The 55372-nt window shown below is 72.2% G+C and carries 54 protein-coding genes and 1 other RNA gene (1 of these 55 cut by a window edge); 27 read left to right on the top strand and 28 right to left on the bottom strand.

Features of this window, described 5'->3' with window-relative positions:
- The 4 genes from ABZ910_RS24515 to ABZ910_RS24500 all read right to left on the bottom strand — a co-directional run.
- Positions 1–832, bottom strand: the 5' portion of a protein-coding gene (locus ABZ910_RS24515) for an MFS transporter (RefSeq protein ID WP_361368817.1). 389 nt of this gene lie to the left of the window's left edge; 832 of the gene's 1221 nt are visible here — the first part of the coding sequence; its start codon is at positions 830–832; its stop codon lies off the left edge, out of view.
- Between the two features lie 111 nt (positions 833–943).
- Positions 944–1993, bottom strand: a complete 1050-nt coding sequence (locus ABZ910_RS24510) for an endonuclease/exonuclease/phosphatase family protein (RefSeq protein WP_361368816.1) — start codon at positions 1991–1993, stop codon at positions 944–946.
- 183 nt (positions 1994–2176) lie between these two features.
- On the bottom strand, positions 2177–2806 hold the full coding sequence (locus tag ABZ910_RS24505) for a TetR/AcrR family transcriptional regulator (protein WP_361368814.1): 630 nt from the start codon (positions 2804–2806) through the stop codon (positions 2177–2179).
- Between the two features lie 273 nt (positions 2807–3079).
- Positions 3080–4669, bottom strand: a complete 1590-nt coding sequence (locus ABZ910_RS24500) for an MFS transporter (RefSeq protein WP_361368812.1) — start codon at positions 4667–4669, stop codon at positions 3080–3082.
- A gap of 182 nt (positions 4670–4851) precedes the next feature.
- On the opposite strand from ABZ910_RS24500, the gene panB reads away from it, so the two are divergent.
- The 3 genes from panB (at position 4852) to ABZ910_RS24485 (ending at position 7801) form a co-directional block, all read left to right on the top strand.
- Positions 4852–5718, top strand: coding sequence for a 3-methyl-2-oxobutanoate hydroxymethyltransferase (panB, locus tag ABZ910_RS24495; protein WP_361368811.1), 867 nt, complete (start codon positions 4852–4854; stop codon positions 5716–5718).
- Between the two features lie 236 nt (positions 5719–5954).
- The gene (locus ABZ910_RS24490) at positions 5955–6980 is read left to right on the top strand and encodes an ATP-binding cassette domain-containing protein (RefSeq protein ID WP_361368809.1); all 1026 of its coding nucleotides are present in this window, start codon (positions 5955–5957) and stop codon (positions 6978–6980) included.
- Positions 6977–7801 (top strand): ABC transporter permease, encoded by an 825-nt coding sequence (locus tag ABZ910_RS24485; RefSeq protein ID WP_361368808.1) that lies wholly within the window; start codon positions 6977–6979, stop codon positions 7799–7801. Before ABZ910_RS24490 ends, ABZ910_RS24485 begins: the two co-directional genes overlap by 4 nt.
- A gap of 44 nt (positions 7802–7845) precedes the next feature.
- Here ABZ910_RS24485 and ABZ910_RS24480 read toward each other — a convergent pair whose 3' ends face one another.
- Together ABZ910_RS24480 and ABZ910_RS24475 are read right to left on the bottom strand one after the other, a co-directional pair.
- The gene (locus ABZ910_RS24480) at positions 7846–11130 is read right to left on the bottom strand and encodes a BTAD domain-containing putative transcriptional regulator (RefSeq protein WP_361368941.1); all 3285 of its coding nucleotides are present in this window, start codon (positions 11128–11130) and stop codon (positions 7846–7848) included.
- 35 nt (positions 11131–11165) lie between these two features.
- Positions 11166–11711 (bottom strand): Uma2 family endonuclease, encoded by a 546-nt coding sequence (locus tag ABZ910_RS24475; protein WP_361368806.1) that lies wholly within the window; start codon positions 11709–11711, stop codon positions 11166–11168.
- 130 nt (positions 11712–11841) lie between these two features.
- Here ABZ910_RS24475 and ABZ910_RS24470 point away from each other — a divergent pair, with 130 nt between their 5' ends.
- Complete coding sequence (locus tag ABZ910_RS24470) at positions 11842–12642, top strand: site-2 protease family protein (protein WP_361368804.1); 801 nt, start codon at positions 11842–11844, stop codon at positions 12640–12642.
- On the opposite strand, the gene ABZ910_RS24465 is transcribed toward ABZ910_RS24470, so the two are convergent.
- Both ABZ910_RS24465 and npdG read right to left on the bottom strand, forming a co-directional pair.
- Complete coding sequence (locus ABZ910_RS24465) at positions 12632–12820, bottom strand: hypothetical protein (RefSeq protein WP_361368803.1); 189 nt, start codon at positions 12818–12820, stop codon at positions 12632–12634. The genes ABZ910_RS24470 and ABZ910_RS24465 overlap by 11 nt on opposite strands.
- An 81-nt stretch (positions 12821–12901) precedes the next feature.
- A complete protein-coding gene (gene npdG, locus ABZ910_RS24460; RefSeq protein WP_361368802.1) occupies positions 12902–13615 on the bottom strand; it encodes an NADPH-dependent F420 reductase in 714 nt (237 codons plus the stop codon).
- A 127-nt stretch (positions 13616–13742) separates the two neighbouring features.
- On the opposite strand from npdG, the gene ABZ910_RS24455 reads away from it, so the two are divergent.
- Positions 13743–14342: a hypothetical protein gene (locus ABZ910_RS24455; RefSeq protein ID WP_361368800.1), complete on the top strand. Its 600-nt coding sequence runs from the start codon at positions 13743–13745 to the stop codon at positions 14340–14342.
- A 71-nt stretch (positions 14343–14413) separates the two neighbouring features.
- The gene (locus ABZ910_RS24450) at positions 14414–15709 is read left to right on the top strand and encodes an MFS transporter (RefSeq protein WP_361368798.1); all 1296 of its coding nucleotides are present in this window, start codon (positions 14414–14416) and stop codon (positions 15707–15709) included.
- Here ABZ910_RS24450 and ABZ910_RS24445 read toward each other — a convergent pair whose 3' ends face one another.
- A complete protein-coding gene (locus tag ABZ910_RS24445; RefSeq protein ID WP_361368796.1) occupies positions 15710–15943 on the bottom strand; it encodes a hypothetical protein in 234 nt (77 codons plus the stop codon).
- 58 nt (positions 15944–16001) lie between these two features.
- On the opposite strand from ABZ910_RS24445, the gene map reads away from it, so the two are divergent.
- A complete protein-coding gene (gene map / locus ABZ910_RS24440; RefSeq protein WP_361368794.1) occupies positions 16002–16859 on the top strand; it encodes a type I methionyl aminopeptidase in 858 nt (285 codons plus the stop codon).
- A gap of 114 nt (positions 16860–16973) precedes the next feature.
- Entirely contained in the window at positions 16974–17627 is a 654-nt protein-coding gene (locus ABZ910_RS24435; protein WP_361368792.1) for a biliverdin-producing heme oxygenase, read from the top strand.
- A 22-nt stretch (positions 17628–17649) separates the two neighbouring features.
- Here ABZ910_RS24435 and ABZ910_RS24430 read toward each other — a convergent pair whose 3' ends face one another.
- The gene (locus ABZ910_RS24430) at positions 17650–18294 is read right to left on the bottom strand and encodes a PhzF family phenazine biosynthesis protein (RefSeq protein ID WP_361368791.1); all 645 of its coding nucleotides are present in this window, start codon (positions 18292–18294) and stop codon (positions 17650–17652) included.
- Between the two features lie 285 nt (positions 18295–18579).
- On the opposite strand from ABZ910_RS24430, the gene efeO reads away from it, so the two are divergent.
- Genes efeO through ABZ910_RS24410 form a run of 4 tightly spaced genes read left to right on the top strand, consistent with a single transcriptional unit; the run spans position 18580 to position 22878 of the window.
- Positions 18580–19725 (top strand): iron uptake system protein EfeO, encoded by a 1146-nt coding sequence (gene efeO, locus ABZ910_RS24425; protein WP_361368789.1) that lies wholly within the window; start codon positions 18580–18582, stop codon positions 19723–19725.
- A gap of 13 nt (positions 19726–19738) precedes the next feature.
- Entirely contained in the window at positions 19739–21013 is a 1275-nt protein-coding gene (efeB, locus tag ABZ910_RS24420) for an iron uptake transporter deferrochelatase/peroxidase subunit (protein WP_361368788.1), read from the top strand.
- A 4-nt stretch (positions 21014–21017) separates the two neighbouring features.
- Positions 21018–21890: an iron uptake transporter permease EfeU gene (gene efeU / locus ABZ910_RS24415; protein WP_361368786.1), complete on the top strand. Its 873-nt coding sequence runs from the start codon at positions 21018–21020 to the stop codon at positions 21888–21890.
- A complete protein-coding gene (locus tag ABZ910_RS24410) occupies positions 21850–22878 on the top strand; it encodes a hypothetical protein (protein ID WP_361368784.1) in 1029 nt (342 codons plus the stop codon). The genes efeU and ABZ910_RS24410 overlap by 41 nt, the downstream gene beginning before the upstream one ends.
- 6 nt (positions 22879–22884) lie before the next feature.
- On the opposite strand, the gene ABZ910_RS24405 is transcribed toward ABZ910_RS24410, so the two are convergent.
- The 5 genes from ABZ910_RS24405 to ABZ910_RS24385 form a co-directional block, all read right to left on the bottom strand.
- Complete coding sequence (locus ABZ910_RS24405; RefSeq protein WP_361368783.1) at positions 22885–23622, bottom strand: bifunctional DNA primase/polymerase; 738 nt, start codon at positions 23620–23622, stop codon at positions 22885–22887.
- A 91-nt stretch (positions 23623–23713) separates the two neighbouring features.
- On the bottom strand, positions 23714–24715 hold the full coding sequence (locus tag ABZ910_RS24400) for a small ribosomal subunit Rsm22 family protein (RefSeq protein ID WP_361368781.1): 1002 nt from the start codon (positions 24713–24715) through the stop codon (positions 23714–23716).
- A gap of 67 nt (positions 24716–24782) precedes the next feature.
- Complete coding sequence (locus tag ABZ910_RS24395) at positions 24783–25940, bottom strand: serine hydrolase domain-containing protein (protein WP_361368939.1); 1158 nt, start codon at positions 25938–25940, stop codon at positions 24783–24785.
- A 37-nt stretch (positions 25941–25977) separates the two neighbouring features.
- Positions 25978–27201: a serine hydrolase gene (locus tag ABZ910_RS24390; RefSeq protein WP_361368779.1), complete on the bottom strand. Its 1224-nt coding sequence runs from the start codon at positions 27199–27201 to the stop codon at positions 25978–25980.
- 194 nt (positions 27202–27395) lie between these two features.
- Positions 27396–27722, bottom strand: coding sequence for a nuclear transport factor 2 family protein (locus tag ABZ910_RS24385; RefSeq protein WP_361368777.1), 327 nt, complete (start codon positions 27720–27722; stop codon positions 27396–27398).
- Between the two features lie 223 nt (positions 27723–27945).
- Here ABZ910_RS24385 and ABZ910_RS24380 point away from each other — a divergent pair, with 223 nt between their 5' ends.
- From ABZ910_RS24380 to ABZ910_RS24370, 3 genes are all read left to right on the top strand, one after another.
- Positions 27946–28497 carry a DoxX family protein gene (locus ABZ910_RS24380; protein ID WP_361368775.1) on the top strand — a complete coding sequence of 184 codons (552 nt, stop codon included), beginning with the start codon at positions 27946–27948 and terminating at the stop codon, positions 28495–28497.
- 26 nt (positions 28498–28523) lie between these two features.
- Complete coding sequence (locus ABZ910_RS24375; protein ID WP_361368773.1) at positions 28524–28907, top strand: MazG-like family protein; 384 nt, start codon at positions 28524–28526, stop codon at positions 28905–28907.
- Between the two features lie 107 nt (positions 28908–29014).
- Positions 29015–30658 carry an FAD-binding oxidoreductase gene (locus ABZ910_RS24370; RefSeq protein WP_361368772.1) on the top strand — a complete coding sequence of 548 codons (1644 nt, stop codon included), beginning with the start codon at positions 29015–29017 and terminating at the stop codon, positions 30656–30658.
- Between the two features lie 12 nt (positions 30659–30670).
- On the opposite strand, the gene ABZ910_RS24365 is transcribed toward ABZ910_RS24370, so the two are convergent.
- The 8 genes from ABZ910_RS24365 to ABZ910_RS24330 all read right to left on the bottom strand — a co-directional run bounded on the left by ABZ910_RS24365 (position 30671) and on the right by ABZ910_RS24330 (position 38308).
- Positions 30671–31543 (bottom strand): trypsin-like serine protease, encoded by an 873-nt coding sequence (locus tag ABZ910_RS24365; protein ID WP_361368770.1) that lies wholly within the window; start codon positions 31541–31543, stop codon positions 30671–30673.
- Positions 31544–31770: 227 nt separating this feature from the next.
- Positions 31771–31914, bottom strand: coding sequence for a hypothetical protein (locus tag ABZ910_RS24360; protein WP_361368768.1), 144 nt, complete (start codon positions 31912–31914; stop codon positions 31771–31773).
- A gap of 203 nt (positions 31915–32117) precedes the next feature.
- Entirely contained in the window at positions 32118–33482 is a 1365-nt protein-coding gene (locus ABZ910_RS24355; protein WP_361368766.1) for an NAD(P)/FAD-dependent oxidoreductase, read from the bottom strand.
- A gap of 74 nt (positions 33483–33556) precedes the next feature.
- Positions 33557–33907, bottom strand: a complete 351-nt coding sequence (locus ABZ910_RS24350) for a formate/nitrite transporter family protein (RefSeq protein WP_361368765.1) — start codon at positions 33905–33907, stop codon at positions 33557–33559.
- Positions 33901–34362 (bottom strand): formate/nitrite transporter family protein, encoded by a 462-nt coding sequence (locus tag ABZ910_RS24345; protein ID WP_361368763.1) that lies wholly within the window; start codon positions 34360–34362, stop codon positions 33901–33903. Before ABZ910_RS24345 ends, ABZ910_RS24350 begins: the two co-directional genes overlap by 7 nt.
- Positions 34363–34685: 323 nt before the next feature.
- Complete coding sequence (locus ABZ910_RS24340; protein ID WP_361368761.1) at positions 34686–35855, bottom strand: NAD-dependent formate dehydrogenase; 1170 nt, start codon at positions 35853–35855, stop codon at positions 34686–34688.
- A gap of 536 nt (positions 35856–36391) precedes the next feature.
- An RNA gene (gene rnpB / locus ABZ910_RS24335) (RNase P RNA component class A) lies at positions 36392–36796 on the bottom strand.
- Between the two features lie 75 nt (positions 36797–36871).
- Positions 36872–38308: an RNB domain-containing ribonuclease gene (locus ABZ910_RS24330; RefSeq protein ID WP_361368759.1), complete on the bottom strand. Its 1437-nt coding sequence runs from the start codon at positions 38306–38308 to the stop codon at positions 36872–36874.
- A 74-nt stretch (positions 38309–38382) separates the two neighbouring features.
- Here ABZ910_RS24330 and yaaA point away from each other — a divergent pair, with 74 nt between their 5' ends.
- Together yaaA and ABZ910_RS24320 are read left to right on the top strand one after the other, a co-directional pair.
- Positions 38383–39165 carry a peroxide stress protein YaaA gene (yaaA, locus tag ABZ910_RS24325; RefSeq protein ID WP_361368758.1) on the top strand — a complete coding sequence of 261 codons (783 nt, stop codon included), beginning with the start codon at positions 38383–38385 and terminating at the stop codon, positions 39163–39165.
- Between the two features lie 20 nt (positions 39166–39185).
- A complete protein-coding gene (locus tag ABZ910_RS24320; protein ID WP_361368756.1) occupies positions 39186–39914 on the top strand; it encodes a bifunctional 4-hydroxy-2-oxoglutarate aldolase/2-dehydro-3-deoxy-phosphogluconate aldolase in 729 nt (242 codons plus the stop codon).
- Here the strand turns inward: ABZ910_RS24320 and ABZ910_RS24315 are convergent.
- From ABZ910_RS24315 to ABZ910_RS24305, 3 genes are read right to left on the bottom strand one after another with little or no spacing between them, the layout of a single operon-like run.
- The gene (locus ABZ910_RS24315) at positions 39886–41091 is read right to left on the bottom strand and encodes a bifunctional RNase H/acid phosphatase (RefSeq protein ID WP_361368754.1); all 1206 of its coding nucleotides are present in this window, start codon (positions 41089–41091) and stop codon (positions 39886–39888) included. The genes ABZ910_RS24320 and ABZ910_RS24315 overlap by 29 nt on opposite strands.
- Before the next feature lie 44 nt (positions 41092–41135).
- Complete coding sequence (locus tag ABZ910_RS24310; RefSeq protein WP_361368937.1) at positions 41136–41879, bottom strand: C4-type zinc ribbon domain-containing protein; 744 nt, start codon at positions 41877–41879, stop codon at positions 41136–41138.
- Positions 41880–41892: 13 nt separating this feature from the next.
- Positions 41893–42732, bottom strand: coding sequence for a Nif3-like dinuclear metal center hexameric protein (locus ABZ910_RS24305; protein WP_361368752.1), 840 nt, complete (start codon positions 42730–42732; stop codon positions 41893–41895).
- Positions 42733–42921: 189 nt separating this feature from the next.
- On the opposite strand from ABZ910_RS24305, the gene ABZ910_RS24300 reads away from it, so the two are divergent.
- Positions 42922–44094 (top strand): hypothetical protein, encoded by a 1173-nt coding sequence (locus ABZ910_RS24300; RefSeq protein WP_361368751.1) that lies wholly within the window; start codon positions 42922–42924, stop codon positions 44092–44094.
- A 106-nt stretch (positions 44095–44200) separates the two neighbouring features.
- Positions 44201–44350 (top strand): hypothetical protein, encoded by a 150-nt coding sequence (locus ABZ910_RS24295; protein ID WP_361368749.1) that lies wholly within the window; start codon positions 44201–44203, stop codon positions 44348–44350.
- 130 nt (positions 44351–44480) lie between these two features.
- Here ABZ910_RS24295 and ABZ910_RS24290 read toward each other — a convergent pair whose 3' ends face one another.
- Positions 44481–45347 (bottom strand): MaoC/PaaZ C-terminal domain-containing protein, encoded by an 867-nt coding sequence (locus ABZ910_RS24290; protein WP_361368747.1) that lies wholly within the window; start codon positions 45345–45347, stop codon positions 44481–44483.
- A 128-nt stretch (positions 45348–45475) separates the two neighbouring features.
- On the opposite strand from ABZ910_RS24290, the gene ABZ910_RS24285 reads away from it, so the two are divergent.
- The 4 genes from ABZ910_RS24285 to ABZ910_RS24270 all read left to right on the top strand — a co-directional run bounded on the left by ABZ910_RS24285 (position 45476) and on the right by ABZ910_RS24270 (position 49125).
- Positions 45476–46441, top strand: coding sequence for an ABC transporter ATP-binding protein (locus ABZ910_RS24285; RefSeq protein ID WP_361368745.1), 966 nt, complete (start codon positions 45476–45478; stop codon positions 46439–46441).
- On the top strand, positions 46441–47157 hold the full coding sequence (locus tag ABZ910_RS24280) for an ABC transporter permease (protein WP_361368935.1): 717 nt from the start codon (positions 46441–46443) through the stop codon (positions 47155–47157). The genes ABZ910_RS24285 and ABZ910_RS24280 overlap by 1 nt, the downstream gene beginning before the upstream one ends.
- Before the next feature lie 33 nt (positions 47158–47190).
- Positions 47191–48396: a sensor histidine kinase gene (locus ABZ910_RS24275; protein ID WP_361368933.1), complete on the top strand. Its 1206-nt coding sequence runs from the start codon at positions 47191–47193 to the stop codon at positions 48394–48396.
- Positions 48397–48492: 96 nt separating this feature from the next.
- Complete coding sequence (locus ABZ910_RS24270) at positions 48493–49125, top strand: response regulator transcription factor (RefSeq protein ID WP_361368931.1); 633 nt, start codon at positions 48493–48495, stop codon at positions 49123–49125.
- An 11-nt stretch (positions 49126–49136) separates the two neighbouring features.
- Here the strand turns inward: ABZ910_RS24270 and ABZ910_RS24265 are convergent, their stop codons facing one another.
- Positions 49137–50597, bottom strand: coding sequence for a DHA2 family efflux MFS transporter permease subunit (locus tag ABZ910_RS24265; RefSeq protein WP_361368743.1), 1461 nt, complete (start codon positions 50595–50597; stop codon positions 49137–49139).
- 221 nt (positions 50598–50818) lie between these two features.
- Here ABZ910_RS24265 and ABZ910_RS24260 point away from each other — a divergent pair, with 221 nt between their 5' ends.
- The 4 genes from ABZ910_RS24260 (at position 50819) to ABZ910_RS24245 (ending at position 55243) form a co-directional block, all read left to right on the top strand.
- Positions 50819–52564 (top strand): MFS transporter, encoded by a 1746-nt coding sequence (locus ABZ910_RS24260; RefSeq protein WP_361368741.1) that lies wholly within the window; start codon positions 50819–50821, stop codon positions 52562–52564.
- A 107-nt stretch (positions 52565–52671) separates the two neighbouring features.
- Positions 52672–53334: a class I SAM-dependent methyltransferase gene (locus tag ABZ910_RS24255; protein ID WP_361368739.1), complete on the top strand. Its 663-nt coding sequence runs from the start codon at positions 52672–52674 to the stop codon at positions 53332–53334.
- A gap of 10 nt (positions 53335–53344) precedes the next feature.
- Complete coding sequence (locus ABZ910_RS24250) at positions 53345–54298, top strand: N-acetylmuramoyl-L-alanine amidase (RefSeq protein ID WP_361368738.1); 954 nt, start codon at positions 53345–53347, stop codon at positions 54296–54298.
- 156 nt (positions 54299–54454) lie between these two features.
- Positions 54455–55243, top strand: a complete 789-nt coding sequence (locus tag ABZ910_RS24245) for a hypothetical protein (protein ID WP_361368736.1) — start codon at positions 54455–54457, stop codon at positions 55241–55243.
- Positions 55244–55372 lie beyond the last annotated feature (129 nt).

The following is a 55372-nucleotide window of genomic DNA, read 5'->3' as shown; positions in this document are numbered from 1 at the left end:
CGACGACCAGCGCCGTCAGCCCGCCGAAGAGCGTGCCGCGCAGGGAGTGGTCGGAGAGGCGCCCGCCGAGCAGGTTGCCCGCTGTCGCGCCGACACCGAAGAGGGCCAGCAGCAGGGTGACGCTGCCGTGGGCGAACCCGGCCGCGTCCGTGAGCATCGGCGTGATGTAGCTGTACGCGGAGAAGAGCGCCGCGAAGCCGGCCACGGTCGTGGCCTGCGCCAGCCAGACGGGCAGGGAGCGCAGGGCGGCCAGTTCGCCGCGCAGGCCCACCGCCGGGGCGTGCGCGTGGTCGTGCGGGATGAGGAGCAGGAGGGAGGCTATCGCCGCCAGGCCGATCGCGCTCACGCCCAGGAAGGTCGCCCGCCAGCCGAAGTGCTGGCCCATGAGCGTGGCCACCGGCACGCCCACGACGTTGGCCACGGTCAGACCGAGGAACATCCGCGAGACGGAGCGGGCCTTGCGCTCGGGGGCGACGAGGTTCGCGGCGACGACGGCGCCGACGCCGAAGAACGCGCCGTGGGGCAGACCGCTCAGGAAGCGCGCGGCGAGCAGCCAGTGGTAGTCGGGGGCGAAGGCGGAGAGCGCGTTGCCCACGGTGAAGAGGCCCATCAGGGCGACGAGGACCCGGCGGCGCGACATACGGGCGGTGGCGGCGGCGAGCAGCGGGGCGCCGACGACGACGCCGAGCGCGTACGCGGAGACCAGGTGCCCTGCGGTGGGGATGGAGACGCGCAGGTCGTCCGCGACGTCGGGCAGCAGGCCCATCATCACGAACTCGGTCGTTCCGATGCCGAAGGCGCCCACGGCGAGGGCGAGCAGGGCCAGGGGCATGAAGAGGCCTGTGCCTTTCAGGGGAGGAGAGAGAGCGGGTTTCGCACAGCTTAAGTTCAGCTGCGAAACAAATGGTCTCAGATCCAGCGCCCCGGCGGATGGTCCCGGCGGTTAAGGCTGGGTTTCGAGCTGCACACGGGCGGCCACCGGCAGATGGTCGCTGCCCGTCGCGGGCAGCGTCCAGGAGCTCTTCGGGTCGACCCCCCTGACCATGATCTGGTCGATCCGCGCCATCGGGAACGACGCCGGCCAGCTGAACCCGAAGCCGCTGCCCGCCGCGCCCTGGGTGGAGCGCAGCTGGGAGGTGACGGCGTTCAGCGCGCGGTCGTTCATCGTGCCGTTCAGGTCGCCGAGCAGCACCACCCGGGACAGAGGCTCGTCGGCGATGGCCTCGCCGAGGGCGTCGGCGCTCTTGTCGCGCTGCCGCGCGGTGAACCCGGCCTCCACCTTCACCCGCACCGAGGGAAGGTGGGCGACGTACACCGCGAGCGGCCCCTCGGGCGTCGCGAGCGTGGCGCGCATCGCGCGCTTCCAGCCCAGCTTGATGTCGACGGCGCGTACGCCGGTCATCGGGTACTTGCTCCACAGCCCGACGGTGCCGACGACGGTGTGGTAGCGGTACGTCGGTGCCAGCGCCCTCTCGTACACCGGGACCGCAGAGGGCTCCAGCTCCTCCAGCGCCAGCACGTCGGCGCCGGAACCGGCGACGTCACGGGCGGTACCGGCCGGGTCCGCGTTGTCGGCGTTGACGTTGTGCGTGGCCACCATCACGTCGCCGCCGGTGCCCGTGCGGTCGATGAACAGCCCGCCGAACAGGTTCAGCCAGACGATCGCCGGCAGCAGCACCGCGATCAGCGCGGTGGCCGACTTCCTCAGGACGCCGAGGAGCAGCAGCACCGGGACCAGCACGCCGAGCCAGGGCAGGAAGGTCTCGGTCAGGCTGCCGAGGTTGCCCACGGTGTTGGGGATGCGCGAGTGCAGCAGCATCACCAGCGCGAGGAGGATCGCGAGCAGGCCTAGGAAGATGCCGCGGCTCCAGGCGCCCGGGTCGCCGCGCCAGGACCGGCGGGGGCGGTTCGACAGGCGCCGAAGCCGGGATCCCCGGCGCTCGGACCCCGAGCCGCCGATGTCCGTCCTCGTCACGTACGCCTGCTGCGCCATACCGCCTGCCTCACAACCTGCCGTGCACACCGTCGTCCCCCTGGAGTCGACCCTAGGGGATGTTCGGTTCCGTTCCCGCCGTCCATGACAGCCGTACACGAGACGAGGACGTACAAGTCGGTACAGGGGGTTCCGGTGACCCCTGGGACAGACGGGGCCTGTGACGAAACACGCACATTCGCGCTACGCCCCAGGCGGACTGACGGGCCGTAGGCCTTCGAGCACCGTGTCGACGATCTGCTCCGCCAGACCCTCGGGGAGCTCCGCGTCCGGGCGCATGAAGGCGCGGACGATCATCGGGCCGACGATGATGTCGTTGATCAGGTCGACGTCGACGTCCGCGCGGATCTCGCCGTCGCGCTGCCCGCGGCGCAGCACCTCGCAGCCCATCTCGCGCCGGGGAGCTATGACGGTGTCCTCGTACGCGGCCCACAGCTTGGGGCTGCTCTTCATCTGGGCGTAGACGTTGTGCAGCATCGCCGAGGAGCGGTTGAGCAGGCCGCGCCTGCGCATCGTCTCCAGGAAGACGACCAGGTCGTCGCGCATCGAGGTGCCGGGGAGCTCGGGGTCGGGGGGCTCGGCGGCACGCAGGACGTCGCAGAAGAGCTCCTCCTTACCGCTCCAGCGGCGGTAGATGGTGGCCTTGCCGACGCCGGCCGTGCGGGCGATCCGCTCGATGGAGAGCTCGGCGAGGGGCACACCCTCCTCCAGGAGCTTCATCACGCCCTCCAGGATGGCGCGCTCCACGGCCTCACTGCGCGGGCGGCCCCGGCTGGCACCGCACGCCCGCGGCCGGCTCTCGGCAAGGCTCACGTCACTCCGTCCTTTCGCTGTGCTGCGGTGATTGTCCCGCAGCCGCCGCCTCCCCCCGTGACATCTCTGCATCCTCCGTGCTCTTCGCACCCCTGCGGAACTCCCGCGGTACTCGCGCGGGCTCCGGCGGAGTCCCGCGTTCGTACGATGCGGACTCCTGCGCTCGCACGGTGCGGACTCCCGCATCCGTACGGTGCTTACCCCCGCGTGCGTACGGTGCGCACCCCCGCGTGCGTACGGCACCTGCTCCCGCGGGGGCCTCGCGGCCGCGTGTTACTCCGCGGCCCCTACCAACTCCTTTCCCTGCTCGGCCTCCTGGCCCGCCGCCGGCTTGCCCGGCAGGAACAGGGCGACCACGACCGCGCCGACGAGCGCGACGCCGGTGCCCCACAGGGCGGTGACGTGCATGGCGTGCAGGAAGGCGTCGTCGGCCGGGCCGACCAGGGCCCTGCCCTGCGGGCCGAGCCGCTGGGCGATGCCCAGGGTCGCCTCGATCGACTCGCCCGCTGTGTCCCGCAGGCCGGGCGGCAGCAGGCCGAGCTTGTCCTCGATGCCGTTGCGGTACGCCGTGGACAGGACCGAGCCGAGGACGGCGATGCCGAGGGCGCCGCCGACCTGGCGGAAGGTGTTGCTCAGCGCGGAGGCGGACCCGGCCTTCTCGCGCGGCAGGGCCTGCATGATGACGACGGAGGTCGGCGTCATGATGTGCGCCATGCCGGCGCCCATCAGGAAGAAGACGACCTCCAGAACCCAGATCGGCGTGTCGGCCTCGAAGCTCGTGAACGCGGCCAGCGTCGCGGCGATCACGATCAGACCGGCGGTGGTGGTGACCTTGTTGCCGAACCGGTCGACGACCAGCCGGGCGCGCGGCGCGAAGATCATCTGTGCGACGGCCAGCGGCAGCATCAGCAGGCCGGACTCGAGCGGCGAGTAGCCGCGCACGCTCTGGGTGTAGAAGACGCCGAAGAACGTCACGCCCATCAGCGCGAAGAAGACCAGCGCGATGGCGCTCATCGCGGCCGAGAAGACCTTGTTCTTGAAGTAGGTGACGTCGAGCGACGGGTGGTCGCTGTGCTTCTCGAAGAGGACGAAGCCGACGAGGATCACTAGGCCGCCCACGATGGACGCGAGCACCTTGGCGTTCGTGAAGTCGGCCAGCTCGCCGCCCTTGATGATGCCGTAGACGAGCAGGACCAGGCCGACGACGGACAGGACCACGCCGACGGGGTCGACGCGGCCGGGCTTCGGGTCGCGCGAGTCGGGCACCAGCCACAGCATCAGCACGAGCGCGAGGATCACGATCGGCACGTTGATGAGGAAGACCGAGCCCCACCAGAAGTGGTCGAGGAGCGCGCCGCCGGTGATCGGGCCGATGGCGATGCCGAGTCCGACGCCGCCCGCCCAGATGCCGATGGCCTTGGGCTGCTCCTCGCGCTCGAAGACGTTCATCAGGACGGCGAGGGTGGCGGGCATGACGAAGGCGGCACCGAGGGCCATCAGCGCACGGTAGGCGATGAGCTGCCCGGGCGAACCCGACTCGGCGGCGAGGGCGGAGCCGATGCCGAACACGAGGAGGCCGCCGAGCAGGACCTTCTTGCGGCCGAGCCGGTCACCGATGAGACCGGCGGTGAACAGCAGGCCCGCGAAGACGAGGGTGTAGGCGTTGATGGCCCACTCGATCTCGCTCTGGGTGGCGCCCAGCCCGGTCGGGGCCGGGGTGGTGATCGTCTTGATCGCGACGTTCAGGATCGAGTTGTCCAGCACCACGATCAGCAGGCTGAGAATGAGGACGCCGAGGATCGCCCAACGGCGCCGGTGTACCGCCTCGGGTATTCGGGAGGCGGAGACGGCAGGAGTTGTCATGAGTACGACCATAGGGCCATTCCAATACGGAACCGTCTCGTATCTGAATTCCTTTACCGAGGCCTTACACAGGGCCGGTTCACCCGGGGGGTGCTCTGGCCCTCGACGGCACGAGGTGCCACCATGGAGGCGATCCGGGGACGCCGTCAGGGCGCCTCGAGATGACGTTAGGAGCCGTTGCAATGACGCAGCTTTCGGCTGCCCAGAACAAGCCCTCCGACGGCAGCAAGGCGCTGTACGGGGGCAAGGGCACACGCCGCATCACCGTCCGCGACATCGCCCTCGCCAAGGAGCGGGGCGAGAAGTGGCCCATGCTCACGGCGTACGAGGCGATGACCGCCTCCGTCTTCGACGAGGCCGGCATCCCCGTGATGCTGGTCGGCGACTCGGCGGGCAACTGCCACCTCGGGTACGACACGACCGTGCCCGTCACCCTCGACGAGATGACCATGCTGTCGGCCGCGGTGGTCCGCGGCACCCAGCGCGCCCTCATCGTCGGCGACCTTCCCTTCGGCTCCTACCAGGAGGGCGCGGTGCAGGCGCTGCGCTCGGCGACCCGCCTGGTGAAGGAGGCAGGGGTCGGCGCCGTGAAGCTGGAGGGCGGCGAGCGCTCGCACGATCAGATCCGCCTGCTGGTGGAGTCCGGCATCCCGGTCATGGCCCACATCGGCCTGACCCCGCAGTCCGTCAACGCCATGGGCTACCGGGTCCAGGGACGCGGCGAGGAGGCGGCCCAGCAGCTGCTGCGGGACGCGAAGTCCGTACAGGACGCGGGCGCCTTCGCGGTCGTGCTCGAACTGGTCCCGGCGGAGCTGGCCGCCGAGGTCACCCGTGTGCTGCACATCCCGACCGTCGGCATCGGCGCGGGCCCGGAGACGGACGCGCAGGTCCTGGTGTGGACCGACATGATGGGGCTGACGAGCGGGCGGGTCCCGAAGTTCGTCAAGAAGTACGCCGCCCTGCGCGAGGCCATGGGCAACGCGGCCAAGGCCTTCGCGGAGGACGTCGTGGGCGGCACGTTCCCGACGGAGGAACACTCCGTTCACTAGCAACACCCCAGACCACTGCGGAAACACCACGGACAGCCCCGTCGACTTCCCCCATCGACGGGGCTGTCCCCTGTTTTTGCGCCTTAAGCCGGCGCCGCTCTCACGGAGCCGGCCGGCGCCTCGTCGTGGTTCCTCAATTGATGGTTGCGGTGCTCGTCGCGACGTTGTCGGTGGCTTGTAGGCGCTGTCGGCGTCATGTCGGTGGTCTGTCGGTCGGCGCTGGCACTGTCGCTGCCATGACGCGAATCGACAAGAACCCCAAGGGCGCGAGCCACGCGGTGAAGGTACGGGGGCTGGTCAAGCACTACGGCGAGACCAAGGCGCTGGACGGCGTCGATCTGGACGTGCGCGAGGGCACCGTCATGGGTGTGCTCGGGCCGAACGGCGCCGGCAAGACCACCCTCGTGCGGATCCTGTCCACCCTGCTGGCTCCCGGCGCCGGACACGCGACCGTCGCCGGCTACGACGTCGTACGGCAGCCGAGGCAGCTGCGCCGGGTGATCGGGCTGACGGGGCAGTACGCCTCGGTGGACGAGAAGCTCCCCGGCTGGGAGAACCTCTACATGATCGGGCGGCTGCTCGATCTGCCCCGCAAGGAGGCCCGCACCCGCGCCGACGAGCTGCTGGAGCGGTTCTCGCTGACGGAGGCGGCCAAGCGGCCGGCGTCGACGTACTCCGGCGGCATGCGGCGGCGGCTCGACCTGGCCGCGTCGATGATCGGGCGGCCCGAGGTGCTGTTCCTCGACGAGCCGACCACCGGTCTCGACCCCCGCACCCGCAACGAGGTCTGGGACGAGGTCAAGGCGATGGTCGGGGACGGCGTCACCGTCCTGCTGACCACCCAGTACATGGAGGAGGCCGAGCAGTTGGCCTCCGAGCTGACCGTCGTCGACCGCGGGAAGGTCATCGCGAACGGCGGCATCGAGGAGCTGAAGGCGAAGGTCGGCGGCCGGACGCTGCGGGTGCGGCCCGCGGATCCGCTGGAGCTGCGCCCGCTCGCCGGAGTGCTGGACGAGCTGGGCATCACCGGTCTCGCCACCACGACCGTGGACACCGACAGCGGCACGCTGCTGGTGCCGGTGCTCAGCGACGAGCAGCTGACCGCCGTGGTCGGCGCGGTCACCGCGCGCGGCATCACCATCTCCTCGATCAGCACCGAACTGCCCAGCCTGGACGAGGTGTTCCTGTCCCTCACCGGCCACCGCGCCGGTGCCCCGCAGGACTCCGAGTCCGCCGACACCCGTGAAGAGGTCGCCGTATGAGCACCGCCACCGCCACCGTCCGTACGAGCGATGCCGCCGATGCCCGTATCCCGCTGCGCGGCCACCTGCGCCACACCGGGGCCCTGATCCGCCGCAACCTGCTGTGGATCAAGCAGGACCCGGAGTCGGTGTTCGACGCGCTGCTGATGCCGGTCGTCTTCACCCTGCTGTTCGTGTACGTCTTCGGCGGCTCGATCGGGCAGGCGCTCGGCGGCGGCCAGGACCAGTACGTGCAGTACGTGATCCCCGGCATGATCGCGATGATGAGCATGACGTTGTCCCAGGGCGTCGGCACGGGCTTCAGCCAGGACTTCAACTCCGGTGTCATGGACCGTTTCCGGTCCCTGCCGATCGGGCGCGGATCGGTCCTGTTCGCGAAGATCGCGGTCGAGCTGGGCCGGATGCTGTTCGCGACGACCGTGCTGATGCTCGTGTCCGTCGCGGTCGGCTTCCACATCACCCACTGGTCCGGACTGTTCGCCGCCGTGGGCCTGTCCGCGGTGTTCGCCTCGTCGATCATGTGGGTGTTCCTCACGCTGGGCGTGATCCTGAAGAACGCGCAGTCGGTGCAGGCGATGGGCTTCCTGGTGCTGTTCCCGCTGCAGTTCGGCTCGTCGATCTTCGCGCCGACGAAGTCGATGCCGGGCTGGCTGCAGGCCTTCACCGACTACAACCCGCTCTCCACGCTGGCGGACGCGGCGCGCGGCCTGATGGTGGGCGGCCCCATCGCGCACGACCTGTGGGTGACACTGGCCTGGTCCGTGGCGATCACGGCGGTCATGGCGCCGGTCGCGATCCACAAGTTCCGTACCAAGAGCTGACGTTCGGGTCCCTGCGGACCGCGCCGCCTTCGGGCGTGCGGGCGTCAGATCAGGGCGGTGGCCTCCGCGAGGGAGAGGCCACCGCCCTCGGCGTACGCGGCCTCGTACGCCGTGTCGTCGAGCACGGTCCGGAGCCCGGCCACGGCGTGGTCGCACACGTGGCGCTCCACCGCGGAGCGGACATGGCCGGGCGGCAGCAGGGCGTCGGCGGCGGCCAGGCACCGGGCGGCGTCCCCGGCACGGCCACCGCCGTCGAGGCCGACGAGGGCCATCGCGGCGATGGTCAGACAGATGGACGGCAGATGCGGGGCGATGGTCTGGGACAGGGGTTCGGCGGCATGCCGCACCGACCGGCGGATCTTCTCCAGCGAGTCGGTGTGGGCGCCGTCGAGCGTGTCCACCCAGGCCTCCTGGGCGAGGATCATCGCGTCGAAGACGACGAAGTGCGCGATCTTGAACTCCTCGCGCAGCCTGCGGAGTTGCTCGCGCGCCTCGGCGACGCGGCCGGTCTGGGCGAGGCGGGCGGCGAGGAAGAGGTGGGCGGCGGGCATCGACTCGTTGTGCGTGCCGGCGCCACGCTCGATGACCTCGCGCAGCAGGCGCTCACCGCGTTCCGCCTCGCCCGTCTCGAGGAGCACATTGCCGAGGCGGGCGCCGAGGACCGCGGTCTGGGCGCGGGCGCCGAGGCGTTCGGCGTGCTCCATGGCCGCCTCGTAGTCGGCGGCGGCCTTGGCGTACTCGCCCTTGCGTTCGTGCGACTCGCCGCGCGCGGAGAGGGCCTCCGCGGTGCCCCAGTCGTCGCCGAGGCGCCGGTAGATCTCCAGCGACTCGTCGGCGTCCTGGGTCGCGTTGCCGGCCCACTCGGGGCGGTTCGCGAGGAGGTTGGCCCGCATCTGGAGGGCGCCCGCCAGCTCCCACTCGTAGCTCGGCGTCTCCCGGCAGGTGCGCACGCAGGCGTCGAGGATCGAGATCAGCCGATCCGTTCCGCCGGTCAGCATCACGGCGAAGAACCAGACCATGCCGGGGCTGCGCGTCAGCTGCGGGAGCCCGGGCTCGTAGACCTCGGTGATCGCGCGCAGCTTGGCCTGGGCCTGCGGTGTCTGCCAGGCGTCCAACTCGGTGTCCATGCAGGCCAGATGGGCGAGGTGGACCCCGCGCCGGGCCTCGACCAGGTCCTCGCCGGTGAGCGGCGGCGGGACGTCGGTGGCGCGCCGCCAGACCGGCTGGGCGCGCTGGACCGGCTCGGCGAACGGGTCGGGGCCGAGGGAGATCGCCTCGCTGCACCAGGTGCGGGCCTCGATCCGCAGGTCGCGCATCTGCCAGTACCAGACCAGGGAGAGGACCAGGCAGAGCGCCTCCTGCTCGTCCCGCTCGGCGACGGCGCGGCGCAGGGCGGTGCGCAGGTTCTCGTACTCCAGCTGGGTCCGCTCGACGGCGCGGCGCTGGTCGGGGCCGCGCAGCAACGCGTCGTTGGCGCGGGCGAGTTCACGGAAGTAGACGAGGTGGGCGTGCTCGGCCGCGGCGCGGTCGCCGGCCTGATCGAGCCGTTCGCCGGCGTACTCGGCGACGGTCTCCAGGAGCCGGTAGCGCATGTCGCCGTCGGGTGAAGGGGCCGCCACGACAAGGGACTTGTCGACCAGGGAGCCGAGCGCGTCGAGGGCGACGAGGCCGCAGACGGCCTCGGCGGCGGCGAGGTCGCAGCCGCCGGCGAACACCGACAGGCGGCGCAGCACGTCCCGTTCGTCCTCGTCCAGCAGGTCCCAGGACCAGTCGACGACGGCCCGCAGGGTCTGCTGGCGGGGCAGCACGGTACGGCTGCCCGAGGTGAGCAGCCTAAAGCGGTCGTCGAGGCGGTCGGCGATCTGCCGCGGGGTGAGCATCCGCAGCCGGGCGGCGGCCAGCTCGATGGCCAGGGGCAGTCCGTCGAGTCTTCGGCATATCTCGGCGCAGGCGGCCGCCGTCTCCGCGTCGGCGTAGGTCCGGAAGCCGGGCCGGGCGGCGGCGCCGCGGTCGGCGAGCAGCCGCAGCGCGACCGGCTCGGGCAGCGGCTCCACGGGCCGCAGCAACTCCCCCGGCACGCCCAGGGGTTCACGGCTGGTGGCGAGCACGGTCAGTCCGGGGCAGCGTTCCAGCAGCCGCTCCACCAGATGGGCCGCCGCGTCCACGACGTGCTCGCAGTTGTCGAGGATGATCAGCATGCGGCGCCGGCCGCAGTGCTCGACGAGCCGCTCGACCGGGTCGTCGTACCGCTCGGCGACGGCCCGCATGTTCTCGGCGCCGGCGCCGTGCAGCACGGTCTCGCGGGCGCCTATCGCGGTGAGCACGGCCTCCGGTACGGCGTCCGGGTCGTCCACGGGCGCCAGCTCCGCCAGCCACACCCCGCCCCGGCCGGCGTCCCGCACGGTCTCGGCGGCCTCCTGCGACAGCCGCGTCTTCCCGGCCCCGCCGGGCCCGAGCAGCGTGACGAGCCGGGCCGCCGCGAGGTCGCCCCGGATGGCCTCGATGTCCGCCTCCCGGCCGACGAAGGACGTGAGCCGGGCGGGGAGGTTGCCCACGGGCGCCTCCTGCCGCGGCACGCCGGCGTCGGCCGCGGCCACGGGCTCCGACCTCAGCAACTCGGCGTGCTGGGAGCGCAGTTCACCACCCGGGTCGGAACCGAGCCGGTCCGCGAGCAGCTGTCGTACGTCCTCGTAGGCAGCGAGCGCCTCGGCCGTACGGCCCGCGTCGCGCAGGGCGCGCAGGCGCAGGACCTGGAGGGGCTCGTCCAGCGGGTGGCTGTCGCACAGGGCGGTGAGCTCGGGCAGCACCTGTTCGGCGCCGCCGAGGGCGAGGGCGGCGGCGTGCCGGGCGCGCAGGGCGTCGAGGCGGCGGGCCTCCAGGCGCGTGGCCTCGGCCGTGCGGTCGGGCAGATCGGCGAGGGCGGGCCCGCGCCACAGGGCGAGGGCGTCGTCGAGGACGACGGCCCCCTTCGCCGCGTCACCGTCGGCCAGCGCGCGCAGCCCCTCCCCCACCAGCCGCTCGAAACGGTGCAGGTCGATGTCGTCGGGCGCGGCGGCGAGCCGGTAGCCGCCCTCCGCCGAGGCGACGGCGTCCGCGCCGAGGGCCCGCCTGAGCCGCCCCACCAGCGCCTGGAGCGCCCCGATCGCGTCGGCGGGCGGATCCGCGCCCCACACCTCGTCGACGAGCAGACTCACCGGCACGCTGCGGCCGGGCCGCAGGGCCAGCACGGTCAGCAGGGCACGCAGCCGCGCTCCGCCCACGGGAACGGCCGTGCCGTCGGGGCGGAGCGCCTGGGTGGTGCCGAGGATGCGGTAGCGCACGAGGTCCATTGTCACCGGGGACGCCCCGGCTCCGCCTCCGGGTTTCAGACGCGCAGGAACTGGGAGGAGTCGAGGGTGAGGATCTGGTCGGCGACCGGAATCTCGATCTCCTTGCCGAAGGGGCCGGACACGGCGCACTGGTAGGTGCCGTTCTCCGGCTGGGTCAGGAGCTTCCAGGATGCGGCGAGGACATCGACGATCAGGTACGCCGGGATTCCGCGCATGGCGTAGTGCTCGGGCTTCGTACTGTAGTCGCGGTTCTTGCTCTCCGGCGAGACGACCTCGACCACGAAGGGCAGCAGCGCCTCATTGATCTCACTCTTGTCCGAGCGGACCTGGTCCAGGGGAAGCGCCGAGGCGTCGGGCTCCGGTTTGTAGCCCTCTCGGGCTGGGACAACCGAGAACTCACCCACCGGGACCCAGCCCGGCAGTCGGTCCTCGATCTGGTTCTCGATGCGCCGCTGAGTCGTCCTGTGCGCGTGGGTCACCGGTACCGAGGTGAGCCCGTTCTTCGTCAGCCGGAGGCGGGCGCTCCTGGGCACCTCCATGGCTTCCTGCACGGACTCGACCCAGTCGTCGGTGATCGTCATGGCCACCTCCTCGATCGACTCGACTACAGCGTAACGACTACCAGGAACCTCCGGTCACCCGCACGACGTTCACCCCACACCACCGGTACGGTCGACCGCACGGCCGCCACCGACCCGACCCAGGAGCCCCATGACCACCGCCACCACCCGCCCCGCCGACCGCCGGATCAGCCCGGTCTTCCTCGGGATCCTGGCCATGACCGCGGTCACCGGCTGGGCGACCTGGACGGGGTTCGCGGCGCAGCCGGGCATCGCCGTCTTCCTGTTCGTGACGGCGGCCTGGATCGTCTCGCTGTGTCTGCACGAGTACGCGCACGCGCGGACCGCGCTGCACGGCGGGGACATCACCGTCGGCGCCAAGGGCTATCTCACGCTGAACCCGCTGAAGTACACCCACGCCCTGCTGAGCATCGTGCTCCCGGTGCTATTCGTGATCATGGGCGGGATCGGGCTGCCCGGCGGGGCGGTGTTCATCGAGCGCGGCCGGATCCGGGGCCGCTGGCGGCACAGTCTGATCTCGGCGGCGGGCCCGCTGACGAACGTGCTGTTCGCGGCGGTGTGCAGCGCGCCCTTCTGGCTCCACGCCCTGGACGGGGTGCCCCTCGGCTTCCGGTTCGCGCTGGCCTTCCTCGCCCTGCTCCAGGTCACGGCCGCGATCCTGAACTTCCTGCCGGTGCCGGGCCTCGACGGGTACGGAGTCGTCGAGCCGTGGCTGTCGCGCGGCATCAAGCGCCAGGTGGAGCCGTTCGCGCCGTTCGGGCTGCTGTTCGTGTTCGCGCTGCTGTGGGTGCCGTCGGTCAACAGCGCGTTCTTCGACGTGATCGACACGATCCTGCACGCGCTGGGGATCAACCCCGTCGACCAGTACTGCGGCCAGGCGCTCTACCGCTTCTGGCAGGGCGCCGACCAGGGCTGCCTGGTCAGCCCGTGACGGACTCGCCCCGGCCACCGGCCCGGCCGCGCTTGACGTAGTACCAGGCCATGTTGGACGACAGGCCCGCGAGCAGCACCCAGACGATCCCCAGCCAGCTGCCCTGGACGAAGGAGACGACGGCCGCGACCGCGGAGAGGACGCAGACGGCGAGGGCGTAGAGGGCGAGGCGGGGCATGGGGTCGGCTCCTGTCGGGGGACGTCCGGGGATGTCGAGGGGACACTGCTTGCTGAACGGCTCCCAGTGTCCCCCATGGGGTCATACGTCCGTGATCCGGAGCCCCGCGTGCGCCTTGTACCGGCGGTTGACGGAGATCAGGTTCGCGACCAGGGCCTCCACCTGGTGGGCATTGCGCAGCCGGCCCGCGTAGACGCCACGCATGCCGGGCATGCGCCCGGCCAGCGCCTGGACGAGGTCCGTGTCGGCCCGCTTGTCGCCGAGGACCATCACGTCGGTGTCGATCTCGGCGGTCTCGGGGTCCTGGAGCAGGACGGCGGACAGGTGGTGGAAGGCGGCCGTGACCCGGGAGTCCGGCAACAGGACGGCGGCCTGCTGGGCGGCGCTGCCCTCCTCCGGCTTCAGGGCGTAGGCGCCCTGCTTGTCGAAGCCGAGCGGGTTGACGCAGTCCACGACGAGCTTGCCGGCGAGCTCCTCGCGCAGGGACTCCAGCGTCTTGCCGTGTCCCTCCCAGGGCACCGCGACGATCACGATGTCGCTGCGGCGCGCGGTCTCGGCGTTGTCGAAGCCCTCGACGCCGTAGCCGATCTCCTCGGCGGCGGCCTGCGCGCGCTCGGCAGCCCGGGAGCCGATGATCACCTTCTGGCCGGCCCGGGCGAGCCGGTAGGCGAGGCCCTTGCCCTGCGGCCCGGTGCCGCCGAGCACGCCGACGACCATCCCGGAGACGTCGGGCAGGTCCCAGGGGTCCTTGGCGGGGGCCTTCGCGGGCTGCTGTGCACTGTCGGTAGAGGTCATGCGGCCGACTCTACGTCCGCCGCCCGCCCCACCGGATCACGCGTCCGCGGTCCCGGTCCTCCCCGGTCGGGCGAATCCCGCCCGAACCCCGCACCCCACGGGGCCCGTTGGGGCAGGATGCGGTCGCATGGACGCCGTACGGGTCACGCTGCTGCGCGAAGTGCTCGCCGGAACCGAGTGGTTGGGGGCCACCCGGCGGTTCGCCGGGGTGCTGCGCGGCTCCGTGGTGACGCACGGCGGCGGGCTGCTGCTGGTGGGCACCCCGGAGTACGAGCCGTGGCACCTGGCGGCCCACCTGGTGGACGAGGCGGCCTGGTCGGGAACGCCGGAGCTGACCCCGACCCTCGTACGGCACGACGCGCGCCCCTCGGATCCGGCGCACCTCGCGGTCGGCCCCGGGCGGATCGGGGCGGCACGGCGGGGCGAGACGCTGATGGTGGTGGCCCCCGAGGAGCCCGCGGCGCTGCTGGAGCGGGTGCACGACGCGCGGCGGGCCGGGGTGACGGTGCTGGCCCTGGGCGCCGGCGGAGGCGAACTGGACGCGCTGGCGCACGAGACGCTGACCGTACCGGACGGGTCCGAGCTGGACCTGGACACCGTGCAGCACCTGGTGAGCGCGGCGGCCGGCGAGAACCCGCTCCCCTCCCCGCGGGGCCACGGCCGTTTCCGGGACCGCCTGTCACGGATCGCGGACCACTTGACGTCGCCACCGCCGGGCGTCTGGTAGCCCGCGCAGATCGCGGCGCCGCGCGGAAATCCGGTTGCCCACGGCAGCTCCCCGGCCGACCATGAGCCGTCGTGACCGACACCGGCGGCCTGCGCGGCCTGCTCCCCGACCTGGCCCCCTGGCGGGCCTCCGCCGACTTCCGCAGACTCTGGCTGTCGGGGCTGATCAGCAACTTCGGCAGCTTCCTCACCCTGGTCGCCCTGCCGGTGCAGCTGAAGGACCTCACCGGGTCGGCCGCCGCGGTGGGCGCGATCGGCGCGGTGGAGCTGGTCCCGCTGATCGTGTTCGGGCTGTACGGCGGTGCCCTCGCCGACGCCCTGGACAAGCGCGGGCTGATCCTGTCGTCGGAGGCCGGACAGGGCCTGCTCAGCACGGCGCTGCTGCTCAACGCCCTGCTCCCGCATCCCGGCGTCTGGCCGCTGTACGTCGTCGCCGCCCTCTCCTCCGCGCTGTTCGCCGTCCAGCGGCCGGCGCTCGACTCGCTCTGGCCGCGGATCGTCGCCCACGCCGACCTCCCGGCCGCGGCCTCGCTCAACTCCCTGCGCTGGACGGTCAGCGGGGTGCTGGGCCCGGCGGTGGCGGGTGTGGTCGTGGCCTACGCGGGACTCGCCTCGGCGTACGCGGCGGACGTGCTGACCTTCGTCGTCTCGGTCGCCCTCGTCGTCGGCATCGCCGCCTCGCCCGCCTCCCACGAAGCCGGCAAGCCGTCCCTGAAGGCGATCGCCGAGGGCACCCGCTATGCCTGGAGCCGCAAAGAACTCCTCGGCACCTACGCGGTCGACCTCGCGGCGATGTTCCTGGCGATGCCGCTCGCGGTGCTGCCGTTCCTCGCGGACGAACTGCATGCCGCGTGGGCGCTGGGGCTGATGTACGCGGCCATCCCGGCGGGGTCGTTGCTGGTGTCCCTGACCGGTGGCTGGACCTCGCGGGTTCACCGGCACGGCCGGATGGTGCTGCTTTCGGCCACGCTGTGGGGCCTGGCCGTCGCCGCCGCCGGCGTGGTGGGGAACGTCTGGCTGGTGCTGCTGTTCCTCACCGTGGCCGGCGGCTGCGACATGGTCAGTGGGATCTTCCGTTCCGCCATGTGGAACCAGACGATCCCGGACGAGCTGCGTGGGCGGCTCGCCGGGATCGAGCTGCTGTCGTACTCGGTGGGCCCGCAGCTGGGCCAGGTCCGCGCGGGTGGCACGGCGGCCTGGCTCGGCGTGCGGGCGTCCGTGGGGGCGGGCGGCCTGCTGTGCGTGGGCGTCCTGGGCCTGCTCGCGCTGTGCCTGCCCGGGCTGATGACCTACGACGCGCGCACCGACGAACACGCGGTCCGGCTGCGCGCGCAGCGGGCGGCCCCGACCGGACCCGTTGCGGGCTGATCAGCCCTCGTCGCCGCCCTCACCGGCCTTTGCGTCGTGCCAGCGCGGGTCGTTCTCCCACTGGAGGTCGCGCTCGTGGGCGGTCTCCAGGGCGTGTTGGGCCTCGGCGGGGGTGGCGTAGGGACCGAAGCGGTCCTTGGCCGGGCACTCCGGGCCTTCCTCCACCTTCTTGTGCTCCAGGCAGTAGTACCACTCGCCCGGCTTTCCGGCTGTCCGCTTCTTGAACACGGCCATGACAGGCTCCTTTCGCCACGGACATGCTCTCCCATGTCCGCTGGTTAGACTCGCTGGCATGTCTGGCCAGTCGCTGCTCGTACCAGGGGAGCTGTCTCCCACCCGTTCGGTCCCCGGAAACATCCGACGCCCCGAGTATGTCGGCAAGCCCGCGCCGACGCCGTACACCGGCCCCGAGGTGCAGACCTCCGAGACCGTCGAGGCGATGCGGTTCGCCGGGCGGATCGCCGCGCGGGCGATGGAGGAGGCGGCGAAGATCATCGCGCCGGGCGTGACCACGGACCAGTTGGACAAGGTCGCCCATGCGTACATGTGCGACCACGGCGCCTACCCGTCCACGCTCGGCTACCGCGGCTTCCCCAAGTCGCTGTGCACCAGCGTCAACGAGGTCATCTGCCACGGCATCCCGGACTCGACGGTGCTGCGGGACGGCGACATCGTCAACCTGGACGTCACGGCGTACATCGGCGGGGTGCACGGCGACAACAACGCCACGTACCTCGTCGGGGACGTCGACGAGGAGTCCCGGCTGCTGGTGGAGCGGACCCGCGAGTCCCTCAACCGCGCGATCAAGGCGGTCAGGCCGGGGCGTCAGATCAACGTCATCGGCCGGGTCATCGAGTCGTACGCCAAGCGCTTCGGATACGGCGTGGTCCGGGACTTCACCGGGCACGGCATCAGCACGTCCTTCCACTCCGGGCTGATCATCCCGCACTACGACAGCCCGCACGCGACGACGGTCATGCAGCCCGGGATGACCTTCACGATCGAGCCGATGCTGACGCTCGGCACGCACGAGTACGACATGTGGGACGACGGCTGGACCGTCGTGACCAAGGACCGCAAGCGCACGGCCCAATTCGAGCACACGCTGGTGGTGACGGACACGGGGGCGGACATCCTGACCCTGCCGTGATCCCCGGTCGGTCCGTGCCGTGATCCACGGCCGAGCCCGCCCTCTGCAGGGGGCGGGCTTCCTCTTGTAGACTTTTACCGACAAGGTGTCGGCAAGTCGTAAAGGGCGTGCCTCATGGACTGCTCCTCCTTCTCGGCACTCATCCGGACCGCTTCCCACGACCGGCACACGGAGGCGGAGGCCTCGACGTTCATGACCGACCTGCTCGGCGGCGGGCTCGGCGTGGCGGCGTGGGCGCGGTACACGGAGCAACTCTGGTTCGTGTACGAGGCGTTGGAGCTCGGGGCCGAGCGGCTGGCCGCGGATCCGGCGGCCGGGCCCTTCATCCGGCCGGAGCTGTTCCGGCTGGCCGCCCTGGAGCGGGACCTGGAGCATCTGCGGGGGCCGGACTGGCGCGCGACGCTCGCCCCGCTGGAGGCCACGCGGGCATACGCGGCCCGGGTACGCAGGTGCGCCGAGCGGTGGCCGCTCGGGTACGTCGCCCACCACTACACCCGTTACCTGGGCGACCTCTCCGGCGGCCGGCTCATCCAGGAGCGCGCCGAGACGACCTGGGGCTTCGCGCGCAGCGGTGACGGGGTCCGCTTCTACGTGTTCGATCAGATCCCCAACCCCGCCGCGTTCAAGCGGAGTTACCGGGAGCGACTGGACGCGGTCGACGCCGACGGCCTGGAGAGACAGCGGATGGTCGCCGAGTGCGGGCGGGCGTTCGCCCTGAACTCGGCGGTCTTCAGGGCGCTGTCCGAGGAGTTCCCGTTGAGCGCGTGAGCGCCGAGCTCAGGGCGAGGCCTCAGCGCTCCAGGAACACCCGGCCGCCGATCTCCACCCAGCCGTGCGGCTGGGGTGCCGTGAGGATCTGGGATCCGGTGCCCTGCCGGATGTTGAGCGCGCGGCCGAGCCGGTCCGTGAGCAGCAGTGCCGCCGCGCCCGTCGCCTCGTCCTCGTCGATGCCGTCGCCGCGGCCGGGGAAGGCGCGGGCACGGACGCGACCGGCGGACTCGTCCTCCCAGGCCCAGGCGTAGACCCAGTCGCCGGGCGGCGGCACGGGCAGGGCGTCCACCTCGGTGGCGGTGGCGTACTGGCGCAGGGTGCGCGGCGGCGCCCACTCCGGGCGGGCCTCGATCCAGCTGAACTCGCCGTCCAGGCGGGCCCCGACGACACCGGCGGGCGTGACCAGCTCGGGCACGTCCAGCAGCCAGGCCGTGCCGACGCAGGGGTGACCGGCGAAGGGCAGGCGCAGGGTGGGGGTGTAGATGTCGATGACGCCGCGCTCGGGGTCGTCGACGAACACGGTCTCGCTGAAGCCGAGTTTCTCCGCGAACGCCTGCCGGTCGTCCGGGTCGGCAATGCGCGAGCCGTCGCGGACGACGCCGAGCTCGTTGCCGTATCCGCCGCCCGCCGCGCAGAAGACGCGCAGCACGTCGTAGTCAGTCACGCGGGCATTCAAACACCACCGCGCACGTAAGGGCGCACGCCGGTGACGTGATGGGCGCGCTGTCGCACGGACCGGAGCCGACCACGTCGCACGTGCGCCGGGGGCGATCCCGTCCGCCGGTCGTGCCGCGAGCGACGGAAGAGCCTACCTGACCAGCCGTCGGCCGAAACGTACGCGCGTCTGTGATCTTTTCGTGAAGTGGAATCACGGGCCCGGTGGGTATCGGTAAGGCTAGCCTCAGGTAAGTTAGGTGAGCCTCACCAATCATTTTTGCCAGGAGCCTGCATGCGAGCCGTCCGACTTACCGTCACCGCCGCCGCCACCGTGGCCGCTCTGACCGCGCTCAGCGCATGCACGGCCAAGAGCGACGCCAAGGCCGACGCCGACGCGGTCCAGGTGACCGCCGCCGACTCCAAGTGCGACACCTCCGCCAAGTCCGTTCCGGCCGGCCAGGTGACCCTGCAGATCGAGAACAAGGGCGAGCAGGCCACCGAGGTCGAGATCCTCTTCCCGGACGACCGGATCGTCTCCGAGAAGGAGAACATCGGCCCCGGCACCAAGTACACGCTGACCGCCGAGGTGAAGGCGGGTTCGTACGAGATCGCGTGCCGCCCGGGCATGAAGGGCCACGGCGTGCGGCAGAAGCTGACCGTCACGGGCGGCGCGGGCGCCAAGCGCGACCCCCGCCTGGACAAGGCGGTCGCCGACTACCGCCGTTACGCCCAGGATCAGGCCCAGGCCACGCTGCCGCTCGTCGAGACGTTCGTGAAGGACGTCAAGGACGGCGACATCGACGCCGCCAAGAAGGCCTACGCGCCCTCCCGCCTCGGCTGGGAGCGGACCGAGCCGATCGCCGAGTCCTTCGGTGACATCGACCCCAAGGTCGACGCGCGCGCCGACGGCCTGGAGGACGGCCAGAAGTGGACCGGCTGGCACCGGCTGGAGAAGGCCCTCTGGAAGGACAAGAAGGTCGGCGCCGAGGAGAAGAACGTCGCCGACCAGCTCGTGACCGAGCTAAAGGAGTGGCAGGAGCGGGTCGGCGAGGCCGAGATCACCCCGACCTCCATGGCCAACGGCGCCAAGGAGCTGCTCGACGAGGTCGCCACCGGCAAGGTCACCGGCGAGGAGGACCGCTACTCGCACACCGACCTGAGCGACTTCAAGGGCAACGTCGAGGGCGCGCAGAAGGCGTACGAGCTGCTGAAGCCGGTCGCGTCGAAGAACGACCCGGCGCTGACCAAGGAGCTCGACAAGCAGTTCGCGGCGCTGAACACCCTGCTCGACAAGTACCGCGCGGACGGCTCGGACAAGGGCTCGTACGACTTCGTCTCCTACGACAAGGTCACCGAGAAGCAGCGCAAGGAGCTGTCGGACGCGGTGAACGCGCTCGCCGAGCCGCTGTCCCGGCTCGCCGCCGCCGTAGTGAAGTAGGGAGGCGCCGACCATGACCGAGACCGAGAGCAGCGCCGCCCCGAGCGGCACCGCGCCTTCCCGCCGGGCCCTGATCGGCTGGGGCGGGGCCGGGCTCGCGCTCGGCGCCGCCGCGGCGGGCGGTGCGGTGGCGATGACCCGGACCGGCGACGACGTGGCGCCGGTCGCCGCGGAGGCGGGCGGTGCGGTGGAGTTCCACGGCGCCCACCAGGCGGGCATCGCCACGCCCGTGCAGGACCGGCTGCACTTCGCCGCGTTCGACGTGAAGACGGACGACCGCGGCGAGTTCGTGCAGCTGCTGAAGGACTGGACGCGGGCCGCGGCACACATGACCGCCGGTCACCCGGTCGGCGACGCCTTCGGCGGGCTGCCCGAGGCGCCGCCGGAAGACACCGGCGAGGCGATGGGACTCAAGCCGTCGCGGCTGACGCTGACGATCGGCTTCGGGCCCTCCTTGTTCGACAAGTTCGGCCTGCAGGACCGGCGTCCGGAGGCGCTCGCCGACCTGCCGAAGTTCCCCGGCGACAACCTGGAGAAGGCCCGCGGCGGCGGCGACCTGTGCGTCCAGGCCTGTGCCGACGACCCGCAGGTCGCGGTGCACGCGATCCGCAACCTGGCCCGGATCGGCTTCGGCAAGGTCGCCGTGCGCTGGTCGCAGCTCGGCTTCGGCAAGACGTCGTCGACGACACCGGACGCGCAGACCCCGCGCAACCTGATGGGCTTCAAGGACGGCACCCGCAACATCGCGGGCGACGAGCCGGACCGCCTGAAGAAGTTCGTGTGGGTCGGCGAGGGCGACGGGGACGCGAAGTCGGCCTGGATGGCCGGAGGTTCGTACCTCGTGACCCGGCGCATCCGCATGAACATCGAGACGTGGGACCGTACGTCGCTCCAGGAGCAGGAGGACGTCTTCGGCCGGGACAAGCGCGAGGGCGCCCCGGTCGGCAAGTCGAAGGAGCGCGACGAGCCGTTCCTGAAGGCGATGAAGCCCGACGCGCACGTACGGCTCGCGCACCCCGACGCCAACAACGGGGTGACGATCCTGCGCCGCGGCTACTCCTTCACGGACGGCACGGACGGTCTCGGCCGGCTCGACGCGGGCCTGTTCTTCATCGCGTACCAGCGCGACGTGCGCCACGGGTTCATCCCGCTGCAACGGGGGCTGTCGCGCTCCGACGCGCTCAACGAGTACATCCAGCATGTGAGTTCGGCGGTCTTCGCGATCCCGCCCGGCGTCCGGGACAAGGACGACTGGTGGGGCCGGACCCTGTTCTCCGAGGAGGCGTGACCAGTTGTTCTCCAACTACCTGATCGGTCTGCGCGAGGGCCTGGAAGCCAGCCTCGTCGTCTGCATCCTGATCGCCTATCTGGTCAAGACCGGCCGCAGGGACGCCCTGAAGCCGATCTGGATCGGCATCGGCGCCGCGATCGTCATCGCGATGGGCTTCGGCTGCGCGCTGGAGTTCGGCTCCCAGGAGATGACGTTCGAGGCGCAGGAGGGTCTCGGCGGCTCCCTGTCCGTCGTCGCGGTGGGCCTGGTGACATGGATGGTCTTCTGGATGCGGCGCACCGCCCGGCATCTGAAGTCCGAGCTGCACGGCAAGCTGGACGCCGCCCTGGCGATGGGCACGGGCGCGCTGGTCGCCACCGCCTTCCTGGCCGTGGGCCGTGAGGGCCTGGAGACCGCGTTGTTCGTGTGGGCGTCCGTGCACGCCGCCAGCGACGGCACCCCGCGCCCGCTGATCGGCGTGGCGCTGGGCCTGGCCACCGCGGTCTTCCTGGGCTGGCTGTTCTACCGGGGCGCCCTGAAGATCAACCTGGCGAAGTTCTTCAAGTGGACCGGCGGCATGCTGGTGATCGTGGCGGCGGGCGTGCTGGCCTATGGCTTCCACGATCTGCAGGAGGCCGGCCTGATCCCGGGTCTGCGCAGCGTGGCCTTCGACATCAGCGACACGATCGAACCGGACAGCTGGTACGGCACGTTGCTCAAGGGTGTCTTCAACTTCCAGCCCGACCCGACCGTCGTCCAGGTCACGGTGTGGCTCCTCTACCTGATCCCGACACTCGCGCTGTTCCTCTCCCCGGTAGGGTTCGCCTCCGGGAAGGGGAAGGTGAAGACACCTCATGACCAGGGATCACAGCCCTCGAAGGCTCCGCAGGCGTGACCGGAACGCACTGATCCGGAACACACTGACAGCGGCCTCGCTGACCGCTCTGTCGCTGACGGCGAGCGGATGCGTGGTGGTGCACGGGGAGCGCGAGGTGCTCCCCGCCACCACCCGCGCCGAGGCCGCCAAGGCGCTGGAACAGTTCACAGCCGCGTACAACAAGGCGGGCCGGGCGAACGACGGTTCCCTGGACGCGCACCGCGTCACCGGCGCGCTCGCCGACATCGACGGGGCCCGCCTGAAGGCGGGGCACGCCAACAGCCCTGGCGGCAACGCCGGTTACACGCCGCTGAAGCTTTCGGACGTGAAGTACACGATCCCCAAGAAGGCGGGCTGGCCGCGCTGGTTCGTCGCCGACGCGCTGGCCAACAAGGGCGGCAGCGCACGCTGGTTGTTCGTCTTCACCCGCCACGGGCTCAACCAGCCGTTCCAGGTGGCCTATCTGACGCTGCTCGCCCCGGGCGACGTGCCCGAGTTCAAGAAGGACCGCGACGGCTGGGCCGAGGCCGTATCCGCGAACACGGCGCGACTGGCCGCCAGTCCAGAGGACTTGAGCCGCGGGTACACCACGTACCTGAAGAGCGGCGGAAGCGGCTTCGCGGCGGGCCCCCACACCAGCGGCTGGCGCGTCCAGCGCACGAAGGAGTCCCGTCGGCCGGGCCTGGCCACCCAGTACATCGACGAGCCGCTGACGGCCGGCGACTACGCACCCCTGGCTCTGCGCACGACGGACGGCGGTGCGATGGTGTTCTTCGCCACACGCCACTACGTCAAGCAGACCGCCGCCGCGGGCACGTCCCCGCCCTCTCTCAACAAGGACGTCGAGGCGCTGACGAAGGGCGAGGTCAAGCAGTCCCTCACGCTGGAGTTCATCTCCAACGAGGTGGCCCTCGACCCGAAGAAGGGCACCACGACCGGTCCGGGACGCGGCCAGGTGTCGCTGCTCGGCCGCATCCAGGGCCTCACGTCGGCGCGGGGAGAGTAGGAAACCTCAGTGGCGCCTGGGCCAGGGCGTCGCCGCGTGGTCGGGGTCCTCGGCGGCGTGGCGGGCGCAGGCGTCGGTGAGGACCTCCAAGAGGCTCAGCGGGTCCGGCAGCGCGTACGACGGGCCGCGGAGCCAGCGCACCCTGCGGTCGTCGTCGCCGGGCAGCCGCGCGGGCGGCACGAGCACGTACGAACCGCGGCAGTGCCAGCGCAGGCCCGGATGCTCGTCCATGGTCTCGGGGCGGCAGTCCAGCTCGCACGGCCACCACTCGTCCTCGTCCTCGGGCGTGCCCCGGGTGAGGGTGAAGAACAGCATGCGGCCGTCGTCGCTCTCGGCGACCGGGCCGACCTCGACGCCGGCGTCGAGCAGCCGCTCGAGCGCCTCGCGCCCGGCCTCCAGGGGCACGTCGAGGACGTCGTGCACCATGCCGGTCGCGGTGACGAAGTTGGCCTCCGGCTGCTGCCGGACCCAGCGCTCGACCTGGGCGCGGTCGGTCGTGGACTGCGTCTGCCACGCGAACGACACCGGGTGCCGGGCGGGCGTGGGACAGCCGACGCGGTCGCAGGAGCAGCGGTAGTCGGGCCCGGGGTGCGCGGCGGGCGCGAGCGGCAGCCCCGCTCCGGCGGCGGCGAACAGCAGCGTCTCACGGCCGCCGTCTCCGACGGCCTGCTGTGGGCGGCGTCCACGCAGCCACTGGGAGAGCCTGCCCTGCCGGCCGGATCGGCCACCGAACGTCCCGCTCATCAATCCCCTCGTCTCGCTGTGGTGCGGACAGCATGCCCTATGGTCCCACCATCCCGGGCTTCACGGGACCCGGGCCTGTCCCGTGCGGGCGCTACGGCCGCGGCGCGGGCGGCGGCCAGGGGTCGCCCCAGTCCGTGTCCCGGGCCGCCTTGTACAGCTCGCCGTGGCGCTTGGTGATCGTCGTACGGCGCAGCAGGTCGTCGGCCTCGCACAGGTCGAGGAGCACCTGCCCCTTGCGGATCTGCGGCCGCCGGATCACGCGGGCGGCGGCCGGGTCGACCGGGAAGCGTGCGGCGGCGACGTAGCTGAACTTCTCGTCCTCGTACGGCAGTGAGCCGCCCTTGACCTGCCGGTGCAGGGAGGAGCGGCTGACCCGCGCCGCGAAGTGGCACCAGTCCTCGCCGGGGACGATCGGGCACGGGGCGCTGTGCGGGCAGGGCGCGGCGACGGAGAACCCGGCGCCGATCAGCCGGTCCCGCGCCTCGATGACGCGGGCGTAGCCGTCGGGGGTGCCGGCCTCGACGATCACGACGGCCTGCGCGGCGGCCGCGGCGGCGTCGACGAGGGCGGTGCGGTCGGCCACGGAGAGTTCGTTGAGGACGTAGGAGACGGTGACGAGGTCGGTGCTGTCGAGCGTGAGGTCGGCGCCGATGCGGGCGCGCTGCCAACGGGCGCCGGCCAGCGCGGGGTTGGCGGCGGCGATCTCCCGGCCGAGGGCGAGCGCGGGCTCGGCCCAGTCCAGCACGGTCACCGGCCGGTCGCCGTCCCAGGTGGCGCTCACCGCCCAGGTCGCTGCGCCGGTCCCGCCCCCGACGTCGACATGGCTGCCGGGGGCCCACGCGGGCACCGCCTCGGCGAACGCCTCCAGCGCGGCCCGCACCGCCTCGAAGGTGGCGGGCATCCGGTACGCGGCGTACGCGGCCACGTCGGCGCGGTCCCGCAGGATCGGCGCGTCCGTCGGGGTCCGCCCCCGGTAGTTGGCGATCAGCCGCTCCACGGCCCCGGCGGCCTGCTTGGGCGGCAGCCCGTCGAGCAGGCCGGCGAGGGCGGCACGGAGGGTGTCGGCTGGGGAGGCGGGGGCGGGGACGTTCACCCGGCGATTCTCTCAGGTGCTGCGGAGCCTCGGATTCCCACGGGCGCCCGGGGCCGTACGAGGTGCCTCAGGCGCCCCGGACCGCCCGCGCCAGCCGGGTCGCCGCCGCTGCCCTGGGCCCGCTGTCCGGCTGCCGCCTGCGCGGATGGACGGTATTGGCCAGCAGGACGAGGAAGGTGTCCGTGGCCGGATCCAGCACCAGCGAGGTCCCCGTGAACCCCGTGTGCCCGGCCGCTCCGCCGCCCGCCAGCTCCCCCATGAACCACGGCTGGTCCACCGAGAAGCCCAGTCCCGGCGATGTCAGCAGCAGCTCCACGAAGTCGGGGCCGAGGATGCGGGCGGGCCCGTACGCGCCGCCCGCGAGCAGCGCCCGGCAGAAGACCGCCAGGTCCCGCCCGGTCGAGAACAGTCCCGCGTGGCCCGCCACCCCGCCCAGCGCCCAGGCGTTCTCGTCGTGGACCTCGCCCCGCAGCATCCCGCGGTCCGCCTTGGCCCACGGCCGCCGCTGGTCCTCCGTGGCCGCCGCGCCCGGGCACGGCCCGAAGCCGGTCGCCGTCATCCCCAGCGGCCGGGTGATCCCCTCGCGGACCAGGACATCGAGCGGGTGCCCGCTGACGCGCTCCAGGACGTACTGGAGCAGCAGCATGTTCAGGTCCGAGTAGAGGTACGACCCCGGTTCGCCGACCGGCGCCTCGGCGCGCAGCAGGGCCAGCCGCTCCGCGTCGTCCGCGCACGCGTGCAGCGGGAGCTCGGCGCGCAGCCCGGAGGTGTGGGTGAGCAGCTGCCGCACGGTGATGCCGTGCCGGGCCGCCGTACGGAACTCCGGCAGACAGGCGCCGACCCGCGCGTCGATCCCGAGGGTGCCCCGCTCGATCTGCTGCAGCGCGGCGACCGCCGTGCACAGCTTGGTCAGGGAGGCCAGGTCGAAGGGGGTGTCGACGGTCATCGGCACGGGGGCCCCGGGCGGCAGCTCGACACCCGCGTCGGTCTCCGGGTCGTACGAGGCGTACCGCATGGCCCACCCGGCCGCCTCCTGTACGGCGATCACCGGTCCACGCCCGGCGACCACGACGACGCCGGGCGCCCAGGGGCGCACCCGGGTGTCCCCGGTCCCTCCGGAGCCGTCGGTGGTGAGCTCGCGCACCTCACGGACGAGGTGCGCGAGCTCCACCGGGTCGAGCCCGGCCCGCTCGGGTGTGCCGACGCGCAGTCGCGGTGTGCTCAGCTCTGCTCCTCAGGCCCTCGACGGCAGATGGTTCCGCTCAACGACGGTGCCGGGCACGGGAATTACCGGAACCGGCGTCGGTGTCGACGTCGGTGTCGGTGTCGGCTCCCGCCATCGCCGCCGCTGCCGCCCGGCGCCGACGCAGCGCCCACGCCCCGGCCCCCACCAGCGCGACCGCCCCCGCGGCCCCGCCGAGCGGTGCCCAGGACGAGCCACCGCCCGATGCCGCGACCGTCGCCCCGGCGACGGCCCGGTGCGCCTTCGCCGTGGGCGACGGACTCGCAGCGGCGCCGCCCCCGCCCTCGCTGAGCGGCTTGGCCAGCAGGCCCACCGCCCGGGCCGAACCGCCGTCCCCGAAGCCCCAGTCGAGCAGCGCGGCGGTCTCCTCGTAGACGCCGTTTCCGCCGCTGTCGGGGTGCATCACGGTGACGAGCAGGGTGCGTCCGCGCCGGGTGGCCGCACCGGTGAAGGTGTTGCCGGCGTTGCTGGTGTAGCCGTTCTTGACGCCGATCAGCCCGTCGTACGTCCCGAGGCCCCACGCGCCCGTGAGCAGGCGGTCGGTGTTCTGGATCTGGAAGGTCTTCTTGCCGCCGGCCGGGAAGTCGGCGGTCTTCGTGCCGCAGTAGCCGCGGAAGTCGGAGTCCTTCAGCCCGTGCCGGGCGAACAGCGTCAGGTCGTACGCCGACGACAGCTGGCCCTTGTGGTCGAAGCCGTCGGGGCTGACCACATGGGTGTCCAGGGCCTGCAGGTCCTCGGCCTTGGCCTGCATCTCGGCGACCGTCTTGGCGATGCCGCCGTTCATGTGGGCCAGGACATGCACCGCGTCGTTGCCGGAGCGCAGGAACACGCCCTGCCACAACTGGTGGACGGTGTAGGTGATCCCCGGCTTGACCCCGACCAGGCTGGAGCCGAACGGCACGTCGGCGAGATCGGCCTCGGTCACCTTGCGGCGCTCGGCCGGATCGAGCTTCCTCAGCACCGTGTCCGCGAACAGCATCTTCAGCGTGGAGGCCGGGGGCAGCCGCCGGTGCGCGTTGTACGAGGCGAGCACCTCCCCGCTCTCGCCGTCGGCGACGAGCCAGGAACGGGCGCTGAGCTTCTTGGGCACGCCGGTGGCGCCCCGCGTCTGGATCCCGCCCCGGGCCAGCCGCTCACCGCCGATCACGGTCGTCGCGGAGGCAGGGGTGGCAGCCGCCAGGGGCAGGGTGGCGGCCGCCAGACCGAGAGCGGCACGCCGACTGAGCCGAGAGGAGTCACGCATCCCCGGAACGTACACCGCGCCCACCAGGGGTTTCGGGGCCGTAGACCCCTACGGCTCAGAATTTACTGTCTTATGAAAATCGGACCGCATGCCTGGTCACGACGCCCACGGCGCCCCCGGCCGTCACGACAGCCGCCGCGATCACGGCGGGCGCGACGGCCCGGACAGTGACGACAGTCACGACGGTCCGGCGGTCACGCCTGCCCGGTCTCGAACCGCGAGATCCGCCCGTCGTCCTCGACCGTGAAGCTCCACCGGGTCCGCATCTCGCCCCAGGTGTCGTTGCGGTAGCGGGCGACGAGGGCGCGTCCGCCACGGGACTCGTTGTCGACCTCCATGTGGCCGTGGGTGGTGAAGATCTCCCGGTCGATCCACTCGGCGAGGTCGCGGTCGGAGCCGTCGTCCGACATCGTCGCGCCGGGAGCGAGGACGGCCAGGAAGCCATCACGGTCGTGGGCGTTCACGGCGGTGACGAAGGCCCGGACGGCCGGATCGCTGAGTTTGGCTGTCTGAATCGTCATGCCCGTCAGACTCACACCGCTCCACGGACCTCGCCACCGCTCGCCCACCCCTGCCGCCCCCTCCCTGCCGCCCCCACCGTCCGCACCACTCGGACGGCTGCCCAAAGGGCCGGCCGGGGTGTCGCCGAGCGTCCTCGGTGCGACGGTGGGGACATGGGAGGAGCGCGAGAAGCCCTCCTTGTTTCCACTGTCTGCGCTTTCGCTGTCTGCCTGGGGAGTCACCGTGACCACCGTCACCTGTTCCGGCCGCCGACGTGATCTGGGCCTGTTGCTGCTCCGCTTGGGTGTCGGCGGCACCCTGGCCGCGCACGGAGCACAGAAACTGTTCGGCTGGTTCGGCGGGGGCGGCATCGAGGGAACCGCCGAGTTCATGGAATCCGTCGGGTTCGTTCCGGGGAAGTTCAACGCGGTGGCCGCCGGGCTCGCCGAAGGGGGCGGCGGCACGCTGCTGGCCCTCGGCCTCGCCACGCCCTTCGCGGGCGCGGCGACGGCCGGCAGCATGGCGGGCGCGACCGCGGTGACCTTCCCCCGCGGCTTCTTCGCCCAGGAGGGCGGCTTCGAACTCTCGGCCGTCCTGGGCGTGGCCTCGGTGGCCCTCGCGGTCTCGGGCCCCGGCCGCTGCTCCCTCGACCACGCCTTCCGCAACGTGTTCAACCGCCCCTGGATGGTCCCCACGGCACTGGCCATGACAGGCGCGGCGACGACGGTGGTCGTACGCGCCCGGAACAAGCACCTGCAGTGGCTGAAGGAGCGGGACGAGGCGACCACGCGCTAGCCGGGCGACCTGGCAGGCTGCGGGGCATGAGTGAAGCCGACACCCCCGCCACCTCGCCCGCGCCGACGCCCGCGCCCCCGGACCTCTGGGCCGTCATCGACGCCCTGTGGACCTGGTTGGACGACAACCGCCGGTACGACGGCGACGCGGCCGTTCTCCTGCGCGTCCTGAAGCTGCAGGAGGAGACGGGCGAGGTCGCCCAGGCGGTGATCGGTGCCACCGGCCAGAACCCGCGCAAGGGCGTCTCGCACACCTGGGACGACGTCCAGGCCGAACTCTGCGACGTCGTCATCACCGCCCTGATCGCCCTGCGCACGCTGACCCCGGACACCCGGGAGGTGTTCGAGCGCCACCTGGCGAGGGTGACGCAACGCTCCCTCGGCCCATCGGCTCAGCGCTCGACGACGTAGCGCATGAGGGCGTGGCGAAGGCTTCGCGCGCACGCGGACATAGCGTACGAAGACGGCCGGCGGCGCCGCTCCTCGTCGAGGCGCTGACGACGCGGGGGCTGTCGGCCATGCCCACCGTCCGGCAAGCTCGTGCGGGCAGAGATCGGCGGCGGGAGGAAGCGGCAGTGAACAGCAGCGCGGGGCGGGTCCGTTCGTGGTGGGGCTGGGGCTGGGCGGACGAGGCGCTGCCGGATGCCGAGTGCGCGGCGCTCGGCGCCCTGCTGCCCAGCCTCCCGGGCACCCCGCTCCCGGTGCCGCGGCCCGTGCAGCTCACCGTCCCGAAGCCGACGATCACGGCTCCCGGCGCCCTGGCGCCGCTCCTCTCGGACGACTCGGAGGACCGCGCGTCCCACTCCCTCGGCAAGGCGTACCGCGATGTCGTACGGGCCCTGCACGGCGACCTCGGCCGGATACCGGACCTGGTGGCGCGCCCGCGCACGGATCAGGACGTGACCGACCTCCTCGACTGGGCCGGGGACACCGCCACGGCCGTGATCCCCTACGGGGGCGGGAGTTCCGTGGTGGGCGGGGTGGAATACCGCGGTGACACGCACCGGGCTGTCGTCTCGCTCGATCTGACCGGTATGGACCGCGTGGTGGAGGTGGACCCGGTCAACCGGGCGGCCCGCATCCAGGCGGGCGTGCTGGGCCCCGACCTGGAGAACCAACTGCGCCCGCACGAGCTGACGCTCCGCCACTTCCCCCAGAGCTTCGAGTTCTCCACGCTCGGCGGCTGGCTCGCGACCCGGGCGGGCGGCCACTACGCCACGCTGCACACGCACATCGACGACTTCACCCAGTCGCTGCGCGTGGTGACCCCCGTCGGGGTCAACGAGTCGTGGCGGCTGCCCGGTTCGGGCGCGGGACCCTCCCCCGACCGCCTGTTCCTGGGCAGCGAGGGCACCCTGGGCGTCATCACGGAAGCCTGGATGCGCCTGCAGGACAGGCCGGTCCACAAGGCCTCCGCGGCGGTCACCTTCCCCACCTTCGCGTCGGCGACCGCGGCGGCACGCGCCCTGGCCCAGTCGGACCTGTACCCCACCAACTGCCGCCTGCTGGACCAGGGCGAGGCCGCCCTGTCCGGCGCGTCCCCCGACGGAAGCCCGGTGCTCGTCCTCGTACTCGGCTTCGAGTCGGCGCATTTCCCCGTGGCCGACCGCCTGGACCAGGCCCTGACCCTGGCCCGGGACCACGGCGGCACGCCGCTGCCCCGGGGCGCCTCCGGCGGCGAGGACGCGGTCGATTCCTGGCGCTCCGCATTCCTGCGCATGCCCTACCAGCGCGACGCCCTGGCCCGGATGAGCGCCATCGTGGAGACCTTCGAGACGGCCTGCACCTGGGACCGGCTGCCCGCCCTGTACGAGGAGGTGCGCACCGGGATCGGCGCCGTGGTCAAGGAGGTCACCGGAGGCGAGGGCATCGTCAACTGCCGCCTGACCCACGTGTATCCGGACGGCGCCGCCCCGTACTTCACGGTGATCGCGGCGGGCCGACGGGGCGCGGAAGCGGCGATGTGGGACGAGATCAAGTCGGCGTCCATGGAGGTCCTCACCCGCCACCGCGCCACGATCACCCACCACCACGCCGTAGGCCGCGACCACCGCCCCGCCTACGACCGCCAGCGCCCGCACCCCTTCGCCCTCGCACTGCGTGCCGCCAAGACGGCCCTGGACCCGCACGGGGTGCTGAACCCGGGCGTGCTCATCGACTGAACTGCCGTACGGCTACGGCAGTTTCACGAAGGGCGAGAGGAAGGCCCGCGCGCCCGGAGTGTCCAGCCGGTAGGCGACGTTCGTGGCGTAGCAGGGGGTGTCGCCGGTGATGGTCGTGGCCGCGAGGACGTTCTTGCCGCCGACGACCGCGAAGTTGGGGCCGCCCGAATCGCCGTAACAGGCACCGCCGTTGCCCTGCGGTGCGGTCATCGCCAGGCGTACCCAGGCGTCGTTGAGGGCGTCGAAGGTCACGGGCGCCTTCATGCGCACGCCGCCGCCCGGGTGCGTCTGGCCGCCCGGCCCGTTGACCGCTTCCTGGGTGCCGTACCCGGCGACGAACCAGTCGGTGGAATTCAGCCCCCGCGATCCGAGCGCGCCCCACTGGTTCGCGGTCGGCAGTGTGGCCGGGGTGAAGGACCAGCGGGACCTGACCTTCGCGGCGGGCAGTTCGATCACCGAGATGTCGTGCGGATCCGAGGCGGGGCCCGGGTAGTCGGGGTGGCTGTGGGCCGTGCCCCCGACGCCGACGGCCTGCGCCTGGGCGGCCGGATCGCCCGGATACCTCTTCGCGGCGGCGTCGAGCCCCGCCTGCACGTCCTGGTCGAGCGAGACGTAGAACCTCGCGTTGTCCGGCCAGTCCGTGGTGCAGTGCGCGGCGGTCAGGAAGGTGTCCGCGTCGATCATCGTGCCGGAGCAGACCCAGTCGACCCGGTCCGGGGTCGCGGGATCACTGTCGTTGTCCCAGGTGGCTATGAGCGCGCCGACCTCGGTGCGTTCGGGAGCGGGTAACGCGTTGTAGGAGTTGATCGCGGAGGAGGGCAGCGCGGCGGCGAGCACGGCGGCACAGGCCGCTGCGGTGACGGCGGTGGCACGTACGGCGGTCAAGAAGAACCCCTTCGACGGATGCGGGACGGGCGTTCTCCTGTGGGAGGTGAGCAAATTCAAGCGTCTGGAGCGATACACGACAAGATGTCCTCACGCCGGACGGCTCGATGTCGCTCAAGGGCCGTTACCACCGCACCGCCGACCAGGCGGCCTTCCGGATGGGCGTGCCGCCCGGGGGCCAGGGCCCCCTTCGGCACGGGCCGAGTGGGCCCGCGCCGCACAGCGGGTCACGGAGCCTGCCGGTCGCTTCCGGTGGTGTCTTCCTCGGGTGGGGGCTCCGGTGGTGGAGGAAACAGGAGGCGCTCGAAGGCGTCCAGTGCGAACGTCAGCAGCAGAAGCATCACGGGCACGAGCAGAGCCAAAGCGATCACGATGCCTCCTGGCCAAGCAGTGAGGAACGTTGCCGCGGTGAGGGGCCTCGGTTCTTCAGCATGGGCTGAATGGGGGAACGCCGCATCCGGGCCCCGGGAGCGGGTGGGCCGATCGGGTGATGACTCTCCGTGAATCTTCGTACGCCGGAGGAGCCGTACGCGGCCCTCCACCGCGGCCGGAACGCACTCCCCTGCGTCGTCGCTCAGGAAAGGCTGCTGACCTGGTCGACACGGCGCAGCAGCGGCTCGGGGAGGGACGCGTCGACGAACGCGGTCCTCGGATGTGCCATCTCCGGGAGACCGACGGTCTCGCGCCCGAGGAAGACGGCGAGGGTCCAGTCGAGGAAGACGCGGATCTTGCGATTCATGGTCGGGACGCGGCTGCCGTGGTAAAGGCGGTGGAACCACCAGGCCGGGCGGCCCTTGAGCTTGTACCTGCCGAAGAGGATGGCCACGCCCTTGTGCAGGCCCACGCCGGCCACCGCGCCGAGGTTCTTGTGCCGGTACTCCTTCTCCGGGCGGCCGCGCAGGCGGGCGATGATGTTGTCGCCGAGGACGCGTGCCTGGCGACAGGCGTGCTGGGCGTTGGGCGGGCACCAGGCGCCCTCGCCGGCCGCCAGGTCGGGGACCTGGGCGTTGTCACCGGCCGACCAGACGTGGTCGAAGCCTCGGACCTGGAGGGTGGGAGCGGTGTCGATGTGGCCCCGGGGGCCGAGGGGAAGGCCGAAGTCGGCGAGCAACGCGCTCGGCCTGACGCCCGCCGTCCACACGATGGTGGAGGCCGGGGTCTCGACGCCGTTCCTCAGCACCACGTAACGGCCGATGCACGACTCCATCGACGTGTCGAGGTGGACCTCGATGCCGCGCTCCTCGAGCCTCTCCCTCGTCCACACGCCCAGGTCGGGCCCCATCTCGGGCAGGATGCGGTGCGCGGCCTCGACGAGGAGGAAGCGCATGTCGTCACGGCTGATGTTGCGGTAGTTCTTCGCCGCGTCGCGGGCCATGTCCTCGATCTCGCCGACGGCTTCCACTCCGGCGAAGCCGCCGCCGACGAAGACGAAGGTCAGGGCCTTGCGGCGAACCTCCGGGTCCGTGGTGGAGTCGGCCTTGTCGAGCTGCCACAGCACGTGGTTGCGCAGGCTGACGGCCTCCTCGACGGTCTTCAGGCCGATGGCCTCCTCGGCGAGTCCGGGAATGGCGAACGTGCGCGAGATGGAGCCCGTGGCGACGACGAGGTGGTCGAAGGGAATCTCGTACTCGTCGCCCGCCGCGGGGACGACGGTCGCGGTCCTGCCCGCCTGGTCCACGGCCACCACGTGCCCGGTGACGACCTCCGCCCGCTTCAGCGCCGCGCGCAGCGGGGCGACCAGGTTGCGAGCGGCCACGTTGCCCCCGGCGGCCTCGGGGAGGAAGGGCAGATAGGTCATGTACGAGCGCGGGTCGACCACCGTGACCGTGGCCTCGTCCGCGCGCAGCTTCCTGAGGAGGCGCAGCGCGGTGTACAGGCCGACGTAACCACCGCCGACGATGAGGATCCGAGGCGGCTTGGTGGTGCCGGTGTTGGGCATGAGGGATGCGTTCTTTCTGGGAGGGCGGCAGCCGTGGTCGCGGGGAGGGGGCGGCTGACGAGGAGAGGGAAGTGCTAGGGCTGCTCGGCGGGGCGACGGCCGGCGACGCTGTAGGCCACGCCGACCAGAAGGCCGCCGCCGACCAGGTTGCCCAGTCCGACGAAGAGCAGGTCGCGGGCGAACGCGGCGATAGTCACGCCGGGTACGTGCTCGAACAGGCCGAGCGAGAAGTACGTCATGTTGGCGACGACGTGCTCGAAGCCCGAGCCGATGAAGGCCAGCAGGCACCAGAAGACCAGGACGGTCTTCGCGCCGTCGGAGCGGGTACGGCCGGCCATCCAGAGGGCCACACAGACCAGGAAGTTGCACAGGACCCCGCGGAAGAACAGGGCTTCGGCGCTCTCGTGTGCCTTCGCCGTCAGCATCCCGTCAGGAGCGTCAGACCGGGGGCGGGCTTGCCGGGGACGCCGACCACGTCCAGGACCCCGGCGCAGTGCACGAGCCAGGCGAAGACGATCGATCCGATCAGGTTGCCGACGAAGGAGACCACGATGACGCCGACCGCGCCGACGACCGGCACGCGCCGCAGGCTCAGACCCTGAGTCATCGTCAGCACGTTGCCGGTGCACAGCTCGGCACCGGCGAAGACCACGAGGATCAGCGCCACGCCGAAGACCACGCCCTGGATCAGCTTGGTCCACGCCGAGTGCTCGGCGTCGAGCGGCCCGGTCACCATGATCAGGAGCACTCCGGCCACGCCGATGAAGGCGCCGGCGAGGGCCGCGAGCAGGAAGTGGCGTCCGGGGCTGCGGAGCTGGGACACCTTGGTCCGCGCTGCGGCGGCCTGCTCGTCCAAGGCGTCGTGAAGTGGAATGGGCACGTTGGCTCTCTCGGTACTGGTACCTGTCGGGGGGCCAGGGCGGGCTGGTCGTCCCGGCCCGGTCGGCCAGATAGGCATCGCTTATGAATGCGCAGACCGGCGTCGAGGACGGATAGCCGAACAATTCCTCGACTTCACCGGGAAGGCCCGCAGCCATCGACGTACGACGGCACCTTGAACAAAAGGCGAGAGGCCGTTTCCTCCGGTGTTTCGTCCCGGGAGAAAACGACCTCTGAATGGGGCGGAATACTGCGCTGTACGAGACGGCTGCGGTCGGGTCGGGCGACACCGGTATCGTCCGACCCCACCGCAGCCGGTGGGGTTCAGCTCTTCTTGTCGCCCGCGGTGTAGGAGGCGGCGCCGGTGCCGGCGAGCTTGCCGCCGTCGACGATGAGGTACTCGTCGCGGATCGGCTTGCCGTCCAGGAAGCACTCGAGGATCTCCCGCGTGCCGGCCGCGTAACGGGCCTGGGCGGTGAGGGAGGTGCCGGAGATGTGCGGCGTCATGCCGTTGAACGGCATCGTGCGCCACGGGTGGTCGGCGGGGGCCGGCTGCGGGTACCACACGTCACCGGCGTAGCCGCCGAGCTGGCCCGACTCCAGGGCGCGCACGACCGCGTCGCGGTCGACGATCTGGGCGCGGGCGGTGTTCACGATGTACGAGCCCTTGCGCATGCTGTTCAGGAGCTTCTCGTCGAACAGGTTCTGCGTCTCGGGGTGCAGCGGAGCGTGGATGGAGACCACGTCCACGTTCTTCGCCAGGTCCTGGGCGGTGGCGTGGAAGGTGAGGTTCAGCTCCTCCTCGATCTCGCGCGGCAGCCGCCGCTTGTCGGTGTAGTGGAGCTTGACGTCGAAGGGCTTCAGGCGGCGCAGGACCGCGACACCGATACGGCCGGCCGCGATGACACCGACGTCCATGCCCTCGAGGTCGTAGGAGTGCGAGACGCAGTCGGCGATGTTCCAGCCGCCCTCGGCGGCGATCTTGTGCGAGGGCAGGTAGTTGCGGACCAGCGACAGGACCATCATCACCGCGTGCTCGGCGACGCTGATGCTGTTGCTGTAGGTGACCTCGGCGACGGTGATGCCGCGGGCGATCGCGGAGTCGAGGTCGACGTGGTCGGAGCCGATGCCCGCCGTGAGGGCGAGCTTCAGCTTGGGGGCCTTGGCGATGCGCTCGGGGGTGAGGTACGCGGGCCAGAACGGCTGGGAGATGACCACGTCGGCGTCGTGCAGGTGGCGCTCCAGCTCCGAGTCCGGGCCCTCCTTGTCGGAGGTCACGACCAGGGTGTGGCCGCGCGACTCGAGGAACTCACGCAGGCCCAGTTCACCGGAGACGCTGCCGACGAGCTCACCGGGCGTGAAGTCCAGGCCCTGCGGCGACGGCAGGGTCTGGCCACCCGGGTAACCGTCCAGCTTCGGAAGGCTGTTCCGGGCGTACTTCGGCGGGAATCCGTCGACCGGGTCCGGGTAGAGAACACAGACAATCTTTGCCATGATTTCCTCCTTCGGGAACACGAAAATAAGCCATGAACCAAGAGGCCATAAGCCCCGGAATTTCTTTCCGGTTTCCGCGCCGAAAGCAACACTCCACCTGCGCGGCCGACAAGGTCAAAGAGGGCCATGCAACCGATTCATAGGTGATATTTATCGGTTGCATGTTCAACCTCTCCGCGCTGCCGCCCTCTCGCCGGCCGAGCACGGCGAACCGCGGCTGCCTTGCGGTGAAATCGCTTGCCATACAAGGAAGTTCAGCCGGCTTTCCGGATTCGCCCCTCCGGCAAGAGGGCAGCATGGCACCGAGCCGAGCGCCCGCCACGCATGCCGCCGCACCTTCCACCGTGTGACCTAAGACACGCGATCATTCAGCGCAGATGCAAGGCTAGAGACCCCAGATAGACCGCATCTGCGACCCTGATTCCGGCGATAGCCATGCAGATGCGCCCAACGTCAGTGGCCATGCGAGGAGAAGCGGGTCTTCGACCCTTGAGGAAATGGGCTCTGCCCTGAGGAAATGAAGAAGAAGAGAACAGCAGACGAGTCGGGCTGTACGCCGGGTTCTGTTCTCCGGGGTCCTCGCGGACCTCGGAGCGACGGCCATCCATCTAGGGCCGGCGTTGCCGCCGGCCTCGTGCGGTCTACCCGCGGACTCGGGCGGGCAGCCCTCGATCGTCCGCGCAGAGCGCTTTTCACGGCGCTCCTTTTGACCTTGCTCCGGGTGGGGTTTACCTAGCTGCCCAGGTCACCCTGGGCACTGGTGGTCTCTTACACCACCGTTTCACCCTTACCGAGGACCGAGGTCCCCGGCGGTCTGTTCTCTGTGGCACTGTCCCGCGGGTCACCCCGGGTGGCCGTTAGCCACCACCCAGCCCTGTGGAGCCCGGACGTTCCTCGGGAAGCCCCCTGAGGGGACTCCACGCGGCCGTCCGCCCGGCTCGTCTGCCGTGTCGACCATGTTACCGGGCATGGATCGGTGGGCCGACCCGGCGCCGCCGCAGGGGCGTGGAAGGCGCTCACGCGGGTGTGAACAGGACCTTTGCCGTTCCCGGGCCGGCCTCGGTGAGGCGAACCCTCAGCCTGGCGCCGAGCGGCAGAGGATCGCGGGCGTGGATGCGGCCGATCACAGCCGGGGTCACCAACTGTACGGTTCCCTCCGTCGGTTGGTGTTCGTCCACCTCCACCACGCATCCGTCGAAGACGTCACCGACCCGGTCCTCGAGCAGGGCCGCCTCCACCAGGTCCAGGCACTCACGCTCGACAGCCGCCGCGCGCCGGGAGCCGTCGGCCATCTCCCTCGGCAGGGCGTCGAGCGCGGCGAGCACCCACGCGGGCGGGGGCTGCCCGGCGGCGGCCGCGAGGCAGATCTCGGCGGCGTAGCGGTCGGCCAGGCGGCGCAGAGGGGCCGTGCAGTGGGTGTAGGGGGCGGCTACGGCGGCGTGCGAGGTGATCGCGGGTACGGCTCCGTCGCGGAAGACCGTGTAGCCCGCGCCGCGCAGCAGTGTCGTGCACTCCTGGAGGAAGGCCGCGTGCTCGGGGCGGTGCGGGTCGAGGGAGCGGATGAGCGCCGCGTAGGAGACGTGGTGCGGCCAGTCGATGTCCAGGGCGGTCGCGGTGCGGCGCAACCGGGCCACGGCGCCGTCCGGTGCGGCCGGGAGGGTGCGCAGGATGCCGGTGCCGTGGGCCAGCATCAGCGCGGCCGCCGCCATGCTGGTGAGTAGGGAGATCTGCGCGTTCCAGCCGTCCACGGGGAGTGGGGCGCGGTAGGCCGGCTCGTAGGTGTGGTCGCGTTCGACGATCTCCTGCTCGGGCACGTTCAGCGAGATGCCGCCGCGCTCGGCCTCCAGGCGCTCGCGGGCCTCGCCGACCGCCGCGAGCAGCGCGACCGGTTCCTCGGCGGTGCCGGAGTCGATCTCCCGCTGCACGCCCGCGTAGTCGAGCTTGGCCCGGCTGCGTACCAGGGCCCGGCGTACGTCGACGGACTCCGTACGGCCCTCCGCGTCGAGGTCGATCGTCCACAGGACGGCGGGGCGGGTCTGTCCCGGGAGCAGGCTCGCGGCGCCCTCGCTGAGCAGGGCGGGGTGCAGCGGGACCCGCTCGTCCGGGAAGTAGAGGGTGAGCGCCCGTCGGTGGGCCTCCGCGTCGAGCGCACCGCCGGGTTCGACGAAGGCGGCGACGTCCGCGATGGCGTACCGCACGCGGTGGCCGCCGTCCCGCCGCGAGAGGTGCAGCGCCTGGTCGAGGTCGGTGGAGGCCGGAGGGTCGACCGTGAAGAAGGGGATGTCCGTCGCGTCGTACAGCGGCAGGGCGGGGTCCCGCGCCACCCGCTCGGTCTCCGCGAGCACCTCCGGCGGGAAGTCCTCGGGCACCCCCAGTTCGGCACGGAGCGCGGCGAGCGCGGCCCGGAGGGTGGACCCGGGGGCGCCCGTCACGCGGAGGGGGCGGCGTGGCATACAGCGAGCGTAGAGCGGGGGCGGTCACGTGGCACCCCGTACCCTGGCGCCGAGGTCTAGAGAAGGAGTACGTGTTGCTGGTCCTGCTGCCGCCCTCCGAAGGCAAGGCGTCCTCGGGTCGTGGCGCCCCGCTGAAGCCGGAGTCGCTGTCCCTGCCGGGGCTGGCCGACGCCCGCGAGGCCGTCCTCGACGCGCTCGTGGAGCTGTGCTCGGGCGACGAGGAGAAGGCACGCGAGGTGCTCGGGCTCAGCGAGGGGCTGCGCGGCGAGATCGCCAAGAACGCGGAGCTGCGCACGGCCGGGGCACGGCCCGCCGGGGAGATCTACACCGGAGTGCTGTACGACGCGCTCGGCCTGGCCTCCCTCGACGCGGCCGCCAAGAGGCGCGCCACGCGCTCGCTGCTGGTCTTCTCCGGGCTGTGGGGCGCGGTCCGGGTGACGGACCGGATTCCGTCCTACCGCTGCTCGATGGGGGTCCGGTTGCCCGGGCTCGGGGCGCTGGGCGCGCACTGGCGCGCACCGATGGCCGACGTCCTCCCGGAGGCCGCCGGTGACGGGCTGGTGCTCGACCTGCGCTCGTCGGCGTACGCGACGGCCTGGAAGCCGAAGGGCGAGGTCGCGGGGCGCACCGCGACCGTGCGCGTCCTGCACGCCCCGACCCGCAAGGTCGTCAGCCACTTCAACAAGGCGACGAAGGGGCGGATCGTACGGAGTCTGCTGTCGGCGGGCACCGCGCCGAAGGGCCCGGCCGAGCTGGTCGAGGCGCTGCGGGATCTCGGGTACGTCGTGGAGGCGGCGGCTCCCGCGAAGGCGGGTCAGGCGTGGGCCCTGGATGTGCTGGTGACTGAGGTCCACTAGCCCTGGGCAGGATGAGCGGCATGTCCTCGTCACGCCCGTCGTCCCCCTCTCCGCCCTCGTCCTCCCCTCGGCTCTCCTCCTCTCCGCTCTCCGCCCCGCTGCTGGACCTCGCGCCCGTCGTCCCGGTCGTCGTCATCGAGGACGCCTCCGACGCCGTACCGCTTGCGCGGGCGCTGGTCGCGGGCGGGCTGCCCGCCGTCGAGGTGACGCTGCGGACGCCGGCCGCGCTCGACGCGATCCAGGCCATCGCCTCACAGGTGCCGGACGCGGTGGTCGGCGCCGGTACCGTCCTCGGCCGGGAGCAGGTCGAGGAGGCGGTCGCGGCCGGGGCTCGCTTCCTGGTCAGCCCGGGGTGGACGGACGTGCTGCTGGCGGCGATGCGCGCTTCCGGGGTGCCGTTCCTGCCGGGGGTGTCGACCGCGTCGGAAGTCGTGGCGTTGCTGGAGCGCGGGGTGCGGGAGATGAAGTTCTTCCCGGCCGAGGCGGCCGGCGGCGTGGCCTATCTGAAGTCGCTGGCCGGTCCGCTGCCGCAGGTCCGCTTCTGCCCCACCGGCGGGATCGGCCCCGGGAACGCCCCGGAGTACCTGTCCCTCCCCAACGTCGGCTGCGTCGGCGGGACCTGGATGGTCCCCGCGGACGCGGTGGCCGCCGGGGACTGGGGGCGCGTCGAGGTGCTGGCGCGGGCGGCGGCCGGGCTCCGACGGGCTGACGCCGCCGGGCTCAGGGACGCAGGTGGGACGTGTCGTTGAGCAGCCGTACGCTCGCGTTGCCGTCCGCGTAGTACGCCACCGCCGACAGCGAGGCCGCCGACAGCTCCATGCGGAACAGGGACTCGGGCGGGGCGCCGAGGGCGAGGCGTACGAAGGTCTTGATCGGGGTGACGTGCGTGACGAGCAGGACGGTACGGCCCGCGTACGCCTCCGCCAGCCTGTCGCGGGTGGCGGCGATCCGGGTCGCGGTCTCGGCGAAGCTCTCGCCGCCGTCGGTGGGCCGGGCCTCCGGGTCGGCGAGCCAGGCGTTCAGGTCGTCCGGGTGGCGCTCGCGGACCTCGCCGAAGGTGAGCCCCTCCCAGGCGCCGAAGTCGGTCTCCCGCAGCCCTTCGTCGATCGTCACGTCGAGCCCGAGGCGGGCGGCGACGATCTCGGCGGTCTCGCGGGTACGGGCCAGCGGAGACGCGACGATCGCCTGGACCGTCCCGCGCTTCGCCAGCGCCGCCGCGACCCGCTCGGCCTGCTCCCGGCCGATGTCCGAGAGGGCCGGATCGCTGCCGCCGCTGCCCGAGAACCGCTTCTGCGGAGTCAGCGGGGTCTCCCCGTGCCGCAGCAGCACGAAGGTCGCGGGCGCCCCGAGGTCGGCTGGTGCGGCCCAGCCGACCGTGGGAGTGGCGGTCGCGGGGGCGGACGCGAGGTTGCGGGCCGCTCGTGCGTCGGCGTCGGCCTTGGTCGGCGCGGGCGGCGTGGACGGCGTGGACGGCGCGTCCAGTGCCGCCGTCGACGCCGACGGCGACCACTGCTCGCCGCGGCTTCCGGCGTCCATCGCCTCGTTGGCCAAGCGGTCCGCGTGCTTGTTGCGTTCGCGCGGGATCCACTCGTACGTCACGCGATCCGGCGGGAAGACCCGGGCCGCCTCCGCCGCCAGGGGCTGCAGGCCCGGGTGCTTGATCTTCCAGCGGCCCGACATCTGCTCGATGACGAGCTTGGAGTCCATGCGGACATGGACCTCGGCCGACGGGTCGAGGGCGTGGGCGGCGTGCAGGCCGGCCAGCAGGCCGCGGTACTCGGCGACGTTGTTGGTGGCGGTGCCGAGGTACTCGGCCGCCTCCGCCAGCGTCTCGCCCGTCGCCGGGTCGATGACCGCGGCCCCGTAGCCCGCCGGGCCCGGGTTTCCCCGCGAACCGCCGTCCGCCTCGACGATGAACTCCCGCACGTCCTACGCCCCTTTACGACCCGTAACTGCCCTGTACGACGGAACTACAGGCCGGACTCGGCCGTACGCACCAGGATGCGGCGGCAGTTCTCGCAGCGGACCACCGTGTCGGGGGCGGCCTTGCGGATCTCGCTCAGCTCGGTGATGGCGAGCTCCTGGCGGCAGCCCTGGCAGGTGCGCTGGTAGAGCTTGGCCGCGCCGATGCCGCCCTGCTGCCCGCGCAGCTTGTCGTACAGCTTGAGCAGGTCCGCGGGGACGGAACCCGCGACGACCTCGCGCTCCTTGGTGACCGTGGCGGCCTCGCCGTCGATCTCCTCGAACGCGGCGTCCCGGCGGGCGGTCGCATCGTCGATCTTGCCCTGCGCGGAGGCCACGCGCTCGGTCAGCTCGCGCACCCGCTCCTGCGCGGACTCGCGGCGCTCCATGACCTCCAGGACGACGTCCTCGAGGTCGCCCTGCCGCTTGGCGAGGGAGACGATCTCGTGCTGGAGGTTCTCCAGGTCCTTCGGGGAGGTGATCGCGCCGGAGTCCAGGCGCTGCTGGTCGCGGGCGGCGCGCTGGCGCACCTGGTCCACGTCCTGCTCGGCCTTGGTCTGCTCGCGGGCGCAGTCGCTCTCCTCGGTCTGCGCGGCCACGAGCAGGTCGCGCAGCTGGGTCAGGTCCTTGGTCAGCGACTCGATCTCGGCGTGCTCGGGCAGGGACTTCCGCTTGTGCGCCAGCTGCTGCAGGCGGACGTCGAGGTCCTGGACGTCGAGGAGGCGGATCTGGTCGGCGGGCGCGGCGTTCAGTTGGGGGCTCCCATTAGCTAGTGGTGACGGAGGACGCCGCGTGGGCGGTCCAGGGGTCGGTGACCGTCTTCGAGACGTGGACGCGAAGTCCCCATCCGTGTCGGTCGGAGATCTCGTCGAGCTGGGCTGCGGCCAGCTCGCACCAGGGCCATTCGGTGGCCCAGTGCGCCGCGTCGAGCAGCGCGATCGGGCTGTGGGCGACGGCCTCGCTGGCCGGGTGGTGGCGCAGGTCCGCGGTGAGGAAGGCGTCCACGCCGGCCGCCCGGACCTGGTCGAAGAGGCTGTCGCCGGAACCGCCGCTCACCGCGACCGTGCGGACGACCGCGTCGGGGTCGCCGGCGACCCGGATGCCCTGCGCGGTGGCGGGCAGCCGCTCGGCGGCGCGGGCGGCGAGCTCGCGCACGGTGAGGGGGTGGTCCAGTTCGCAGACACGGCCGAGGCCTCGGCGCCCGGACGGGTCGGTCGGGTCCGGCACCAGGGGGCCGACGACCCTGAGGTCCAGGGCACCGGCCAGCGCGTCGCTGACGCCCGGGTCGGCCGTGTCGGCGTTGGTGTGGGCGACGTGCAGCGCGATGTCGTTCTTGATCAGCGTGTGCACGACGCGGCCCTTGAAGGTGTCGGCCGCGACCGTCGTCGTACCGCGCAGATAGAGCGGATGGTGCGTGACCAGCAGGTCCGCGCCCAGCTTCACCGTCTCGTCGACGACGTCCTGCACGGGGTCCACGGCGAACAGGACCCGGGAGACCTCCTGGTCGGGGTCGCCGGCGACCGTGCCGACCGCGTCCCAGGACTCGGCCCGCTCGGCGGGCCACAGGTTCTCCAGCGCGGCGATGACTTCAGACAGACGGGGCACGGGGAAAAGGCTACCTGCCTGTTCTGCGGGGATGTACCGGCTCCGTACACAAAGGCGCCCGCGGAGCACATCCGCCGGCGGTTCCTCAGGTGAACCGCGGCCCGGCCACCCTTATGTGTGAAGCGGCCGCTCGGCGGTGCCACGCCCGTGCGTGCGAAAACTAGTTTCGTCGCCGGAGGTGACCGAACGATGACGGCCTGTGCGATCGAATCCCCGGCTGCCGACGCGGTGGAGGGTGTGCCGCCCGGCGCTGCCGGGGCTGCCACGACTGCGGCCCGCGCCCTCACCATCACGGCGGACGGTGCCTACGGCGCCCGCCTCGCGCTCGCCGGCGACTGCCTGTTCCCGGAGCGCTGGACGCTGGACGGCCCGGAGCCGTACGCGGTGCCGCTGCCCGGCAACCAGCCGGAGGAGCCCGGCACCGAGGTGCAGCCGATGAGCGACGGCCGGGTCCTCGTCCACCGGCTGGTGCAGCGGCGGCACGCCTTCTCGCTGCTGTACCCGACCGGCCCCGGCACGGGCGAGCTGCCGCTGGGCGCGGTCGAGTGTCCGGAGCCCGGCACCCGGCTGCGACTGCTGCCGCCCGCGCCGGGCGGGGCGCACGCGTACGCCGTCGCCGTCGGCCCGCGCTCCACGGCGGTGTGGCGGGTGGCGGGCGGCGCCTTCGGGCCGGAGCGCCTCGCGGAGATCCCGGGGCGCTGCTCGGGCGGGGTCTGGCTGGACCGCACGGGACGCATGCTGGCGCTGGACCGGGAACTCGGCGGGCGCACCAAGGCGGTCGTGGTGGACCTGGAGCGGAACGGCGAGGTGTCGCCGCTGCTGCAGATCGCGGCCGACAGCGACGACCGGCTGCTGCTCGCCGACCCCGACAGCGGGCTGCTGCTCATCGCCTCGGACGCGCCCTCGCCCGGTGAGCCCCGTATCGGCTGGGGCGTCCTTGCCAGCACGCTGCCGGTGCGGTTCCCGGAGTGCCTGCGGGTGCCGGACTGCTCCGTGACGCCGATGGCGATCCAGCCGGGCCAGGTGCTGACGCCGGAGCACTGCGCGGTGGCGCTGCGCGTGGACGGGCCGCTCGGCAGCTGGGTGGGCGTATGGCGGCCGGCGAGCCGACAGGTGCAGCATCTTCCGGCGCCCCAGGGGTGGTTGACGGGGGCGGGGCTGTGGACGGAGGACGCGGTGCTGCGTCTGCCGTACGCCACCGAGGAGGTGCCGTGCGGGGTGGCCCGGCTGGAGCCGTCCGCACGGGCGGCAGGTTCGGCGAGGGCCCCTCGTGAACCGGCGGAAGCGGAGCCTCTGGCCCCGGTCGTAACCCGACCTGTGCCCCTTCAGCAGGCACCTCTCGCACGTCTTGTAACGAAGTAGTGCCGGTTGGCGTGGAGTGGCGTGGCCGCCTGGATCGGCCCCGAGGAGGGCCGGTTAGACTCGCCCGGCTGTAGGAAAGATCATGTTGACGGGGTGAATTCTTCCCATGAGCGACGCCAAGACGTCTCAGCCGCGCGCCGACCTCAAGGAGGTCGGCGGTCACGGCAGGCACCGGGGCCCGGTCTCGGGCCAGGAGAAGGAGACGGCCCCGCGTGGCCGTCACCGCAAGGCGGAGCCGTCCGAGTCGGCGGCCTGACAGTTCGAAACAGCACGAAGGAGGGGGCTGCCCGTCGGCTGACGGGCAGCCCCCTCCCGCCTGTCACGACCTGTCACCGGTCTGTCGACCGCGGCCTGCCGGCGGCCCGTTCGGATCCGCTCAGGCCGGCTCAGGAGTGTTCCACGACGTCCACGACCGTGTCGGCGAGGACGGGCGCGTCGTCCCGTTCGACGGCGCCGACGGCCACCCGGACCGAGCCCTCCCGCCGCCACATGCGGATGCGCAGGGTCTCCCCCGGATACACGACCCCGGCGAAGCGCGTGGTGTACGACCGCACCCGGGTCACGTCGCCGCCGAGCAGCGTGTCGACGACGGCCTTGAGCGTGCAGCCGTACGTGCACAGCCCGTGCAGGATCGGCCGGTCGAACCCGGCGAGCCGGGCGAACTCGGGGTCGGCGTGCAGCGGGTTGTGGTCGCCGGTGAGGCGGTAGAGCAGGGCCTGGTCCTCGCGGGTGGGCCGCAGGGCGGTGCGGTCGGGCTCGCCGGTCGGCGGGGCGGGGCGGGAGGACGGACCTCGGTCGCCGCCCCAGCCGCCCTCGCCGCGTACGAAGATCTCCGCCTCGCTCGTCCACAACGGGCCGTCGGTGTCCGCGACTTCGGTGCGCAGGACGAGGACGGCCGCGCTGCCCTTGTCGTGGACGGCGGCGATGCGGTCGACGGCGGTCGCGGTGCCGCGGGGCGGAACGGGTCGGTGGAGGGTCAACGACTGCCCGCCGTGCAGGACTTGGGCGAGGTCGACGTCGATGCCGGGCATGGACAGGCCACTGATCACGCCGGGCGGACCGCCTCCCGCGACGGTGGCGAAGCTCGGCAGCACCCGCAGCCGGGACTCCAGGGTGTAGCGCAGCTCGTCGGGGTCGGTGGCCGGGACACCGGCGCCGATGCCGAGGTGGTACAGCTGGACGTCCCCGGGCTCCCAGGCGATCTCCCCGCAACGGGGTGCGGCGGCAAGGGCCTTGGCTGCGTCGATGGGCATACGGCTCCTGACCTGACGTGAGTCCTGCGGCATGCGGGCCGCTTCCTGCCTGCCGGGACATTTGTACTGCCCGAGTCCGTACAACCGCATCTCCCGCACAGGGGCCTCTGATTCGTACCGTCATAGGCATGACACAGAGGGAACACGCCGTGTCCTTCACGGGGGCGGTCAAGACGTACGGCGAGGTCCGCGCCGTCGACGGTATCGATCTGGAGATCGCGCGCGGCGAGACGGTCGCGCTGCTCGGCCGCAACGGCGCCGGGAAGTCGACGACGATCTCGCTGCTGCTCGGCCTGAACGTGCCCGACGAGGGCTCGGTCGAGCTCTTCGCAGCGGCCCCGGAGCGGGCCGTGCGCGCGGGGCGGGTGGGCGCCATGCTCCAGGAGGCGCGGGCGGTCCCCCGGGTCACCGTCCGGGAGTTGGTCACCTTTGTCGCCTCGCGCTACCCCGCCCCGATGCCCGTGGCCCGGGCCCTGGAGCTGGCCGGGATCGCGGAGCTGGCCGGGCGGCGGGTGGACCGGCTGTCCGGCGGGCAGACGCAGCGGGTGCGGTTCGCGGTCGCGCTGGCCGGGGACCCGTCGCTGCTGGTGCTGGACGAGCCGACCGCGGCGCTGGACGTGGAGGCGCGGCACGCCTTCTGGGACTCGATGCGGGGCTACGCGGACCGCGGTCACACCGTGCTGTTCTCCACCCACTACCTGGAGGAGGCCGACGCGCACGCCGACCGGATCGTGGTCGTCGACCGCGGCCGGATCGTCGCGGACGGCACGGGTGAGGAACTGCGCCGGGCGGCGGGCGGCAACCTGGTCTCCGTCGACCTGGCCGGACACGACGCGGACGGCCTGGCCCTGCTGCCCGGCGTGCGGTCGGTCGAGGTGCGCGGGCAGCGGGCGCGGCTGCGCACGGACGACTCCGACGCCACCGTGATCGCGCTGGCCGCACTGGGCGCGATACGCGGCCTGGAGGTCGCCCCGGCCTCGCTGGACGACGCCTTCCTGGCACTGACGTCGTCGCACAGAGCCCCGGACAGAACACCGGACATCCCCTCGGACGCCCCCTCGGGCGAGACCCCTCGTGAAGCGGAGACCGTGTGATGTGGGACTACCTGCGCCTGGAGGTGCGCCGGACGCTGCGCGACATCGGCTTCGTGATCGGCGGGGTCGCGATGCCGGTGGTGATGTACCTGCTGTTCACCAACCTCGGCGCGAACGACGGCGCGTGGAAGACCGCGTCCATGGTCGGCATGGCGGCGTACGGTGCGGTCGGCTCGGCGCTGAACACCGGCGGTGCGGTCGCCGAGGACCGGGCGATCGGCTGGCTGCGGCAGCTGCGGGTGACGCCGATGACACCGCGCGAGGTGGTGACCGGACGGGCACTGACCGGCGCCGTGACCGTGCTGCCCGCGATCGCCGCGGTGCTCGCGGCGGGCGGCCTGGTGAACGGCGTACGGCTACAGGTCTGGCAGTGGGCGGTGATCGCGCTGCTGCTGTGGGCCGGCTCGATCCCCTTCACCCTGCTCGGCCTCGGCAACGGCTACCGGCTGACCGGTCCGGCCACGGGCGTGGCGAACATGGCGTGCAACCTCGGGCTGGCGGTGGTCGGCGGCCTGTGGTTCCCGGTCACCCTGTTCCCGACGTGGCTGCGCACGCTCTCCGCGTATACCCCCACCAACCGCTTCGCCCAGCTCGGCAGGTCGGTGGCCGAGGGGCACGCACCGGCCCTCGGTGCGGTCCTCGTGCTGACGGCCTGGCTGCTGGTGTTCGGCTCGTACGCTGTCCTGTCGTACCGCCGCAGCGCGGCGAGCGTCTGAATCGGGGGCGAGGACATGTCGAGGCGGCGGAAGATGCTGTACCGGCTGGATGCCTGGCGGTGCCGGGAGGGCGGCGAGCGCGGGCAGGTGCCGGACCACCCGGGGCCGCCGCCGACCGGGTTCTCCCTGCTGCCCTGGCTGCTGATGGGAATGGGCTCCTTCTCCAACCTCCTCCAGGGCAAGACCCCCAACCCGTGGATCGGCGGCCTGGGGCTGCTCACCTTCAACTCCCTGTACATCTACGTCACTTTCCGCGCCTTCGACAGGAAGAAGCGCGCGTCGGCCTCCACCCGGATCGCGCTGCTGCTCCTGGCCCTGGTGACCACCGGCCTGGCCGTCGGCTACGGCGGCAACTGGCTGAGGTTCTTCCCGCTGCTGGGCCTCGCGACGGGCGCGACGCTGCGCGGGCGGTGGCTGAGCCGGACGGGGCTGCTGCTGGCGGCGTTCGCCGGTGTCGTCGCCGGTTTCCGCGACGGGCCGAACGCGGTGAACATCGCCTACGGCACGTTCCTGTCGAGCATGGTCACCGCGGCGATCCTGGGGCTCTCCGAGGCCGTACGGGAACTGCGCGCCGCGCGCGAGGAGTTGGCCCGCCGCGCCGTGGAGAAGGAGCGCCTGCGCTTCTCCCGCGATCTACACGACCTGCTCGGCCACACCCTGTCGGTGATCGTGGTGAAGTCGGAGGCGGCCCGCCGTCTGGCCCCGCGCGACCTGGACGCCGCGCTGTCGCAGATCGGCGACATCGAGTCCGTCGGCCGGCAGGCGCTGACCGAGATCCGCGAGGCGGTCACCGGCTACCGGGAGGGCAGCCTCGCCACGGAGCTGGCCCGCGCGCGCTCGGCCCTGTCCGCGGCGAGCATCGAGCCGGTGGTCAAGCAGTCCGGGGCGCCGCTCGCCCCGCAGACGGAGGCCCTGCTGGGCTGGGTGGTCCGCGAGGCGGTCACCAATGTGGTCCGGCACAGCGCGGCCGCCCGCTGCGAGATCAGCGTCGAGGCCGACGACGGGCGGGTACGGCTCACGGTCACGGACGACGGCACGGGCACGGGCGCGGCCCGCCCCCGGGAGGGCATCGGCGGCACCGGCCTCAAGGGCCTGACCGAGCGCCTGGCGACGGCGGGCGGCTCCCTGCGGGCCGGCGCGGCACCCCGCGGCGGCTTCACCGTCACCGCCGAACTCCCCGCGCAATCGTTCGAGTTGCCGCAGCCCGCCGAAGTGGTCACGGTGCCCACGGAGACCTGACCGCGGCGACACCCAGCGCCTCCTCGGGCGGACGAAACGCGGAGTGGCTCGGACCATGGCGTACCGCCGGCTGGCTACGCTTGGGCCGTGAACGAGATGCCCCGGGACCAGCGGCCTGCCAAGTCCATCCGGGTTCTGCTCGCCGAGGACCAGGGCATGATGCGCGGCGCCCTCGCCCTGCTGCTCGGCATGGAGGAGGACATCGAGGTCGTCGCGCAGGTAGCGGCGGGCGACGCCATCGTGGACGCGGCGCTGAACCACCGTCCGGACGTGGCCCTGCTGGACATCGAACTGCCGGGCATGAGCGGCCTGGACGCGGCGGCCGAGCTGCGTGCCCAGGCGCCCGGCTGCCGGGTGCTGATCCTCACCACGTTCGGGCGGCCCGGCTATCTGCGCCGGGCCATGGAGGCCGGGGCGGCGGGGTTCCTGGTGAAGGACGGCCCGGTGGAGGAGCTGGCCGTGGCGATCCGGCGCGTGCTCACCGGGGAGACCGTGGTCGACCCGGCGCTGGCCGCGGCCGCGCTCAGCGCCGGGCCCAGCCCGCTGACCGCCCGCGAGTGCGACGTACTGAACGCGTCCGTGGACGGCGCGACCGTCGCCGACATCGCGGCCAGGCTCCATCTGTCCGAGTCCACCGTCCGCAACCACCTCTCCTCGGCGATCGGCAAGACGGGCACCAGGAACCGGATGGAGGCGATGCGCGAGGCGCGACAGCAAGGGTGGCTCTGAGACCTCGCCCGTCAGCGCACGGCGGCGCCGGCCGAACGCCCCTTCCCCGGCAGCCACACCGCCATCAACGCCACCGCGCCGACCAGCACCACCGCACCCGTGCGGAAGACCAGCGCGTACCCCTCGGTGAGCGCCTCGGCACCCCCGTCGCCGCCCGAACGGGCCGCCGCCACGGTCGACATGATCGCGATGCCGAGCGAACCGCCCATCGTGCGCGAGGTGTTGACCAGGCCCGATACCAGACCGGCCTCACCAAGGCCGGCGCCCGAGGTAGCCAGCGAGGCGAGCGGTGTCGCGGCCAGGCCCGCCCCCGCCATCATCAGGACGCCCGGGATCATGACCGCCGTGAGGTAGGCCCCGTGCGCGCTCATCGTCGACTGCCAGCCGAAGCCGGCGAGCGCCACCAGCGTCCCCAGCACCGCCACGCCACGCGGCCCGGCCACGGGCATGAGCCGTGGCGCCAGCTTCGATCCGATCACCACGGCCAGCGAGCTGGGCACCAGCGCGAGCCCGGCCTCCAGCGGCGAGTAGCCGAGCACGTTCTGCGTGTACAGCGTCATGAAGTACCAGGTGCAGAACATGACCAGGCCGCTCACGAGCGTCGACGCGTTGGCCGACGCCACCGAGCGCCGCCGCAGCAGCCCGAGCGGCATCAGCGGGGCCGCCGTGCGCGCCTCGACCGCGAGGAACAGCCCGATCAGCGCGAGCCCGGCGGCCAGGGGTATCAGGGTGGCCGCCGCCGTCCAGCCCTCGGCCTCGGTCTGCACGATCCCGTACGCCAGCGTCGCCAGCCCGCCCGTCACCAGCAGCGCGCCCGGCAGGTCCAGCCGCCGCCCCTTCCCCGCCCGGCTCTCCACCAGCCCGACCAGGGCCCCGACGAGCACGACCGCACCCACCGGCACGTTGATCAGCAGCACCCACCGCCACGACAGCGCGTCCACCAGCGTCCCGCCGACGATCCCGCCCGCGGCTCCACCGCCCGCGCCCACCGCGGTCCAGGTGGCGATGGCCCGCGCCCTCGCCGCGCCCTCCGGGACGCCCGAGGTGACGAGCGCGAGGGTCGAGGGCGCGAGCACGGCCGCCCCGAGCCCCTGCACGGCCCGCGCGAGCAGCAGCTCGCCGCCCTCCTGGGCGAGGCCGCCACCGAGCGAGGCCAGCGTGAACAGGGCGAGCCCCACCAGGAACATCCGCTTGCGCCCGTACAGGTCCCCGGCCCGGCCGCCGAGCAGCATGAACCCGGCGAAGGCGATCGTGTACGCGTTCACCACCCACTGCAGGCCCTGCACGCTCAGCCCCAGGTCGGCCCGCATCGACGGCAGGGCCACGTTGACGACGGAGACGTCGAGCACGACCAGGAACTGCCCGGCGCACGCGAGCGCCACCACCAGCCAGGCGGGCGGGGCGGCGGCAGGGCGGCGGAGTGGGCGACGGGAGACGGGGGACGCGTCGGCGGCTTCCAGCATGGGTGTCATGCTCTCAACACGGTTACGGTCCTTGCATCGGGATTTCGCCCTAGGCACACGCCGGTTCGCCCCGAGCGGGCGCCGGAACTCCGCCCGACGGGCCGTCAATTGGTCACAAGAAGGTCAAGAATTCGTTAGAGGCCCGAAGCAACGGAACAGTTGCGCATGCATGCGGGTTGGCACCGACATTCGCATCGGCATTCGCCCCACCGGCCCGGAGGCCCCATTCAATGACCCACACGACGACCGACCAGCCCACCCGCCGCGAAGCGAGTGGGACCCTGGTCCCGGTGCTCGCCTTCGCGGGCATCGTGGTCGCGGTGATGCAGACCCTGCTCGTCCCGGTCATCAAGGACCTGCCGCAGCTGCTGGACACCGACCCCAGTAACGCCACCTGGGTCCTGACCTCGACACTCCTCTCCGGCGCCGTGGCCACCCCGATCATGGGCCGCCTCGGCGACCTGTACGGCAAGCGGCGCATGCTGATCACCAGCCTCGCGGTGATGGTGGTCGGCGCGCTGGTCAGCGCGTTCACCAGCGCCCTGCTGCCCATGATCGTCGGCCGTACGCTCCAGGGCTTCGCCATGGGCGCGATCCCGCTCGGCATCGGTCTGATGCGCGACATGCTGCCGCGCGAGCGGCTCGGCTCGGCGATGGCGCTGATGAGCTCCTCGATCGGCGTCGGCGGCGGCCTCGCGCTGCCCGCCGCGGCCCTGGTCGCCCAGCACACCGACTGGCACGTCCTGTTCTACGGCGCCGCCGGACTCGGTGTGCTCTCCATCGCCTTGACCCTCCTCGTCGTACCGGAGTCCCCGGCCCGCGCCGAGGGCTCCTTCGACCTGCTCGGCGCGATCGGCCTGTCCGCGGGCCTGGTCCTGCTCCTGCTGCCGATCACCAAGGGCCGGGACTGGGGCTGGACCTCCGCGACCACGCTCGGCCTGTTCGGCGCGGCGGCCCTCGTGCTGCTCCTGTGGGGCGTGCTGGAGCTGCGCCTCAAGGCCCCGCTCGTCGACCTGCGCACGACCGCCCGGCCCGCGGTGCTCTTCACCAACCTCGCGTCGATCATGGTCGGCGTCTCGTTCTACGTCGTCTCGCTCGTCCTGCCCCAGCTGCTCCAGCTGCCGAAGGCCACCGGGTACGGCCTCGGCCAGTCGATGGTCGTCGCGGGCCTGCTCGTGGCGCCGCTCGGCCTGACGATGATGTTCACGGCGCCGATCTACGCCCGGCTCTCGGCCAAGTACGGCCCCAAGGTCACGCTGATCATCGGCATGGTGGTCATCGGCATCGGCTACGGCGCCGGCCTCGGCCTGATGAGCGCTCCCTGGCAGAGCGCCGTCATCGCGGTGGTCCTGGGCGCGGGCATCGGCCTCGCCTACTCCTCGCTGCCCGCGCTGATCGTCGGCGCGGTCCCGGCCTCGGAGACGGGCGCGGCCAACGGCCTCAACACCCTGATGCGGTCGATCGGCACGTCCGTCTCCAGCGCCGTCATCGGCATGGTGCTGGCGAACACCGCGCACAACGTCGGCGGCATGGCGATCCCGACCATGCACGGCTTCCGGCTCTCCTTCCTGATCGCGACCGGCGCGGTGGCGCTGGGCCTGCTGATGGCGCTGTGCCTGCCCCGGCAGAGCCGTCCGGCGCAGCACACGCAGCTGCGGGCGAGCAGCGAGGAGGAGGCGGGCATCGCGCGCGCCGAGGCGGTCCTGCGGGGCTTCCGCGGCCGGGTCCTGGACGCCGACGGCGTCCCGGTCGCCCGCGCCAAGGTCACCCTGATCGACCGCCGGGGCCGCCAGGCGGGCGCCACGCTCTCCTCGCAGGACGGCGGCTACGCCCTCACCGTCCCGGCCGAAGGCCCCTACGTCCTGGCCGCGCGGGCCGCGGGCCACGGCCCGCACGCCTCCGCCGCGACCCACGCCGGCGACGAGCGCCCGGTCGACCTGGACCTCTCCCTGCCGGGCGAGACGGTCCACGCCTGACGGCCGTCCGAGCCGCCGAAGATCGACACCCGCACCCCCCGTCGTCGCACCGACGGGGGGTGCGGCAGCATGGGCGCCCATACGCACGTACGACCGAAAGGACCCCGATGACCGCGGCGCCCAAGCCCGAGATCCTGGCCGCGTTCGAGGCGGCGAAGGGGTTCATGCCCCTGGACGAGGGGCTCGCGCTGTACGCGGCCGCCGTGGAGGCGGGGCGGCTGGGGCTGCCGCTGCTGGAGGTCGGCACGTACTGCGGGCGCTCGACGATCCTGTTCGCGGACGCGGCCCGGCAGTCCGGCGTCACCGCGCTCACGCTCGACCACCACCGGGGCAGCGAGGAGCAGCAGCCGGGCTGGGAGTACCACGACCCGGAGACGGTCGACCCCGAGATCGGTCTGATGGACACGCTGCCCACGTTCCGCCGGACCCTGCACCGGGCGGGCCTGGAGGAGCACGTCGTCGCACTCGTCGGCCGCTCCCCGCAGATCGCCGCCTTCTGGAACTCCCCCCTCGGCCTCGTCTTCATCGACGGCGGCCACACCGACGAGCACGCCACGGCCGACTACGAGGGCTGGGCCCCCCATGTGGCCGAAGGCGGCCTGCTCGTCATCCACGACGTGTTCCCGGACCCGGCGGACGAGTTCACCGGCCAGGCCCCTTACCGCGTCTACCTCCGGGCACTCGAGTCCGGCGCGTTCACGGAGGTCTCGGCGCACGGCTCGCTGCGCGTGCTGCGGCGAGCGAAGGCAGGGATCCGAGGGCGCGGTTAGAGTCGCAGACGTGTCGTACCTAGGCCCGGACTTCGATCCCCCACAGCCCCGCCGGTCCCGCCGCGCGCCCCTGACCGTCGCCCTCGCCGCGCTGGTGCCGGGCGCGCTGCTCGGCTGGCTCGTGTACCAGTCGGCGGACCGTCCCGGTGACGCCGGCCGCCCGGACAAGGCCGCCGGTGCCCCTTCCGCGTCCTCGTCCGGATCCTCGGCGCCGTCCCCGGCGTTCCCCGGCGGCGACGACCGCAAGCCGCGCTCCACGGCCACCACCTCGGCCCGCGCCGCCTCCGGCCCCCTCAAGGGCAAGGTCGTCGTCATCGACCCGGGGCACAATCCCGGCAACGTCCAGCACACGGCCGAGATCAACCGCCCGGTGGACATCGGCACGAACCGGAAGGAGTGCGACACCACGGGAACGTCCACCAACGCCGGCTACACCGAGGCCCGGTTCACGCTGGACGTGTCCCACCGGCTGCGCACGCTCCTGGAGAAGGAGGGCGCCACGGTGAAGCTGACCCACGACGGGGACGCACCGCCCTGGGGTCCGTGCGTGGACGAGCGGGCGCGGATCGGCAACACCGCGCACGCCGACGCGGCCATCTCCATCCACGCGGACGGCTCGGCGCAGGGCGACCGCGGCTTCCACGTCATCCTGCCGGGCTCCGTCCACGCGGGTGCCGCCGACACCCGCCCGATCCTCGGCGCCTCCAACGACCTCGGTGAGCGCGTCGCCGGCAGCTTCGTGCGCGACACGGGCAGCGCGCCCGCCAACTACGTCGGCGACGGCACCGGTCTCGTCACGCGCACCGACCTCGGCGGTCTCAATCTGTCGACGGTTCCGAAGGTGTTCATCGAGTGCGGCAACATGCGCGACAGCAAGGACGCGGCGCTGCTGACGAGCGGCGCCTGGCGGCAGAAGGCGGCACAGGGCATCTCTGACGGAATCGTGAGCTTCCTGAGCAGGTAGTGAGCGACGGGCTACACCGGGCGGACACCGTGATCGCACGGACGATAGTGTCGTTCTTACGATGAGGGGTCACCCCTGCGCTGCACACCGGGCCCGAGGGGACATGGTGCCGGCGACGCCTCTACCGACGACGAGATGACCTACGAAGGACCTGAAGTGAATATCCGCTCCCTCAATCGAGGCGACGGCGTGGTGCTCGGAGCAGCGGTGTTGCTGTTCATCGCGTCGTTCCTCGACACGTTCGACAAGTCCGGCGACGGTGCCCCGAACGCGTGGGACGACCTGGGTCTGCTGATGAGCCTCTACCTCGGCGGCGTCATCGGCGCGGCCCTGATCGTCGTCGCCCGCACGCTCCCGCAGCCGCGCAAGGTCATCGGTCTGGACCTCGGCCAGGTCGGCGTCGCGCTGACGATCTTCGCCGCGTGGACCGCGTTCTGGACGGTCATCGACCCGCTGGGCCCGGTCAGCACCGACAACTTCGACGTCAGCGCGGGCACCGGCCTGATCCTCGGCCTCGTCGCCACCCTGATCCTGGCGGCCGCGGCCATCGCCACGCCGCTCGTCCCGGCCCTCCAGGCCTCCCTGATCCCGGCCCCCAAGCCGGCCGCCGCGCAGCCCTACGGCGCCCAGCCCCAGGCGGGGTACGGCTACCCCGGTGCCCAGCAGCAGACGTACGGCGCCCAGCCGCAGCAGGGCCAGCCCTACGGCGGCGCGCAGCAGGCGACGCAGGCGCAGCCTCCGGCCGCGGAGTTCTCGCCGTTCTGGTTCGCCGTTCCGGTGCCGCGTCCGCTGTTCGCGGAGGACGGCTCGCAGACGCCGGTCGCCGAACTGGCGCCGGGCACCTGGTACTTGGCCGTCGAGCAGCGCGGCGGCTCGCTGGTGGCCCAGACGCAGGACGGCCGCCGCGGTGTGCTGCAGGACACGTCCGGGATCCAGCGCGGCTGAGCCGCGCCACCGGCCCGTACGGCCCCTCGCCCTTGGCGGATTCAAGGGGTCGTTGCAACACGCGGTTGTTTGATCAGGCCGTGAGTAGTTTATGCAGGCGCTCGGCTGGGGTTTCCCAGTCGAGCGTTT

The organism is Streptomyces sp. NPDC046805 (assembly GCF_040645355.1).
In the GTDB taxonomy this organism is placed as follows: domain Bacteria; phylum Actinomycetota; class Actinomycetes; order Streptomycetales; family Streptomycetaceae; genus Streptomyces.
Note: the sequence above shows the minus strand (reverse complement) of the source record. Positions and strands in the feature narration are given on the sequence as shown.

Bases quoted from the DNA above. Each gene is read 5' to 3' on its own strand.
- ABZ910_RS24510 (WP_361368816.1), bottom strand. From the start codon at position 1,993: ATGGCGCAGCAGGCGTACGTGACGAGGACGGACATCGGCGGCTCGGGG.
- ABZ910_RS24500 (WP_361368812.1), bottom strand. From the start codon at position 4,669: ATGACAACTCCTGCCGTCTCCGCCTCCCGAATACCCGAGGCGGTACAC.
- panB (WP_361368811.1), top strand. From the start codon at position 4,852: ATGACGCAGCTTTCGGCTGCCCAGAACAAGCCCTCCGACGGCAGCAAG.
- ABZ910_RS24490 (WP_361368809.1), top strand. From the start codon at position 5,955: ATGACGCGAATCGACAAGAACCCCAAGGGCGCGAGCCACGCGGTGAAG.
- ABZ910_RS24485 (WP_361368808.1), top strand. From the start codon at position 6,977: ATGAGCACCGCCACCGCCACCGTCCGTACGAGCGATGCCGCCGATGCC.
- ABZ910_RS24480 (WP_361368941.1), bottom strand. From the start codon at position 11,130: ATGGACCTCGTGCGCTACCGCATCCTCGGCACCACCCAGGCGCTCCGC.
- ABZ910_RS24475 (WP_361368806.1), bottom strand. From the start codon at position 11,711: ATGACGATCACCGACGACTGGGTCGAGTCCGTGCAGGAAGCCATGGAG.
- ABZ910_RS24470 (WP_361368804.1), top strand. From the start codon at position 11,842: ATGACCACCGCCACCACCCGCCCCGCCGACCGCCGGATCAGCCCGGTC.
- ABZ910_RS24465 (WP_361368803.1), bottom strand. From the start codon at position 12,820: ATGCCCCGCCTCGCCCTCTACGCCCTCGCCGTCTGCGTCCTCTCCGCG.
- npdG (WP_361368802.1), bottom strand. From the start codon at position 13,615: ATGACCTCTACCGACAGTGCACAGCAGCCCGCGAAGGCCCCCGCCAAG.
- ABZ910_RS24455 (WP_361368800.1), top strand. From the start codon at position 13,743: ATGGACGCCGTACGGGTCACGCTGCTGCGCGAAGTGCTCGCCGGAACC.
- ABZ910_RS24445 (WP_361368796.1), bottom strand. From the start codon at position 15,943: ATGGCCGTGTTCAAGAAGCGGACAGCCGGAAAGCCGGGCGAGTGGTAC.
- map (WP_361368794.1), top strand. From the start codon at position 16,002: ATGTCTGGCCAGTCGCTGCTCGTACCAGGGGAGCTGTCTCCCACCCGT.
- ABZ910_RS24435 (WP_361368792.1), top strand. From the start codon at position 16,974: ATGGACTGCTCCTCCTTCTCGGCACTCATCCGGACCGCTTCCCACGAC.
- efeO (WP_361368789.1), top strand. From the start codon at position 18,580: ATGCGAGCCGTCCGACTTACCGTCACCGCCGCCGCCACCGTGGCCGCT.
- efeB (WP_361368788.1), top strand. From the start codon at position 19,739: ATGACCGAGACCGAGAGCAGCGCCGCCCCGAGCGGCACCGCGCCTTCC.
- ABZ910_RS24410 (WP_361368784.1), top strand. From the start codon at position 21,850: ATGACCAGGGATCACAGCCCTCGAAGGCTCCGCAGGCGTGACCGGAAC.
- ABZ910_RS24405 (WP_361368783.1), bottom strand. From the start codon at position 23,622: ATGAGCGGGACGTTCGGTGGCCGATCCGGCCGGCAGGGCAGGCTCTCC.
- ABZ910_RS24390 (WP_361368779.1), bottom strand. From the start codon at position 27,201: ATGCGTGACTCCTCTCGGCTCAGTCGGCGTGCCGCTCTCGGTCTGGCG.
- ABZ910_RS24385 (WP_361368777.1), bottom strand. From the start codon at position 27,722: ATGACGATTCAGACAGCCAAACTCAGCGATCCGGCCGTCCGGGCCTTC.
- ABZ910_RS24375 (WP_361368773.1), top strand. From the start codon at position 28,524: ATGAGTGAAGCCGACACCCCCGCCACCTCGCCCGCGCCGACGCCCGCG.
- ABZ910_RS24370 (WP_361368772.1), top strand. From the start codon at position 29,015: ATGCCCACCGTCCGGCAAGCTCGTGCGGGCAGAGATCGGCGGCGGGAG.
- ABZ910_RS24355 (WP_361368766.1), bottom strand. From the start codon at position 33,482: ATGCCCAACACCGGCACCACCAAGCCGCCTCGGATCCTCATCGTCGGC.
- ABZ910_RS24350 (WP_361368765.1), bottom strand. From the start codon at position 33,907: ATGCTGACGGCGAAGGCACACGAGAGCGCCGAAGCCCTGTTCTTCCGC.
- ABZ910_RS24340 (WP_361368761.1), bottom strand. From the start codon at position 35,855: ATGGCAAAGATTGTCTGTGTTCTCTACCCGGACCCGGTCGACGGATTC.
- ABZ910_RS24330 (WP_361368759.1), bottom strand. From the start codon at position 38,308: ATGCCACGCCGCCCCCTCCGCGTGACGGGCGCCCCCGGGTCCACCCTC.
- ABZ910_RS24320 (WP_361368756.1), top strand. From the start codon at position 39,186: ATGTCCTCGTCACGCCCGTCGTCCCCCTCTCCGCCCTCGTCCTCCCCT.
- ABZ910_RS24300 (WP_361368751.1), top strand. From the start codon at position 42,922: ATGACGGCCTGTGCGATCGAATCCCCGGCTGCCGACGCGGTGGAGGGT.
- ABZ910_RS24295 (WP_361368749.1), top strand. From the start codon at position 44,201: ATGAGCGACGCCAAGACGTCTCAGCCGCGCGCCGACCTCAAGGAGGTC.
- ABZ910_RS24290 (WP_361368747.1), bottom strand. From the start codon at position 45,347: ATGCCCATCGACGCAGCCAAGGCCCTTGCCGCCGCACCCCGTTGCGGG.
- ABZ910_RS24285 (WP_361368745.1), top strand. From the start codon at position 45,476: ATGACACAGAGGGAACACGCCGTGTCCTTCACGGGGGCGGTCAAGACG.
- ABZ910_RS24280 (WP_361368935.1), top strand. From the start codon at position 46,441: ATGTGGGACTACCTGCGCCTGGAGGTGCGCCGGACGCTGCGCGACATC.
- ABZ910_RS24275 (WP_361368933.1), top strand. From the start codon at position 47,191: ATGCTGTACCGGCTGGATGCCTGGCGGTGCCGGGAGGGCGGCGAGCGC.
- ABZ910_RS24270 (WP_361368931.1), top strand. From the start codon at position 48,493: ATGCCCCGGGACCAGCGGCCTGCCAAGTCCATCCGGGTTCTGCTCGCC.
- ABZ910_RS24265 (WP_361368743.1), bottom strand. From the start codon at position 50,597: ATGACACCCATGCTGGAAGCCGCCGACGCGTCCCCCGTCTCCCGTCGC.
- ABZ910_RS24260 (WP_361368741.1), top strand. From the start codon at position 50,819: ATGACCCACACGACGACCGACCAGCCCACCCGCCGCGAAGCGAGTGGG.
- ABZ910_RS24255 (WP_361368739.1), top strand. From the start codon at position 52,672: ATGACCGCGGCGCCCAAGCCCGAGATCCTGGCCGCGTTCGAGGCGGCG.